The organism is Amycolatopsis sp. NPDC049691 (assembly GCF_040675005.1).
Taxonomy (GTDB): Bacteria; Actinomycetota; Actinomycetes; order Mycobacteriales; family Pseudonocardiaceae; genus Amycolatopsis.
This window is the reverse complement of record NZ_JBFANX010000023.1, coordinates 113,790-154,433: the sequence shown is the minus strand read 5'-3', so window position 1 is coordinate 154,433 and position 40,644 is coordinate 113,790. Positions and strand designations below refer to the sequence as shown.

Below are 40,644 nucleotides of genomic sequence, written 5' to 3'. Positions count from 1 at the left end.
CTCAGGCCGGCTACCCGTCGTCGCCTTGGTAGGCCACTACCCCACCAACAAGCTGATAGGCCGCGGGTTCATCCTGCACCGCCAGAACTTTCAACCAACCCCCATGCGAGGGAAGGTGATATCCGGTATTAGACCTCGTTTCCAAGGCTTATCCCAGAGTGCAGGGCAGATTACCCACGTGTTACTCACCCGTTCGCCACTCATCCACACCCGAAGGTGCTTCAGCGTTCGACTTGCATGTGTTAAGCACGCCGCCAGCGTTCGTCCTGAGCCAGGATCAAACTCTCCAACAATGAACAGTTTAATCGAGGCAATTTAATGCTCTCAAAGGAAACCCCGACGAGGGGGTTTCATATAAGCTCTACTGGCTTAGTTCACTAGCACACTGTTGAGTTCTCAAGCAACACACTCCGGACTCACCGCCTTATCAGCGGCTTTATCCTCGGCAGTTGTTCCAAGCGATATTCAAAGCTTTTGGTCGAGCATGCCTCAGCCTACGGTGTTAGTCGTAGGGATTCGGCGGCCGCTCGTGGGCCGACGCTGAACATTACCCGGTCCGATCCGCGGTGTCAACCCGCTCGGCCCGGCCGGATCTTCGGGGCTTGCGGCCCCGGGGCGACCCGGTGTTCCTGGCGACGAAGAGAAGATTACATGCCCCGAAACCGGTCCCGAACAGGGGGGTCACTTAACGCCATTGCCGCAGGTCACAGCGTGTGCGGAGCCCTACGACGGCAGGGTCGCCAGGTAGCGCGGCGGGACCCGGGCCGGAGCCACCCGCGAGAAGTCCGCCGCGAGCGCGAGCATCCGCGCGTCCGACCACCGGGCGCCCATGAACGAGATGCCCACGGGGAGCGGTCCGGCGAACCCGGCGGGCACGGTCACGTCCGGGTAGCCCGCGACCGCGGCCGGGGTCGACGACGGGATCACGTCGTTGTCGCCCACCGCGCAGTCGGTCTTCCACGCCGGCGGGTTGGTCGGCGACGCGATCGCGTCGAGGTGGTACTTCGCCAGGGTCTCGTCGAGCGACCGGCGGGCGAGGTCCGACAGCTCGGCGCGGCCGGCCAGGTAGCCGGGGTCGGTCGGCGGCGGCGCGGCCAGTGCCTGCTCGAACAGCTCCTGACCGGCGAAGCACGTCCGCTCCAGCGGGTCCGCGCGGTTGTAGGCGATCAGCTCGGCCAGGGTCCGCGGGCCGCTCGGCCGGGTCGCGAGGTAGGCGTCGATGTCGCGGTGGAACTCCGTGAGCAGCGCCGGGAACTCCAGTTCCAGGAGCCGGTCCTGGTACGGCGGGGTCACCTCGACGACCGTCGCACCGGCCCTGACCAGGGAATCCTTCGCGGAGGTCAGGACCGCGTCCGTCGACGGGCCGAGCACCGGCAGCCGCCACAACCCGATCCGCGCGCCGCGCAGCACACCCGGCCGCAGCAGCTTCGCGTAGTCCGTGGGCTGGGTGCTCGGATACGTCGAAGTGGCCGGGTCCGCGGGGTCCCGGCCCTGCAGGACCGACAGGGTCAAAGCCACGTCGACGACGTTGCGGGCGATCGGCCCGGCGGTGTCCTGCTCGGCGGAGATCGGCACCACGCCGGTGCGGCTGACCAGGCCGAGGCTGGGTTTGTGGCCGACCGTCGCCGTCATGCCGGCGGGGCAGACGATCGAGCCGTCGGTCTCCGAACCGATCGCGACCTGCGCGAGCGACGCGGCGACGCCGGCCGCGGACCCGGCGGACGACCCGCACGGGTTGCGGTCCAGCACGTACGGGTTGTTCGTCTGGCCACCCACGCCAGACCAGCCGGACGTCGGCTTCGCGGCGCGGAAGTTCGCCCATTCGGAGAGGTTCGCCTTGCCGAGGAGCACCGCGCCGGCGTCACGCAACCGGGTGATCAGCGTGGCGTCCTTCGCCGGGTAGCTGCGCAGGGCTCGCGATCCTGCGGTCGTCCACTGGTCGCGCGTGTCGACGTTGTCCTTGACCAGCACCGGGATGCCGTCGAGCGGTCCGCGCAGCCGGTGCGCGCGCCGCCGGGCGTCGCTTTCGGCGGCCTGCCGCAACGCCGAGGGGTTGAGCGCCAGGACCGCGTTGACCTTGCCGTCGAGCCGGTGGATCCGCTCGAGGTACGCGCTGGTCAGGCCCACCGCGGTGAGCCGGCCGGCCGCCATCCGCGCCTGCAGCGCCGGGATGTCGGCGGAGTCGAGGTCGAAGCGCCCGGACGCCGACGCGACTGGCGCGGGCGGGACGAGCAGGAGTACGGCGGCCAGCAGGACGAGCAGTGCCGGCCGCCGCCCCATCAGAGCACCGGCAGGAGGGTTCGGAGTTCGTACGGGGTGACCGCGCTGCGGTAGTTGTCCCACTCCACGCGCTTGTTCCGGAGGAAGAAGTCGTAGACGTGCTCGCCGAGCGCTTCCGGCAGGAGCTCGGACTTCTCCATCTCGGCCAGCGCCTCCCCCAGGTTCTGCGGCAGCTGGGCGTACCCGGCGGCGCGCCGCTCGGCGTCGCTCAGCTGCCAGATGTTGTCCTCGGCCGGTGGCGGCAGCTCGTAGCCCTTCTCGATCCCCTTGAGCCCGGCGGCCAGGATGACCGAGTACGCCAGGTACGGGTTGCACGCCGAGTCCAGCGTACGGATCTCCACCCGTCGGGATGACGCCTTTCCGGGTGAATACATCGGGACGCGGACGAGGGCCGAGCGGTTCGCGCGGCCCCACGAGACGGTCGTCGGAGCCTCACTGCCGCTGATCAGGCGTTTGTAGGAGTTCACCCACTGGTTCGTGACCGCGGAGATCTCCTTGGCGTGGTGCAGCACGCCGGCGACGAACGCCTTGCCGGTCTCCGACAGCTCGTGCGGGTCCTCGGCGTCGTAGAAGGCGTTGCGGTCGCCTTCGAACAGGCTGACGTGGGTGTGCATCCCCGAGCCGGGCTGGTCGGTGAACGGCTTGGGCATGAACGTCGCGCGCACGCCCTGGGTCAGCGCGACCTCCTTGACGACGTAGCGGAACGTCATCACGTTGTCGGCCATCGTCAGCGCATCGGCGTAGCGGAGGTCGATCTCCTGCTGGCCCGGTGCCCCTTCGTGGTGGCTGAACTCGACGGAGATGCCCATCGCCTCGAGGGTCTCGATGGCGTGGCGGCGGAAGTGGGTCGCGGTGGCGTGGCTGGCCTGGTCGAAGTAGCCGCCGTTGTCCGCGGGCTCCGGCTCGCTGCCGTCGTCGGGGACGCTCGAGAGCAGGAAGAACTCGATCTCGGGGTGGACGTAGCAGGTGAAGCCCGCTTCGGCCGCCTTCGACAGCTGGCGGCGCAGGACGTGCCGCGGGTCGGCCCACGACGGGGAGCCGTCCGGCATCGCGATGTCGCAGAACATGCGGGCCGAGTACGGGCTGCCGTCGGGGGTCTCCCAGGGCAGGACCTGGAACGTGGCCGGGTCCGGCTTGGCGACCATGTCCGATTCGTAGACGCGCGCGAAGCCCTCGATGGCCGAGCCGTCGAAGCCGATGCCGTCGTTGAAAGCGCCTTCGAGTTCCGCCGGCGCGACCGCGACGGACTTGAGGAACCCCAGCACATCGGTGAACCAGAGACGAACGAAACGGATGTCGCGCTCCTCGAGCGTGCGGAGCACGAATTCCTGCTGGCGATCCATGGCCGCACCCTAACGACAGCGTGTTAACGGGATGTTTCACGACGCGCCGGGGGTGACCAAGTCACGTCGCGAGCACCGCAACGGGCTTCTTCGCCCGCGAGATCGCCAGTGAGGCGACCGACGCCAGTACCGCCAGGACCGCCGCCGAATACCAGGCCACGTCGTAGTTGCCGAGCTGGTCGCGGACCAGGCCGGCGGCCGATGCCGCGAACGCCGCGCCCAGCTGGTGGCTGGCGAACACCCAGCCGAACACGATCGGGCCCGCGTCGCCGAACGCTCGGACGCAGAGCGCGACCGTCGGCGGGACCGTGGCCACCCAGTCGAGGCCGTAGAACAGGATGAACGCCCACATGCTCGGCTGCACCGAGTTCGTGAACAGCTGCGGCAGCAGCGCCAGCGAGAGCCCGCGAAGCGCGTAGTAGACGCCGAGCAGGACGCGCGGGTCGACGCGGTCGGTGAGCCAGCCCGAGAAGATCGTCCCGACCACGTCGAAGACGCCGACCAGGGCCAGCAGGCTCGCCGCCGTCGTCTGGGGCATGCCGTGGTCGTGCGCGGCCGGGACGAAGTGCGTGCCGACCAGGCCGTTCGTCGTCGCGCCACAGATCGCGAAGCCGATCGCCAGCAGCCAGAACGTCCGGGTGCGCGCGGCCTGGCCCAGCACCGACAGCGCGCGGCGGGCCGAGCCGGTCTTCGACGCCGGGCGGGCGACCTCCGCGTCGGCCGGCGCGCCGTACGCCGTGGTGCCGACGTCGGCCGGGTGGTCGCGGATGACCAGCAGGACCACCGGGACGACCGCCAGCGCCGCGATCGCGATCACCAGCGACGCCGTCCGCCAGCCCGAGCCGACCGCGAGGTTCGCGATGATCGGCAGGAAGATCAGCTGGCCGGTCGCGCCCGCCGCGGTCAGCACGCCGGTGACGACGCCGCGGCTGCGGACGAACCACCTGGTCGCGACCGTCGCGGCGAAGCTCATGGCCATCGAGCCCGTGCCCGCGCCGATGAACACGCCCCAGAACAGGAGCAGCTGCCAGCTCGCGGTCATGAAGACCGTGCCGGCCGCGCCGACGGCGATCACGAACAACGCCGTCGCCGAGACGCGGCGGATGCCGAACCGCTCCATCAACGCCGCCGCGAAAGGCGCGAAGAGTCCGTAGAGGACGAGGTTGACCGAGACGGCCGAGCTGATCGTGGCCGTGGACCAGCCGAACTCCTCGTGCAGCGGGTCGATGAGGACGCCGGGCGCGGAGCGGAAGCCGGCGGAGGCGAGCAGCGCGACGAACGCGGCACCGGCGATCAGCCAGGCGCGGTGCAGCTTCGGGGCGGGACGGGTCTCAACAGTCACCCAAGCAGTTTCATCGCGCGCGCGTGGCGCCGAAAGTGGCTGGAAGGACAGCACCCGAAAAGATCGGGCCAACAGTAGGCTCGGGGGATGCGCCGTCTCGCCTTCCTGCTCGTGCTCCTGGTGACCGCGGGGTGCACCGGGTCGCCGGACACGCGCGGCCCGTTCCCGGCGGGTTCCGAGCTGGTCCGCGACGCGGCCACGTCGTTCGCCGCGGTCCGGAGCGTGCACTTCGCGGCGGGCGTCAACGGCGTGCTGCCCGGCTTCCCGCTCCGGCTGATCGAGGGTGACGCGACCCTCGACGGCGGCGGGGCCGCGACCGGCACGGCCGACGTCCAGGACGGCGAAGGCCATACCAAGTACCGCTTCACCGTGCGGGACGGCCGGGTCAGCACCGAGGCCGGGACCGAGCCGCTCCCGGAGATGTACGCGGTCGGCGCGTTCCTCGGCCCGTCCGCCGGCTTGAAACGCCTGCTCGACGGCGTCACCGACGCGAAGACCGAGGGCCGGGAGAACGTCGACGGCGCCGCCGCCCTGCGCGTCGGCGGCCGGGTGCCCGCGGCCGTCGCGCACGGCGTGCTGCCGCAGGTCACCGCCGACGTCACCGTCAAGGTCTGGGTGTCGGCCGACGGGCCGCGCCGGTTCGCGCGCCTGTGGGTGCAGATCCCGCCCCCGGACGAGCACCTCAGCCCCGTGATGATCGAACTGTCGCTGACCAGGCAGAACGAGCCGGCGAACCTCGGCTAACAGCGGGTTTCCGCGGCCGTCCCGTCGATGAGGTACGCGATGCCCGCGCGGTCGACGCAGCCGTTGCCCTGAAGGAACACCGTGTGCTGGACGCCTTCGTAGGTGAGCAGGACGCCGCCGAGGTCCTTGGCCAGGTCGACGCCCTGCCGGTACGGCGTGGCCGGGTCGTGCGTGGTCGAGACGACCAGCGGTGTCGGCAGGCCGGCCGGACGCGGCGCGTGCTCGGTGGACGACGGCGGGACCGGCCAGGTCGAACAGATGTCCAGCTCGCTCGTGTCGGGCGTGCCGCCGGCCAGGAAGGGTGCGCCGGCCAGCATCTTCTCGTGCGCGCGGTCGATTTCGGCCCGGTCGGTGACACGGGTGTGGTCGACGCAGCGGACCGCGAAGTACGCGTCGATCGCGCCGCTGTAGTGGCCGTCGCGGTCGCGCTGGTAGTAGTCGTCGGCGAAGGCCAGCAGCGTCCGGCCGTTCCCGTCGGCGAGCTGGGCGAGGGCCGCGTTCAGCGCGGTCCAGTCGCCGCGGGAGTAGAGGCCGGCGAACGTGCCGGTGACGGCGTCTTCGAAGGAAAGGTGCCGGTTGCCTGCCGGAGCGGGCTTCGCGATCAGCGGGCGCGCGAGGTGCTGGAAGGCTTCGGTCGCGCGGGCCGGGTCGTGGCCGAGGGCGCAGTCGCGGCGGGCCGTGCACCACTCGCCGAACTCGGTCAGCGCGTCCTGGAAGCCCGCGGCCTGCGTGACCAGGGAGTCCACCAGGCCCTGGGCCGGGTCGACCGCGCCGTCGAGCAGCAGCGCGCGGACGTTGCGCGGATATGCGTCGGCGTAGGCCGCGCCGATCTGCGTCCCGTACGAGTAGCCGAGGTACGTCAGCTTCTCGTCGCCGAGCGCGGCGCGAAGGACGTCGAGGTCGCGTACGACGTCTCGCGTGCCGACGTTCGCGAGGAACGCCTTGCCGTACTTCGTCCCTTCGGCGCACTTCGCGCCGTACGCGGTCGTCTCGGCGAGCTGCTTTTTCACCCCTTCGGGCGACATGTCGCTCTCGACGTCGGACGCGCGGTCCGCGTCGACCTCGGCGTCGGTGCGGCAGGTGAGCCGCGGCTCGCTGGTGCCGACCCCGCGCGGGTCGAAGCCGACCAGGTCGAAGCGCTCGAGCAGGGGCGCGGCGGCGGGCGTCCTGGCCAGCGCCGCGGCCGTCGACGTGCCCTGGCCGCCGGGCCCACCGGGGTTCACGACCAGCGAGCCGATCCGCTGCTTCGTGGCCTTGTGCCGCAGCAGGCCGACGGTGACCGCGGGCCCGTCCGGGGCCGCGTAGTCCAGCGGCACGGTCAGGTGCGCGCAGTCCAGCGCCTCGCCGCACGGCGTCCACGCGAGCTTCTGCTGGGTGAATTTCCCCAGGTCAGGCGCCTGCGACGACGACGGAGGCGGGGTGGCCGCCGGCGGCGCGCTCGTGCACGCCGCCAGCAGCAGGACCGGCGCGAGCGCCGCTACCGCGCGGTGCACCGCGTCCCGTCCGGCGGGACCGTGCCGTCGACGAGGTAGTCCGTGCCCGCCTCGTCCACGCACTTCACGCCCTGCAGGAACACCGTGTGCTGCGTGCCCTCGAAGGTCAGCAACGCGCCCTTCAGGCCCTTCGCGAGGTTGACACCGGCCTGGTACGGCGTCGCCGGGTCGTTGGTCGTCGAGATGACCAGCGTCTTCGCCAGGCCTTCGACGTTCGGCACGTGCGGCTCGGAGGTGTTCGGCACCGGCCAGAACGCGCACGCGTCACGAGCCGCCGAAGCCGGGCGGCCGTCGTCGAGGAACGGCGCCACCTTCACGTATTCCTCCTGCGCCTTGAGGATGACGGCCGGGTCGGTGACGCGCGGGTCGTCGACGCAGCGGATTGCGGTGAAGGCGTCCTGGGTGGTGCCGTACTTGCCGTCGGTGTCGCGCTCGTTGTAGATGTCGGCGAGCTTCTCCAGCGTCGCGCCGCGCTGCCGGCGAAGCTCGTTGAGGCCGGAGTTGAGCGTGTCCCAGAGGCTTTCCTGGTAGAGCGCCTGGATGACGCCGGTGGTGGCGTCTTCGTAGGAGAGCTTGCGGCCGTCCCCGACCGGCACCGGGAACTCGATCAGCGGCCGGACGAGGTCCTGGAACGCCTTGACCGCGCCGTTCGCGTCCTGGCCGAGCGCGCAGTCCTGCTGGGCGGTGCACCACTTCGCGAACTGCGTGAACGCCGTTCCGAAGCCCTGGCCCTGGGCGACCAGCGACTCGACCGCGTCCTGCTCGGGGTCGACCGCGCCGTCGAGGATCATCGCGCGGACGTTCTTCGGGAACGCCTCGGCGTAGGCCGACCCGATCCGGGTGCCGTACGAGTAACCCAGATAGGTCAACTTTTCGTCGCCGAGGACCGAGCGCAGGACGTCGAGGTCCTTCACGACGTCCCGGGTACCGACGTTGGCCAGCATCCCGGTGCCGTCCTCGGTGCGCTGGGCGCACTTCGCGGCGAAGTCCTTCTCCTGCGCTTCCTGCTTGAGGACGCCGGCGGGCGAGCCGTCGGTCTCGCTGTCGTCGGCGCGGTCGGCGTCCCGCTCGGCGTCGGTCAGGCAGTGGATGGCCGGCTGGCTCGCCCCGATCCCCCGCGGGTCGAAACCGACCAGGTCGAAGCGCTTGGCCAGGCCCGCGCTCGTGGCCGGCTTGACCAGCCCGGCGGCCGCCACCATGCCCGACGCGCCCGGGCCGCCGGGGTTGACCACCAGCGAACCGATCCGGTCGCCGGTCGCCTTGTGGCGGAGCAGGCCCAGCGTGATCGTGTCCCCCGCCGGCTTCGCGTAGTCCAGCGGCACGGTCAGCCGCGCGCACTGGACGTCTTTCGCCTGGAACGCCGACCTGCTGTCTTCCGACGTCGCGTAAGGTGCGCAGTCGGCCCAGCCCAGGCTCTGGCCGTAGAACCGCTCCAGCCCGGCGGGCACCGGCCCGGACGGGGGGTGCGACTCCGTCGTCGGCGCCGGTGGCGCCGGCTTGCCGGTGGACGTGCAGGCGGCCAGCGAGGCCGCGATCAGCACGGATGTCGCAATTGCGGTGATCCGGCGGCGTCGGATACGTCCGGACCTGGCGCTGGGATGAGGAAACACGGTTGGATCGTCCCATCCGGCCGCGGAACTCGAACGCACCACCGCCACGTTGGGTGGGGCAGGCCGGTCGAGCGAAGAGAGAACGGGAGACCAGGGGTGGCAGCACTGATCAGCCGGGTGGGCAAGAAGCTCCGCCGGATCATCCAGCGGCCGGGCAGCGTCGAGCTGACCCGCTACGAAGCACTGCTGCCCGCGGTCGAGAAGCTCGAACCCGAGCTCGAGAAGCTCTCCGACGAGGAGCTGACCGAGCGGGCGGGCAAGCTCCGCGAGACGCTGAAGGACACCGCGTTCGGCGACGACCAGCTGATCGAGGTGTGCGCGCTGGGCCGCGAGGCCGCCCGCCGGGCGCTGGGCGAGCGCGCGTTCGACGTCCAGGTGCTGGGCACGATGGGCCTGCTCACCAAGCACGTCGTCCAGATGGAGACCGGTGAGGGCAAGACCCTCGCCGGCGCGCTGGCCGCGGCCGGGTACGCCCTGCGCGGAAAGCGCGTTCACGTCGTCACGGTCAACGACTACCTGGCCCGCCGCGACGCCGAGTGGATGGGGCCGGTCTACGCCCTGCTCGGCGTGTCCGTCGGCTGGGTCGAGCCCGCGCACTCCCGCGAAGAGCGCCGCGAGGCCTACGCCAAGGACGTCACGTACGGTGCCGTCGCCGAGATCGGCTTCGACGTGCTGCGCGACCGGCTGGTGACGTCGGTCGACGACCTCGTCCAGCCCGCCCCCGAGGTCGCGATCGTCGACGAGGCGGACTCCGTGCTCGTCGACGAGGCCCGCGTCCCGCTGGTGATGGCCGGTTCGATCGACCACACCGACGCCGACGAAGAGGTCGCGAAGGTCGTCCGGCGGCTGCGGCTCAACCTGCACTACGAGACCGACAGCGAGGGCCGCAACGCGTGGCTGACCGACGCCGGCGCGTCCGTCGTCGCGAAGTCGCTCGGCCTGGAGGTCGACGACCTCTACGGCGAGACGGCGTCGGACCGGCTGCCCGCGGTGAACGTCGCCCTGCACGCGCACGCGCTGCTCACCCGCGACGTCGACTACCTGGTCCGCGACGGCAAGGTGCAGCTCATCAACGCCGCCCGCGGCCGCGTCGCCGAGCTGCAGCGCTGGCCCGACGGCCTCCAGGCCGCCGTCGAGGCGAAGGAGCAGGTCGCCGCGACCGACCGCGGCGAGATCCTCGACTCGATCACCGTCCAGGCCCTGCTGGCGCGCTACCCCGAGGTCGCCGGGATGACCGGTACCGCGGTGGCCGTCGCCGAGCAGCTGCGCGAGTTCTACGAGCTCGAGGTCGCGGTCATCCCGCCGAACACCCCGAACATCCGCGAGGACCTCGAAGACCGGATCTTCGCGTCGCCGTCGCAGAAGCTGCGGGCGATCGAGGAGGAGATCCGCACGGTGCACGAGACCGGGCGGCCGATCCTCGTCGGCACCCAGGACGTCGCCGAGTCCGAAGAGCTGGCCGAGAAGCTGGCGAAGGTCGACCTCGAGTGCGTCGTGCTCAACGCGCGCAACGACGCCGAAGAGGCCGCGATCATCGCCGAGGCCGGCAAGAAGGGCGCGGTCACCGTGTCCACGCAGATGGCGGGCCGCGGTACCGACATCCGGCTGGGCGGCACCGACGGCGCGACCCGTGACGAGGTCGTCGAGCTGGGCGGGCTGCACGTGATCGGCACCGCGCGGTACCCGTCGAGCCGCCTCGACGGCCAGCTGCGCGGCCGGTCCGGACGGCAGGGCGACCCCGGCAGCGCGATCTTCTTCGCGAGCCTGAACGACGAACTGGTGCTGTCGAACGCGCCGGACGTGCCCGACGGGATCGCCGCCGACGAGGAGACCGGCGAGATCACCGACCCGGCGGCGCTGCGGCAGATCAACCACGCCCAGCGCGTCGCCGAAGGCGTCGACCTGGAGATCCACCGCAACACCTGGCGCTACACGCGGCTCATCGAGCGGCAGCGGCGGGACCTGCTGGTGCACCGCGACAAGGTGCTTCGCACCGCGTACGCGGCGGAGCAGCTGGAGAAGGCGCAGCCGGAGAAGTTCGCCGAGCTGAAGGAAAAGCTCGACGACCAGGACAAGCTGGAGCAGATGTGCCGCGAGGTGCTGCTGTTCCACATCGACCAGTTGTGGTCGGACCACCTGGCGTACCTGACCGACGTCCGCGAGAGCATCCACCTGCGGGCGCTGGCCCGGGAGACGCCGCTGGACGAGTTCCACCGCGCGGCGATCCCCGAGTTCCACAAGATCATCGGCGAGGCCGACTCGCGGGCGGCGAAGACCCTCGAAGAGGCCGAGCTGACCGACGAGGGCATCGACCTCGGCGAGGCGGGCGTCCGGCGGGCCAACACGACGTGGACCTACCTGGTCCACGACAACCCGTTCGACTCCGACTTCGAGCAGACCATCAAGAAGGTCCGGAGCATGATCAAGCGGAAGTAGCGAGCTTCGGCGAAAACCCCCGTCCGGTTGGTCCGGGCGGGGGTTTTCTCGTTCGCCGCAGCCGGAAGAATCGGGGGATGCGCAAGATCCCCACGCTGTTCCGGCGGGACCCCGAAGACCTCCGGCGAGTGACCCGCGAGGTGCACCCCGACTGCCAGTGGGTGCTCGACGGCCAAGGCGTGGCCACCCGCAAGTACGACGGCACCTGCGTCCGGCTCGACGAGTCCGGCACCTGGTGGGCGCGACGCGAGGTGCAGCCCGGCAAGGACGCGCCGGACGGGTTCGAGGCCGTGCAGACCGACCCGGAAACCGGGAAGACCGTCGGCTGGGAGCCGGTCGGGCAGTCGGCGTTCGCGGCGTTCTTCGACGAGGCCCTCGACGGGCTCTTCGGTGCGGCGCCCGGCACCTACGAACTGTGCGGGCCGAAGGTCAACGGCGATCCGGAGAAGCTCGGCGTGCACCGGCTGGTCCCGCACGCGAGCGCGCAGGAGTTCGCCGGCGTCCCGCGCGACTACGACGGGCTGATGGCGTGGCTGCTCGCGCACCCGGAGTTCGAGGGCGTCGTCTGGCACCACCGGGACGGGCGGATGGCGAAGCTCAAGCACCGGGACGCGGTCGCGTCGGCCCAGCGTGGCATTTCGCCCACATTCGCTCGGCCTCCCGGGTGACGGTGGGACAGAATGGCGGCATGCCGCAACTGCGCATCGCGCTCGCCCAGGTCAACCCCACCGTCGGCGACCTCGACGGCAACGCCGACCTCCACGTCTCCTGGACCCGCAAGGCCGCCGAAGCCGGCGCCCACGTGGTCGTCTTCCCCGAGATGTCGCTGACCGGCTATCCCGTCGAGGACCTCTCGCTGCGCAAGACCTTCGCCGCCGCCTCGCGCCACGGCGTCGAGTCGCTGGCGCGCCGCCTCGACGAAGCCGGCTGCGGCGAGGTGCTCACCTACGTCGGCTACCTCGACCTCGACGAGGCCGGCCCGCGCGACGCGGCCGCCGCGCTCTACCGCGGCGAGGTCGTCGCGCGGCAGTTCAAGCACCACCTGCCGAACTACGGCGTCTTCGACGAGCACCGCTGGTTCAAGCCCGGCACCACGCTCGACGTCGTCCGGTTCCACGGGCTCGACATCGGCATGGTCATCTGCGAGGACATCTGGCAGGACGGCGGGCCGATCTCGGCGCTGGGCCGCGCCGGCGTCGACCTGGTCGTCGCGCCGAACGCGTCGCCCTACGAACGGTCGAAGGACGAGCAGCGGCTGCCGCTCATCGCGCGCCGCGCCGCCGAGGCCGGGGCGCCGCTGGTCTACACCAACCAGATCGGCGGCCAGGACGACCTCGTCTTCGACGGCGACTCGCTCGTCGTCGCCGCGGACGGCACCGTGCTGGCCCGGGCGCCGCAGTTCGTCGAGCACCTGCTCGTGCTCGACATGGACCTCGCGGCGGGCGGGCACGCCGGCGACGGCGAGCTGGCGGGCCTGCACGTCCGGCGCCGCGTGCTGAGCTCGGAGCCGCTGCCGGCGTACGAGCCGACGGCCGAGCCGGTGATCAGCGAGCCGCTGTCGGACGAGGCCGAGGTGTGGCACGCGCTCGTCGTGGGATTGCGCGACTACGTGCACAAGAACGGCTTCTCGTCGGTGACCTTCGGCTTCTCCGGCGGCATCGACTCGGCGGTCTGCGCGGCGCTGGCCGCGGACGCGCTGGGCGGCGACAACGTCTACGGCGTCTCGATGCCGTCGCAGTACTCCTCGGGCCACTCGAAGGACGACGCGGCCGACCTCGCGCGGCGGATCGGGGCGCACTACCGCGTCGAACCGGTCGAGGACATGGTCCGCGTGTACGTCGAGCAGCTTTCCCTGACGGGCCTGGCCGAGGAGAACATCCAGGCGCGGACGCGCGGCATGCTGCTGATGGCACTGTCCAACCTGGACGGTCACCTCGTGCTGGCCACCGGCAACAAGACCGAGCTGGCGGTCGGGTACTCCACGATCTACGGCGACGCGGTCGGCGCGTTCGCCCCGATCAAGGACGTCTTCAAGACGCACGTCTGGCAGCTCGCGCGCTGGCGCAACGCCGAAGCGGCGAAGAACGGCGAGACGCCGCCGATCCCGGAGAACTCGATCTCGAAGCCGCCGTCGGCGGAGCTGCGGCCGGGCCAGATGGACTCCGACTCGCTGCCCGACTACGCGCTGCTCGACGACATCCTCGACGACTACGTCGAGGGCGACCGCGGCTACGCCGACCTGATCGAGGCCGGCTTCGACCCGGAGACCATCGACCGCGTGGTGCGGATGGTCGACAAGGCCGAGTACAAGCGGCGCCAGTACCCGCCGGGCACGAAGATCACGTTCAAGGCCTTCGGCCGCGACCGGCGGCTGCCGATCACGAACGCGTGGCGCGAGGGCAAGGCCTAGCTCAACGCGACCTGACGGCCTTCCGGGGTGCGCAGCGCCGCCGTCAGGGTCGCCTTGTCCGTGCGGCGGACCAGGAACTCCAGGCCGAGCGCGTCGGTCGCCCGGTGGATCGACGCGGGGTCCGGGTGGGTGGCCGTCACCATCAGCAGCGGGATCGACGGCAGGCCGCGGGTCGTCGGGTGCGGGGTCGTGCCCCAGTCGATGAGGAACGGGCGGAGCGTGCCCGCGGCGCTCGGCGGGGTCAGGCGCCAGCGCAGCGTCTCGCCGTCGGCCGTCGCGCGGGACATCTCCAGCGCGTCGCCCGGGTCGAAGCCGTGCGCGCGGGCCTGCGCGATCGTCGCGTCGAGGTCGGTCGTGCGGACGGCCCAGGCGACCAGCGCGGGTTCGGCCAGGTCGTCGATGCCGAACGGCCGGGGCACCGCCGGGTCCGGTTGCGCGGGGTCCGGGCCGATCACCTCCAGGTACATCCCCGCGCCGAGGTCGGCGAGGTGGTTGGCGGTGCCGAGGCCGACGTGGCTGCCGCCCGGCGCCGGGGTGACCCCGGTCAGGTCGGCGACGCGGGCGACGGCGTCGGCTAGGTCGGGGCCGGCGTAGACGAGGTGATCGAGCACGCGGCCATCATCCCGCGCCGACCGCGCTCGCCGCATCGACCACCCCGTGGCCGTAGTACGTCGTGCCGGCCGGCGTGGTCCGGCACGCGGTGTCCGGGCACGGCAGCGGGGTCGCGGACGCGTAGAGGGCCCGCTTGACGCGCTCGGCGCTCCACCACGGGTGCTCGCTCGCGATCAGGGCGGCGACACCGCTCGCGTGCGGCGCGGCCATCGACGTCCCGCTCGCCGAGCGGTATTCGCCGTTCGGCCAGGTCGACCACACGCGCGCGCCGGGCGCCGCGACGCTGATCCGGGACGCCGAGTAGTTCGAGAAGCTCGCTTTGACCAGCTTTTCGTCCAGGGCGCCGGTGCCGACGACGCCGGGCAGCTCGTGGGGCAGCCGCGTGCAGGTCGGGTCGATGCGGCGGTCCACCGGCGTGCTGTCGGCGGGGCTTTCGCGGTCGACCGAGCGCGTGTCGAGGTCGATGCCGGCGTTGCCCGCCGAGGCGACCACGAGGACGTTCCGGCGCTGGGCGTAGGCGACCGCGCGGCCGACGGCCAGCTTCGCCGCGGCCTGGTCGGGCTGGTCGTCGCAGTTGTAGCGCCACGGGATCGAGCGGTAGCTGTTGTTGGTGACGGCGAAGCCGTGTTCGGCGGCCCAGACGAACCCGCAGACCATGCTCTCGGCCGTCTCGGTGTCGTCGAGTTCGGCGAGCTTCACCGCGGCGACGCGGACCCCGGGCGCGACGCCGACGACGCCGGATCCGTTGCGGGCCGCGGCGATCGTGCCGGCGACGTGCGTGCCGTGGCCGTCGAGCGTCGGCCGCCACGCGCCCGGGCTGCGATCGGCCCAGCCCGACAGGCACGACACCGAATCCGCGCGGTCGAAGGCGCCGGCGAGGTCGGGGTGGGTGTCGTCGACGCCGACGTCGAGCACGCCGACGACGGTGCGCCTGCTGCCGTCGGTGACCTCGTGCGCTTCGGGCAGGTGCAGCGCCGGGACGTCCCACGCGGTGCCCTCGGGCGGGACCTGGCCGGAGTTCGGCGAGTTCGGCCCGGTGTAGCGGACGTCCTTGCGGGGCGCGAAGAACGCCTTCGGGATCTTCGCCGTGCGCGTCGCGCCGACGGCGTCGATGCCCGGCGTTTTCCGGACCTTCACGGCGAAGTCGTCCTTCGCCGTGTACGCGACCACCACGCCGATCTGCGGGTACGCGGCGACGACCGTGCCACCGGCTTTCTGCACGGTCAGCGCGGCCCACCACGTGTTGTGCGCGACGACGACGTGCGGCATGACGAGCGGATCCGCCGCGGCCGGGGTGGCGATCAGGCCGAGCAGAAGCGCCGTCACCAAGATCAGTCGCCGCACTCGTCCTCCTCCGGATTCGCCCGAATCGAACATAGCGATCAATTGCCGCGGCGGTACCCCCCTTCAGTCGTAGGCTGACCGCATGACGGGCTTCACGGTGTTCGACACGGCGATCGGGGTCTGCGGGCTCGCGTGGCGCGACGACGTCGTGGTCGGCACGTCCCTGCCCGAAGGCAGCCAGGCGCGCACCCGCGCCTGGCTGCTCAAGCGCTTCCCGCACGCGGTCGAAGGAAGGCCGCCGGCCGCGGTTCGGGCGGCGGTGGACGGGATCGTGGCCCTGCTGGGCGGCGCGCGGCCGGACCTGGCGTCGATCCCGCTGGACTTCTCGGCGGTGCCGGAGTTCAACCGCCGGGCGTACGAGATCGCGCGGACCATCCCGCCGGGCAAGACGCTGACCTACGGCGACATCGCGCACCGGCTCGGGCAGCCCGGGTCGGCGCAGGCCGTCGGGCAGGCGATGGGGCACAACCCGTTCCCGATCATCGTGCCGTGCCACCGGGTCCTGGCCGCGGGCGGCAAGGACGGCGGCTTCTCGGCCCGCGGCGGCGTCGAAACGAAACGCCGGATGCTGGTCATCGAAGGCGCCCTGGCCGACGAGCCCACCCTGTTCTGAAAGTTCTCAAGCAGGCTGCCACGGCTTGATGAAGGCGGACTCCGGCCAGCCCTCGGCCGCCGCCATCAGGGGCATCGCCGTGGCGCCGTCGATGTGTTCGCGGATGATGTCCGCGTGGCCGGCGTGGCGGGCCGTCTCCTGGATCAGGTGCAGCAGGACCCAGCGGACCGACCAGGCCTCGACGTCCCGCGGGAACCACGGCACGCCCTTCGGCACCGGGACCGGCTGCCCCAGGTCCTCGATCCCGCCGATGACCTCCGCCGTCCGCGCCGCGACCTCGTCGTAGCGGGCCAGCACGCCCGCGAGGGTCTCGTCCGGGAGCAGGCGGTGCGCCGACTCGTACTCGGCCACGCTCTCCGCGAACGGCTTCTGCGGCACCTGGAGCACGGTGTCCAGCCAGCTGTACTCGGTGGCGGCGACGTGCTTGATCAGCCCGCCGACCGAGAGCGAGCTCTTCGTCGACGCGGCTCTGGCCTGCTCGTCCGTCAATCCGTGTGCCGCGAGCTTCAGCACGTACCGCTGCTGCTCCAGGAAGCTCAGCAGCCCGTCCCGCTCGTCGGCCACCGGGCGCACGTTTCCCGCCATGTCGATCCACTCCTTCGCGTTCGTTGGGTGGATCGTGCCACCTGGCACCGACAATTCCGGCGGAACCGGCCGCTCAGCCGCCTCGCGGAGCATGCCGCGGCGCGGGCTTGATGAAGGCGTACGCCCCGCCCAAGCCGTACAGGACGGCCCGCACCACCTGCTCGACCCGGCTGACCACGCCTTCGCCGGTGTCCAGCTGCCCCGCGAGCACCAGGGCGGCCCAGGTGACCAGCACGACCACGAGCCCGGCGACGGCGAGCGCGCGCCAGCCCGGCGGCCACCACAGGATCAGGCTGATCACCCCGACCACGAGCACGACGGTCGCCAGCGACGAGAGCAGGCCGCTTCGCTCGGGGTAGGCGGCCTGCAGCAGCGCGACCACGCCGAACGCGCTCACCGAGATCGAGCTGAACCGCGCCGACCACTGGACCGGGCCGAGCCGGTGCAGCGGGGGCCCGGCGAGCAGGAACGCGACTCCCGAGACGGCCAGCAGCACGCGGAACACCGGCGGGCCGGCCAGCAGCGCCTCGACCGGGTCGTGCACCGGCGAGACGCCCGTCGGCAGGAAGAACTCCAGGAGCCACCCCGAATACGCCAGCACGGCCAGTCCCATGAGGAGGGCCGAGGCGAACCGAGCCGTGCGCACGAGGCACACATTAAGCGACCCCGGCGGTTCCGGCGGAACCAGCGTGACCGGGTCGACCGAGTCGTTATGCCTGCGGACGGACGAAGGGGAAGAGGACCGTCTGGCGGATCGAGGCCCCGGTGAGCATCATCAGCAGCCGGTCGACGCCCAGGCCGAGCCCGCCGGTCGGCGGCATGCCGTGCTCCAGGGCGAGCAGGAAGTCGTCGTCCAGCTCCATCGCTTCGACGTCGCCGCTGGCCGCGCGCAGGGACTGCGCCTCCAGCCGGCGCCGCTGCTCGAGCGGGTCGGTCAGCTCGGTGTAGGCGGTGCCGACCTCGGAGCCGAACGCGATGAGGTCCCAGCGCTCGGCCAGCCGCGGGTCTTCGCGGTGCTGGCGGGTCAGCGGGGAGACGTCGGTCGGGTAGTCCGTGTAGAAGGTCGGCAGCACGGTCGCGCCCTCGACGAGGTGCTCGAACGCCTTGAGCACCAGGTCGCCGTGGCTCGGGTCCTCCCCCACCGGCACGCCCGCGGCGTGGCAGAGCCGGCGCAGCTCGGCCACCGGCGTTCCCGAATCGATCTGCTCGCCGAAGGCCGCCGATACGGCGTCGTGCACCGTGATCACCGGCCAGTCGCCGGAGATGTCGTGCTCGGTGACCTTGCCGTCGGCATCGGGCCGACGCACGACCTGGGCGCCGTACGCCGCTTCGGCCGCGTGCTGGACCAGCTCGCGCGTCAGCGTCCGCATCGTGTCGTAGTCGGCGTAGGCCTGGTACGCCTCGAGCATCGTGAACTCGGGGTTGTGCGTGGCGTCGACGCCTTCGTTGCGGAAGTTGCGGTTCAGCTCGAAGACGCGCTCGACGCCGGCGACGCACAGCCGCTTGAGGTACAGCTCGGGCGCGATCCGCAGGTACATCCGCATGTCGTAGGCGTTGATGTGCGTGACGAACGGACGCGCGTTGGCGCCGCCGTGGACCGTCTGCAGCATCGGCGTCTCGACCTCGAGGTAGTCGGCGTGGTGCAGCCGGTCGCGCACCGCGCGGACCACTGTGGACCGCAGCCGCAGCATGTTCGTCGAGTCGGGGTTCACCGCGAGGTCGAGGTAGCGCTGCCGCACCCGCGTCTCCGGGTCGGTGAGGCCCTTCCGCTTGTCCGGCAACGGGTGCAGGCACTTCGCGGTGACCGTCCACTCGTCGACGAGCACCGAGAGCTCGCCGCGCTTCGACGTCACGACCTGGCCGCTGACGCCGACGTGGTCGCCGAGGTCGACGCCGGTCCGCCAGCCCGTGAGGTCGAGCTCGCCGGCGTCCAGCATCAGCTGGATCTCCCCGCTGAAGTCCTTGATGCGCGCGAAGCACAGCCCGCCGAGGACGCGCAGGTTCAGCACGCGCCCGGCGATCCGGACCCGGTGCCCGGTCGCGGTGTCCGGGGCCAGGCCGCCGAACTTCTTCACGACGTCGCCGATGTGGTCGTCCCGGCGGAACCCGACCGGGTACGGGTCGATGCCGGCTTCGCGCAGCTTGGTGAGCTTCGCGATGCGGACGCGGACCTGTTCCGGCCGCCGCACCGGCTTGGCCGCCGGGACCGCCGCGGACTCCTCGATCTCGCGGACGCGCGCGACGAAGTCGTCGCCGACCGTCTCCAGCCGCAGCGACCGCGACCGCCCGGTCGGGACGAACCCTTCGAGCGCGCCCGCGACGATGCCGACGCGCGGCAGCCGCCGCGCCGAGGAGTAGCAGAGGAACCGCGGTTCCCAGTCCGGCCCGTACTTGGCGTTGGACCGGTACAGCGACTCCAGCTGGAAGAACCGCGAGGCGACGCTCAGCACGCCCTTCCACGCCCGCAGCACCGGGCCGGCGCCGATCCGCTCGCCCTCGGAGAAGACCGCGCGGAACATCGCGAAGTTGAGCGAGATCCGCTGCGCGCCCAGGTGCTGCCCGGCCGCGACGACCTCGGCGATCATGTACTCGTTGAGGCCGTTTTCGGCGTCGCGGTCGCGGCGCATGAGGTCGAGCGAGAGCCCGCGCCTGCCCCACGGCACGAACGACAGCAGGCCGCGCAGGTCGCCGCGGGCGTCGTAGGCCTCGACCATCACGCTGCGGCCGTCGCTCGGGTCGCCGAGGCGGCCCAGCGCCATCGAGAAGCCGCGTTCGGTCTCGGCGCCGCGCCACGCCTGGGCGCGGGCGAGCAGCTCGGCCATCTCCTCGTCGGGGATCTCGCCGTGGCGGCGGACCTTCGAGGTGTAGCCGGCGCGCTCGATGCGTTTGACGGCTTGGCGGACCGAGCGCCGCTCCGGCCCGGCGAGGCTGAACTCGCGGACGTCGAGTACCGCTTCGTCGCCGATCTCGAGGGCGCGCAGGCCCGCGTCGGTGTACGCCTTCGCGCCGCGCTCGCTCGCCCCGAGCACGCCGGGCGTCCAGCCGTAGGTGCGCGTCTCGTCGAGCCAGGCGCGGACCGCGTCCGGCCAGCTCTCGGGGTCGCCGATCGGGTCGGCGCTGGCGACGCTGGTGCCGCCGAGCACGCGGTAGGTCACCGCCGCGCGGCCGTTCGGCGAGAACACGACGCTCTTGTCGCGGCGGGTCGCGAAGTAGCCGAGGGAGTCGTCCTCGCCGTGTTCGGCGAGCAGCTTGCGCACGCGAAGCTCTTCTTCGTCGGTACGCAGGCGACGGCTGCGTACGCCGCGGAAGAGCTGGTAGAGCGCCGCGGTGGCGACGGCGGTGGCGCCGAGGTCGAGGAAGACGTCGAGCCAGGCCGGCCCCTCGCCGACGCCGATCCGGCGCAGCTGCAGGTTCTCGCCGGTGGCGTGGTTGACGACCCAGGCGAACCGCTCCCACGAGTCGCCGAGGTGGCCGGGAAAGGCTTCCGCGAGCGCCCAGCCGACCAGGATGACCGCGGTGAAGCCGCCGAAGAGCATGGTCAGGCCGTCGCGCCAGGCGCTCGGCGCGAGCCGGGCGGGGAACGCCGGGCGCAGCGCGAGCAGGAAGAAGATGAGCGCGACCGACAGCACGTCGGCCACCGTGAGCGCCCACAGCTGGGCGGGGATGTGCCGGATCTGCTTCGGGCCCAGCGTCAGCAGCTCGGGCGACCACAGCAGCGTCGCCTGCAGGGCCAGGGTGAGCACCAGCCCGACGACCTGGAACAGGACCAGCGTGTACAGCGCGGCCTTCTTGCGGCGGCGCAGCGCGCCGCCCAGGACGACCAGCAGCAGCACCATCACCAGGCTCGCGCTCGTCGGCACGCTCAGGCTCGAGAACGCCATGTCGATGCCGTTGAGCAGGCGCCCGTGCGGGCCGTTCGTGAGCAGGAGGAGCACCGAGAACACCGCGGCCAGCTGGACCACGGTCGCGACGATGCCGCCCGCCTTCGCCTTCCAGGCCGGCAGGCGCGGACGCGTGCTCGCGAGGGTTCCCATCGTTGCTTTCGTCGCCTTTCCCGGCCGATCGGTGGTCATGCCTGCTTATTGACGTAAGTGAACACAGGTTGGTTGTCCCCGGGCATCAACCTGAAGGCTGACGGGCCCTCGTCCCCGAGGGTGTGAAGCTGGTCGCACCAGGTTGGGGCCGGTCCGGGGGCGTGTCACGCTTTGAGACGCCTCTGCTCCACGACCCGGGGACCTCACCGAGGCCTCGAGGGAAGGACGGTCGACGACGATGTCCGCCAGCGCCGAAGAACCCGCCCCCTACGGCACCGGATCCGCGCCCAAGCCGGCGCCGGGCCGGAAGGTCCGTGTCCACCACCTGCGTGAGCTCAAGGAACGCGGCGAACCGTGGCCGATGCTCACCGCCTACGACATGTACACCGCCGCGCTGTTCGACGAGGCCGGGATCCCCGTGCTGCTCGTCGGCGACTCCGCGGCCAACAACGTCTTCGGCTACGACACCTCGCTGCCGGTGACGGTCGACGAGCTGCTGCCGCTGGTGCGGGCGGTCACCCGGTCGGTCAAGCGGGCCCTCGTGGTCGCGGACCTGCCGTTCGGCTCCTACCAGCTCTCGCCGCAGCAGGCGCTGGAAACCTCGGTCCGCTTCATGAAAGAGGGCCGCGCGCACGCCGTCAAGCTCGAAGGCGGCCGGCGGTTCGCCGCGCACGTCGAGGCGCTGACCTCGGCGGGCGTGCCGGTGATGGGCCACATCGGGTTCACCCCGCAGAGTGAGCACAACCTCGGCGGCTACCGGGTGCAGGGACGCGGCGAAGCGGCGGACGTGCTGCTCGCCGACGCGCTGGCGCTGCAGGAGGCCGGGGCGTTCGCGGTGGTGATGGAGATGGTGCCCGCCGAGGCCGCCAAGCGCGTCACCGCGGAGCTGAAGATCCCGACGGTCGGCATCGGCGCCGGCCCGGACTGCGACGCGCAGGTGCTCGTCTGGCAGGACATGGCCGGGCTGCGGCGCGGCAAGGCACCGCGGTTCGTCAAGCGGTACGCCGACGTCGCCACGGTGCTGCAGAACGCCGCGGCGGCCTTCGCGGAGGACGTCCGCCGCGGCGAGTTCCCGGCACCGGAACACGCTTTCCACGACTAACCCCGGTTCCGGAACCGCTCGGCGAGCGCCGGGTCGTTCTCCCACCACAACCCGGTCGCGGGAGCTTCGTCCAGCCGGGCGTCGATCTGCTTCGCGCGCCGTTCGTCGTCGCGGGCCCACCGCACGAACAGGGCGACGACGAACGGCAGGCCGGCGACGTCACCGCCGATCCACAGCACCCCCGCGCCGATGATCTGGTCGGTGCGGGGGTCCGGGCCGTGGCCCGGGTGGGCGGCCGCGTAGTGCGCGGGCGCGAGCAGCGGGCCGAGCCACAGGACCAAGCCGAGCGCGCCGTCGAAGATCACCTCGGTGAACGCGATCCACACCGACACCAGGTGCGGGTCCGACCGCGGCGTCGGGTCGAGGCCGAGACGGGTCCAGAAGTAGCCGAACCCCGCCAGCACCAGCGCCAGGCGGACCACGCCGTCGGCGATCGAGGAGCGCAGCACGAGGTCGTAGAGCGGGGTCAGGTAGAGGACCAGCAACGGCACGACCAGCGCCAGGGTCACCACGGGCGGGAACGTCAGCGCGCGGGCGAGCGGGCCGCGGCCGTGCCGCCGCAGCCACGGCGCCGGGACCGTGTCGAGCAGGAGCCTGATCGGCGAGCCCAGCGCGAGCAGCAACGGCGTGATCATCAGCAGGGTGATCGTCTGGACCGCGCGGACCCAGAAGAACGTCCGGTCGTAGACCGCCAGTGGCGAGCAGGTGACGACCACGATCGTCACGAGCCCGGCGAGGAACGCCGTCGTGCGGCCCGGCGGCCACGCGCGGCCGCGGGCGGCGCGGACGTAGAGCGTGCCGAGGACGAGGACGGCGAGCAGCGCCGGGACGTCGAGCACGTCAGACCGCGAAGAAGATCAGGCTGCCGATTCCGGCGACCACGCAGTAAATGGCGAACGGGGTCAGAGTGCGCGTTTCGAAGTATCCGGTGAGGAACCGGACAGAAATGTACGAAGCGACTCCGGCGACGACGCTGCCCACCAAGGCCGGGCCGAGCGAAGCGTGGTTTTCCGGAGGGAACAGCGTCGGCATCTTCAGCACGCCCGCGGCGAGGATGACGGGGGTGGCGAGCAGGAACGCGAAGCGCGCGGCGTCCTCGTGCCCGAGCCCGCGGCGCAGGCCGGCGACCATCGTGATACCGGAGCGGCTGATGCCCGGCAGCAGCGCGAGGATCTGCGCCGCGCCGATTAGCACCGCCTCGCCGACGCGCAGCTTCGCCAGCCGGACGTCGGTCCGCTCCTCGACACTGATCGCCCGCATGACGAGCGTCTCCTCGGTCGAGAAGTCCACAGTGTCCGCTTCCTCGACCGGCTTCGCGCGCGAGAACTTCTCGGCGGCGTAGAGGACTCCGCCGTTGAGGGCGAGGAAGATCGCCGACGGCACGGGCTTGCCGAGGAAGTCGCGCAGCAGCCCTTCGAGCAGCAGGCCGGCCAGCCCGACCGGGATGGTGGCGAGCACCAGGAGCCACGCGAGCCGCTGGTCGGGCGTGCGGACTTCGCGGTGCCGCAGCGACGTCCAGAGGCCGCGGACGATCCGCACCCAGTCCTTCCGGAAGAACAGCACGAGCGCCAGCGCGGTGGCGACGTGCATCGCCACGAGCACCGCGAGGTACGGCGAATCCTTGCCGATGCTCAGGTCCCGCTGCCACGATCCGCCTAGCCAGGCAGGCAGCAGGATGCTGTGGCCGAGACTGGACACCGGAAACAATTCCGACACCCCCTGCAAGGCGCCGACGACAATCGCCTCGAGATAGGTCACCGCGGACATTCCGTGCCTTTCCGTACGGCTTTTCGAAACCCCGACACCGGAACGTACCGGCCCATTCGTTAACCACGGGCAAGGGGCACCACCGCGCTCAGCGTCCCCTCAGCTCGTGTTCACATATATGAACTTCAATCATGTTCTTGACTGACGTTCGGGCTGTGGCCTAGCGTTTAGCCCGTCGCCGCCACGACGAAGATTCGGACCCTCGACGAGGAGGACGGGAATGACTGTCAGCGGCTCCTTTTCGTCGGACCCGGCCGCTTCGGGCGGCTGACCCCTGGACGGGAGCCCGCTCAGCCCGGCGGCGGGGGCGGGCTCCCACCTTTTCTTGGTCGTCGTCCCGGCTCTCGGCGGCGGGGTGTCGGGGCGACGGCCAGGACCCTCCGGCAGAGTGTCGGGCATGGACGAGCTGTACCCGCCGATTCCCCCGCGTGCCGAAGGGTTCCTGGACGTCGGCGACGGCCACCGGATCCGGTGCCAGGAGGCGGGCAACCCGGCCGGCAAGCCGGTGGTGGTGCTCCACGGCGGGCCCGGCAGCGGGCTCGCCCCGATGGCGCGGCGCCACTTCGACCCGGCGGCCTACCGGATCGTCCTGTTCGACCAGCGCGGATCGGGCCAGTCGACGCCGGACGCGGACGACCTGCGCGCGAACACGTTGTGGCACCTGGTCGCCGACATGGAGAAGCTGCGCGAACGCCTCGGCATCGAGCGCTGGCAGCTCTTCGGCGGTTCGTGGGGCGCGACCCTCGCACTCGCCTACGCCGAGACGCACCCTTCGCGCGTCAGCGAGATCATCCTGCGGGGCGTGTTCACGGTCCGGCAGAGCGAGCTGGACTGGATCTACCGCGGCGGTGCCGCGAACCTGTTCCCGCGCGAGTGGGAGGCCTTCCTGGCGCCGATCCCGGTTTCCCTGCGGGACGACCCCCTGGCCGCGTACAGCGGCCTATTGGAGCATCCCGACGAGGAAGTCCGCCACCGGGCCGCGATCGCGTGGAGCACCTGGGAAGGCGCGACGGTATCCGTGCAGCCGCAGGAGGCATTCGTCCGCCAGTACGCGGACCCGGCGTTCGCATGGACGTTCGCCCGGCTCGCGGTCCACTACTTCAGCCACGGCGCCTGGCTGGAGGAGGGACAGCTGATCCGCGACGCGGGCAAGCTCGCGGGCATCCCGGCGGTGCTGGTACAGGGCCGCTACGACACGGTGTGCCCACCAACCACGGCGTACGAGCTGCACCAGGCGTGGCCGGGGTCGGAGCTGAAGCTCCTGGAGGGTGCCGGGCACGCGGTAACGGACCCGGGCATGCTGGCAGCGCTACGGACGGCAACGGATTCGTTCCGCGCGTAGCGCGACCCACGAGAAGAGCTGGGTGGTCATCCCGTCGCCTGAGGCCGTGAAATCACTTTGAGCCGGGCCCGCAACCGGCAGCCCAAGGCGAGAGAGCATGCCAGGCTTGCGGGCCCGGCTCAAAGTGATAGGCCTCGTTCAGGCGACGGGATGACCACCCAGCGGCCCACCTCGACAAGGTGAGAAGACAGCGGCACGAGAGGTCATCCCGGAGCCTGCCCGTCCGGCGAGGACAGCTTTTTTCTTTGAAGCCACGGCAGAAACCCCGGCTCAGCGGGTCCGACCTCCCCCGCCCTCCGTTCGGAGTGTCCGTCGCCGCCCGGGTTTGTCAAGGCGGGAAAGCGTGCCTTGACAAACCCGGTCGTCGACTGGAAAGCGGCTTGGGAGGAGGGCGGGGGAGGTCTGGTGACCTCGTGGTCGGCTTGCGTTGCCGGCTCCCGGTTGCAGCTGGCCCCGCCCGGGGTCGGAGGTCTAGAGCCGGCCGCCCGAAGCCGTGTCGCCGGACAACCTCTGGGCCAAATACACCGGGACCGTCGACACCACGATCAGCACCGCCGCCACCACATTCACGATCGGTGCCTGGTTCGGCCGGAACAGGTTGTTGTAGATCCAGATCGGCAGTGTCTCCATGCCCGTGCCCAAGGTGAACGTCGTCACGATGATCTCGTCGAACGACAGCGCGAACGCCAGCAGGCCGCCCGCCAGCAGCGCCGATCGCAGCATCGGGAATGTCACCAGCCGGAACGTCGTGAAGCCCGTCGCGCCCAGGTCCATCGACGCCTCCTCCAGGCTGCCGCCCATCCGGCGCAGCCGTGCGACGACGTTGTTGAACACCACCACGATGCAGAACGTCGCATGCGCGATGATCGCCGTCAGCAGGCCCAGGTTGATGCCCAGGATGGTGCGGAACGCGTTGTTCAGCGCGATACCCGTCACGATGCCGGGTAGTGCGATCGGCAGGATGATGAGCAGTGACACCGGGTTGCGTCCGAAGAACCGGTAGCGCTGCAACGCGAACGCCGCCATCGTGCCGAGGACCAGCGCGATCGCCGTCGCCGCCAGGCCGGCCTGGACGCTCGTCCACAGCGCGTGCAGTGCCCCTTCGTTCGACGCCGCGCGGCTCCACCACTCCAACGTGAAGCTCGACGGTGGCCAGCCGAACGTCGTGTCCGCGTTGAACGAGTTGAGCAGCACCACCACCAGCGGGAAGTAGATCACCGCCAGGCCGAGTCCCAGCGCCGCCCACAACACCCTGCGCATGAGATCTCCTAGAGGTTGTCCAGCGCGCCGGTGCGGCGCACCGCGGCCAGGTACACGAGCATGATCACGACCGGCACCGTCGCGACCGTTGCCGCGAACGGGAGGTTGTTGGCCGCGCCGATGTTGTCGTAGACGACGTTGCCGAGCATCTGGGACGTGCCGCCGACGATCTTCACCGCGATGTAGTCACCCAGGGACAGCGAGAACGTGAAGATCGAGCCCGCCACGATCGCCGGGAACGTCAGCGGCAGGATCACCGAGCGGAACGTCCGGAACGAGCGCGCGCCGAGGTCGCCGGAAGCGTCCACCAGGGAATCCGGCAGGCGGTCGAGCCCCGCGTAGATCGGCAGGATCATGTACGGCAGCCACAGGTACGACAGCGTGATGATCGTCGCCGTGACGCCGTAGCCGGGTGAGATCGAGCTCAGGGCGCCGTTCCCGGACAGCATCGAGCGCCACGCGTACGCCTTCACCAGGTAGCTGGCCCAGAGCGGGGTCATGATCGCGATCACGAGGATCCGTTGCGCGCGCGGCGAAGCGAGCTTGGCCATCGCGTACGCCATCGGGAACGCGACGACCGCGTCGATCACCGTGACCAGCGCCGCGATCCCGACCGTGCGGAAGGTGATCGTGCGGTACACCGCGTCGGTGAACAGCGTCGTGAAGTTGTCCAGCGACCACTCGATGACGACCTGGCCGGTGAACGCGTCGGTGTGCCAGAACGCCGTGACGAACAGCGCGGCGAGCGCGCCCAGGTAGGCCAGGCCGAGCCAGAGCAGCGGGGCCGACAGCAGGAAACCCAGGCGCAGCTTGGGTTTCCGGTAGAAGAAGGCCGATACGGCGGTCATCACACCTCGCAGGGAGAGGTCCGGGAGCGGCGGGCGGAGTGGGGGGACACAGCCCGCCGCCCCCGGGGTTCGGGGTCAGCCCTTGATTTCGGTCCAGGCCTTCGTCCACTCGCCGTAGTCCTTGCACTTGACGTCCGTGCGGCCGTCGAGGCACTGCTGGATCGGCGTGGTCCAGTACGCGATCTTCGCCGCGTACCCGGCGTCGTTGGCGTGGTAGGCGTCGCAGAGCGTCTTGTCGGTCATCTCCGCGCACGCCTTCGGGTTGGCCGGCGCCTCGCCGAAGTACTCGGCGACCTGGGCGTTGACCTTCGGGCTGATGATGTAGTCGAGCCACTTGTACGCGCACGTCTTGTGCGCCGACTTCGCCGCGACCATCCAGGTGTCCGACCACCCGGTCGCGCCTTCGCTCGGCACGGACGCCTCCAGCGGCGCGCCTTCACCCTTGGTCAGGTTGACCGTGACCTGCCAGGCGGTCCCGACGACGGCGTCGGCGTTCTTCAGCGCCTGGGACTCCTTCAGGTAGTCCGACCAGTACTCGCTCACCAGCGGCCGCTGCTGCTTGAGCAGGGCGACCGCGGCGGCGAACTGCTTGTCGTCGAGCGCGTACGGGTTCTTGATGCCCAGGTCGGGCTGGTGGGCCTGCAGGTAGAGCGCGGCGTCGGCGATGTAGATCGGCGAGTCGTAGGCGATCACCTTGCCCTTGTAGGGCGAGTTCGCGTCGAACATGACCGACCACGACGTCGGCGCCGGCGTCACCTTGTCGGTGCGCCAGGTCAGCAGGTTCGCGCCCCAGCCGTGCGGGATGCCGTAGGAGACGCCGCCGACGCTGTTCCAGGACTTGTCCTTGAGGAACGGCTGGACGTCGGCGTAGTTCGGGACGAGCGCGGTGTTCACCGGCTCGGCGTCACCGGAGGCCACCAGCCGCAGCGACGCGTCGCCCGAGGCGGACACGACGTCGTACTGGCCGGTCTTCATCAGCGTCACGGCTTCGTCGGACGTGCCGAACGGCTTGACGTTCACCTTGCAGCCGGTCTGCTGCTCGAACGGCGTGACCCAGTTGACCTTCGGGTCGTTGGAGCCGTTTTCCGCGTACCCCGGCCAGGCCAGCACGTTCAGCTGACCCTCCGGCTGCCCGAGCGCCTTGAGCGCTTCGAGCTTCGGCGGGGTGAAGCCCTGCGCGCCGGGCGGCGCGGACGAATTCGTGCCCGACGTGCCACATGCAGCCAACAGCAGGCTAGCGCCGAGCAGGCCGGCAAGCCGCGTCTTCCTGTTCTTCATGGCAACCCTTCTGAGTACTACTGGACTCTGAGTACTACTGGACCTGGAAGCTGTGTTCGTTCCGCCAGCTCAGGCGGACGCGCCCGTCGGCGAAAGCCGCGTCGTCGACGTTCTGCCGGACGACCGAAAGCTGCCCGCCGGCGTCGAGGGCGACGGCGTACCGCACGGTCGCCCCGGCGTAGACGACGTCGGTGACCGTGCCGGTCGCGGTGGTGTGCCCGGCCGCGGCGGGCTCGGACAGCTCGCCGTCGATGCGGATCTTCTCCGGCCGGATGCTGAACAGCCCCGGCCGTCCGATCACGGACTCGGCGCCGCGGCCGCCCAGCAGGTTGGACGTGCCGACGAACCCGGCGACGAACGCGCTGGCGGGCCGCTCGTAGACCTCTTCGGGCGTTCCGACCTGCTCGATCCTGCCGTCGTTGAACACCGCGATGCGGTCGCTCATGGTGAGGGCTTCGTCCTGGTCGTGGGTGACGAAGACGAACGTGATGCCGACGTCGCGCTGGATCTGCTTGAGCTCCAGCTGCATGGTCTGGCGCAGCTTGAGGTCGAGCGCGCCGAGCGGCTCGTCGAGCAGCAGCACCTTGGGCCGGTTGACCAGCGCGCGGGCGAGCGCGACGCGCTGGCGCTGCCCGCCGGACAGCTGCGCGGGCTTGCGGGAGCCGTAGTCCTCCAGCCGCACGGTCTTCAACGCCTCGAGCGCGCGCTCCCGGCGTTGCTGCTTCGGGACGCGCTTGACGCGCAGGCCGTACTCGACGTTCTGCTGCACGGTCATGTGCGGGAACAGCGCGTAGTCCTGGAACACCGTGTTGACGTCGCGCTCGAACGGCGCCAGGCGGCTGACGTCCCGGCCGTCCAGCTCGATCGTGCCGTCGGTGGGCAGCTCGAAGCCGGCGATCATGCGCAGCACCGTCGTCTTGCCGGAGCCGGACGGGCCGAGCATGGAGAAGAACTCGCCGGGCGGGATGTCGAGGTCGACGCCGTCGACCGCGTGGACGTCGCCGAAGTGCTTGCGCAGCCCGGAAAGCCGGATGGCGGGCCGCGCCGGTTCGGCGGGTGCGGTCTCCTCGGGCGCCGCCGACGGTGCTTGGTTGGGCATCGCGACCCTCACAGTGCGCTCATCACGTGCTTGACGCGGGTGTAGTCCTCGAGGCCGTACAGCGAGAGGTCCTTGCCGTAGCCGGACTTCTTGAACCCGCCGTGCGGCATCTCGGCCACCAGGGGAATGTGGGTGTTGATCCAGACGCAGCCGAAGTCGAGCTTCGCGGCCAGGCGCATCGCGCGCTGGTGGTCGCGGGTCCAGACCGAGGACGCGAGGCCGTACTGCACGGCGTTCGCCGACTTGAGCGCTTCGGTTTCGTCGGCGAACCGCTGGACGGTGATGACCGGCCCGAAGATCTCGTTCTGGCTCATCTCGTCGTCCTGCTTCAGCCCCGAAACGACGGTGGCTTCGTAGAAGTAGCCTTCGTCGCCGGCGCGGTGTCCGCCACAGTGGACGGTCGCGTGCTCCGGTAGCCGGTCGATGAACCCGGAGACCTTTTCCAGCTGGGCCGCGTTGTTGAGCGGGCCGTAGGCGACGTCTTCGTCGTCGGGCTTGCCGGTCTTGGTGTGCTCGGCCTGCCGGGAGAGCGCCGCGACGAACGTGTCGTGGACTTCGTCGGCGACGAGCACGCGCGTGGCGGCGGTGCAGTCCTGGCCGGCGTTGAAGTAGCCCGCGACGGCGATGGCCTCGGCGGCGGCTTCGAGGTCGGCGTCGGCGAAGACGATGACCGGCGCCTTGCCGCCGAGCTCGAGGTGGACGCGCTTGACGTCGTTGGCCGCGCTGCGCGCGACTTCGATGCCGGCCCGGACCGAGCCGGTGATCGACACCATCGCCGGGATGTCGTGCTCGACCAGCGCGCGGCCGGTGTCGCGGTCGCCGCAGACGACGTTGAACACGCCGGGCGGGAAGAACTCGCCGGCGATCTCGGCGAGCAGCAGCGTCGACGCCGGCGTCGTGTCGGACGGCTTGAGCACGACGGTGTTGCCGGCGGCGAGCGCGGGCGCGATCTTCCAGATGGCCATCAGCAGCGGGTAGTTCCACGGCGTGATCTGCGCGCAGACGCCGACGGGCTCGCGGCGGACGAACGACGTGTGGCCTTCCAGGTATTCGCCGGCGGACCGGCCTTCGAGCACGCGCGCGGCTCCCGCGAAGAACCGGACCTGGTCCAGGATCATCGGGATCTCTTCGGCCATGGTGAGCGCGATCGGCTTGCCGGTGTTCGCGGACTCGACGGCCACGACCTCCTCGGCGCGGGCTTCGAGGGCGTCGGCGAGCTTGAGCAGCGCGAGCTGGCGCTGGGCGGGCGTCGTCGCGCGCCAGGTCTCGAACGCGGTCGCGGCCACCTGCAGCGCGTTGTCGACGTCCTCGGGTCCGGCGATCGGCGCGGTGCAGTAGGGGCGCCCGGTGACCGGGTCGATGATCTCCGCCGTCCGGCCCGACTTGGACTCGACGTACGCGCCGCCGACGTAGTGCTTCAGCTCGCGCGGCGGGGCGGGTGGGCTGGTGGACGACACAGTGCCTCCTGGCTGCGGTCGGGGGCTAAAACATATAAGTCCATATGTAATAGGACAAGAGGATCAGGCAAGATTGGTGCGAACGGGTTGCCGGCGAGGCGAAGGGTCACGATGCGCAAGGGCATGTCGCACAGCGCGCGGTCCGCCATGTTCGCGCCGCTCGGCCAGATGGGCCGGGCGGAGGCGGTGGCGGCGCGGCTGGCCGACGCCATCACGCTCGGTCTGCTTGCCGACCAGGAACAACTGCCGAGCGAAGCCGACTTGAGCGCGCAGTTCGGCGTCTCGACCGTGACCGTCCGGGAAGCGCTGGTGGCCCTGCGGCAGCAGGGGCTGGTGGAGACGCGGCGGGGGCGCAGCGGCGGCAGCTTCGTCCGCGCGCCGGCCAACCCTCCCCCGGACGAGTGGCGCTCGCGGTTGCGCGAGGTGTCCCTGTCCGACCTGCGCGACGTCGGCGACCACTACCTGGCGATCGCCGGGGCCGCCGCGAAGCTCGCGGCCGAACGCAGCTCGCCCGAGGACATCGCGCGGCTGCGGCTGGCGGCCGACGACCTCCGCACGGCGCACGGCATCGACTTCACGCGCGCGGAGCGGCAGTTCCACCTGGAGGTCGCGGCGGCCGCGCAGTCGCCGCGGCTGACGCACGAAGAGCTCCAGCTGCAGACCGAGCGCGGCGGGCTGCTGTGGCTGCCGCTCGACCCGGGGTCGCCCGCCTGCGAGGAGCACGCGGCGATCACGACGGCGATCGCGGCCGCGGACGGCGAACTGGCCCGCAAGCTCACCGAGGAGCACATCCTGGGGGCGCTCGACCGCCTCGCGGACGTGCACCTGAACTTGCTCACCCCGTAAACTCCGCTTCATTCCGCACACCCGAGGTGAGCACCGTGAACGACACCCGCACGCTGGCAGGCGACGAGGTCGTCGAGCAGGTTTCGGTGCTGGTGGAAGGGGTCTTCGAACGGCTGAAGCCCCCGCTGGCGGCAGCCGAGTCGGTGCTGGCCGACGCCCCGTCCGCGGCGGCGTTGCACCGGATCCGCCCCCAGGTCACCGAAGCGCTGGGCGGGCTGATCATCGGCGCGGGCTTCGTCAGCGCCCCGCGCGTGCTGGCCGATTCCGAGTTCGGCTTCGAGTGGTGGACCCGCTCCGGGGGCGAGCCGCCGTCCCAGCTGTTCATCAGCCTCGACCCGGGCAGCGAGAACTTCCTGGACTACACGCGCCAATCGTGGTTCACGGTCCCGCGCGACACCGGGCGGCGGCACATCAACGGCCCGTACGTCGACTACCTGTGCACCGACGAGTACACGCTGACGTTCACGATTCCCGTTTCCCGCGGCGGTTCCTTCGCGGGAGTCGTCGGAGCGGACGTGTACGTGCGCGAGTTCGAGCGCGCGGTGCGCCCGAAGCTGCGGTCGCTGGGGCGCGGAGCGGCGTTGCTGAACGCGCAGGGGCGCGTGATCGTGTCCAACAGCGTGCGGCAGCCGACCGGGTCCCTGGTCCGGGAGGCCGGCGTCCCGGCCTGGTGGTCCGCGGGCGCGGAACCCGGGCCGTCCCTGCGCCGGTGCGGCGACTCGCCGATCGTGCTCGTGACCGGCGACTAAGTCTGCAGCGCCACCCACAGCTCCGCGCGCACGCCGGGTGAGTCCAGGTCCCGGCCCAGGAGTTCCGCGGCCTTGCGGATCCGGTTCCGCAGCGTGTGCCGGTGGACGCCCAGCCGCGCGGCCGCCACGTCCCAGTGGCCGTGGTGCTCCAGCCAGCAGCGCACCGACTCGACCAGATCCCCGCGGCCGGACTCGTCGTGCCTTCGCAACGGCGCCAGCAAGTTCTCGCCGTAGATGCGCGCCACCACCGGGTCGATGAGCGACAGCAGGCCGCGGGCCGCGTGTTCGGCGTAGGTGACCAGGGGTTTGCCGTCCGCCTCCGCCGCGCGGGCGGCCAGGTCCGCCTGCTCCGCCGCCACCGCGAAGTTCTCCAGCGGCACCGGATCCACCAAGCCCGCGTACATCGGCCCCACGGTCGCCGCCGCGGCCAGCGCCCGAGCCGGCACGTCGCCGCCGGACCTGCCGATGACGAGCACCGCCGATCCCGACTCCGCGAAGAACAGCGAGCTGTCGCCTTCCAGCGCGTCGCCGAGCCGGCGGCGCTGGGCGGGGCCGCCGACCAGCGCCACCACCGCCCACGGCGGCTCCGGCGGGTCGCCCCACGCCGTGGTCATCACCCCGAGCGCCAGTTCGTGCCGGCCGGCCGCCAGCAGGTCCACCACGCCGGTCCGGAGCAGCCGCCACGCGTGCGTCAGCTTCACATCCTGTTCCAGCGCAAGGGAAAGCAGCGCGACCGCCGTGTTCACCACGTGGCGTCCGGCGGTGTCGAGGGGCTCGGGCGTACCGACCGCGAGCGCCCGCCGCGCCCGCGTCGGAAGGGTCTGCAGCACGACCTCGTGCCCGTCGAGCGCGAAGACCCGCGTACCCGAGCGAAGCTGCTTCAGCTCGTCGCGCACTTCGTCGGCGTAAGACATCGCGGCGCCCGTCCCCTCGGCACCCGCGGTGTCCAGCAGCAGCACCCAGCCGTCGACGAGCTTCGCCAGCTTGCGCAGCACCCCCGCCGGGCCGCCCTTGCCGACCGCCGTGCGGGTCAGCTCCTGCTGGGCCGTGCCGATCCGGACCGTCGTCGCGTACTCGTCGGCCGCCACCGCCCGGGAGACCGCGCGGGTGATCGCGATGAACGGCGTCTCGCGCGGCACCTCCAGCACCGGGAGTCCCACCTCGGCGGCGGTCGTCACGAGCGCGCGGGGCACGGATTCGTGGCTCAGCCCGACGCCGAAGCCGAGCCCCGCGACCCCCGCGTCCACCAGCCGGCGCACGTAGGCCGGCGACGACTCCTCGTCCAGGGCCAGCCCCGTCGTGAGCAGCAGCTCGCCGCCCTCGAGGAACGCCTGCGGGTCGGTCAGCTCCGTCGGGTGGACCCACCCGATCGGACGGTCCAGGAGGTCGTCGCCGGTCAGCACCCGCAGCCCGAGCGGGCGGTCGGCGGCCAGTCCGGCCAGCGTGAGTGCCATAACGGCCAATCGTACGCGCCTTCTTGTACGGAACGGCCAGCTGACGACGACCGCCGCGGGACTCATCCTGGGGACGTCCACCGACTTTCCCCAGGAGCACGCCGTGACCGCAAGCACCACCGCCGAGCCGCAGGCGCCGGCGCCCCGGCAGCGCAGGCTGCGCACCGAAATCCCCGGCCCCGCCTCGCGCGAGCTGCAGGAACGCCGGTCGAACGCCGTCGCCGCCGGCGTCAGCTCGGTGCTGCCCGTCTACGTCACCTCGGCCAGCGGCGGGCTGCTCACCGACGCCGACGGCAACGTCCTGATCGACTTCGGCTCCGGCATCGCGGTGACCAACGTCGGGCACTCGGCGCCCGCGGTCGTCGACCGCGTCCGCAAGCAGGCGTGCTGGTTCACCCACACCTGTTTCATGGTCACGCCGTACGAGGGGTACGTCGAAGTCTGCGAAGCGCTCGCCGAGCTGACGCCGGGCGACCACGCGAAGAAGTCCGTGCTGTTCAACTCCGGCGCCGAAGCCGTCGAGAACGCCGTGAAGATCGCCCGGACGGCTACCGGGCGCCAGGCCGTCGTCGTGTTCGACCACGCCTACCACGGCCGGACCAACCTGACGATGGGCATGACCGCGAAGTCGGTGCCCTACAAGCACGGCTTCGGCCCGTTCGCGCCCGAGGTCTACCGCGTGCCGGGCTCCTACCCGTACCGCGACGGCCTGTCCGGCCCCGAAGCGGCCGCGCTGGCCATCGACCGGATCGAGAAGCAGATCGGCGGCGACCAGGTGGCGGCCGTCGTGCTGGAGCCGATCCAGGGCGAGGGCGGGTTCATCGAGCCCGCGCGCGGCTTCCTCCCGGCGATTGCGGCGTGGTGCCGCGAAAACGGCGTCGTGTTCGTCGCCGACGAGGTCCAGACGGGCTTCTGCCGCACCGGTTCCTGGTTCGCGTCCACCGACGAGGACGTCGTGCCGGACCTCATCGCGACGGCGAAGGGCATCGCGGGCGGCCTGCCGCTGTCGGCGGTCACCGGCCGGGCGGAACTGCTCGACGCGGTCGGCCCGGGCGGCCTCGGCGGCACGTACGGCGGCAACCCGATCGCGTGCGCGGCGGCGCTGGGCTCGATCGAGACGATGAAGACCGAGAACCTCGCGGACTCGGCCAAGCGCATCGAAAACGTCGTCCTGCCGCGGTTGCGGGCCCTGGCTGCCGAGACCGGTGTCATCGGAGACGTCCGCGGCCGCGGCGCGATGCTCGCGGCGGAGTTCGTTCGTCCGGGGACTTCGGAGCCGGACGCCGACCTCACCAAGCGCGTCGCGGCGGCCTGCCACCGGGCCGGCGTGGTGGTGCTGACCTGCGGCACCTACGGCAACGTCGTCCGGCTGCTGCCGCCGCTGTCCCTGTCCAACGACCTGCTCGACGAAGGCCTCTCGGTCCTCGAGCACGCTGTCCGCACGGAGGCCCGCGCATGACTTTCCCCTTCTGGGTCGCCGGAAAGCCGGTGACCGGCGGTGCGACCGCCACCGTCCGGCACTCCTACGACGGTTCCTCCGCCGGCTCCCATTTCGTGCCTTCTCCTTCGGACGTCGAAGCCGCGGTGCAGGCGGCGCACGACGTCGCCGACGAGTTCGCGACGCTGCCCGCACACGTCCGCGCCGGCGCGTTGGACCACGTGTCCCGCGCCCTGGGTGAGCGGTCCGAAGAGATCGCGGCCTTGATCACCGCCGAGTCCGGCAAGCCGCTGAAGTGGGCCCGCGGCGAGGTCGGGCGCGCGGTGTCGACGTTCCGCTGGGCCGCCGAGGAGGCGCGCCGCTTCTCGGGCGAGCTGCAGCGGCTCGACACCGACCCCGGCGGCACCGGACGGCTCGCGCTGGTCCGGCGCGTGCCCCGCGGCCCGGTGCTGGGTATCACGCCGTTCAACTTCCCGCTGAACCTGGTGGCGCACAAGGTGGCGCCGGCGATCGCGGTGGGCGCGCCGATCGTGCTGAAGCCGGCGCCGTCGACCCCGCTGACGGCGTTGCTGCTGGGCGAGATCCTCGCCGAGACCGACCTCCCCGCCGGCTCTTGGTCGATCCTGCCGGTGAACAACGAGACGTCGTCGCGGCTGGTCGAGGACCCGCGGCTGCCGGTGGTGTCGTTCACCGGCTCGGTCCCGGTCGGCTGGGCGATCCGCGACCGCGTGCCGCGCAAGCACGTGGCGCTGGAACTGGGCGGCAACGGCGCGGTCCTCGTCTGTCCCGATTGGACGGACCTCGACTTCGCGGCGCAGCGGATCGCGACGTTCGCGATGTACCAGGCCGGCCAGTCGTGCATCTCGGTGCAGCGGGTGTACGCGCACTCTTCCGTCTTCGACGCTCTGGCATCGAAGGTCCTCGAGCAGGTCGCCGCGCTGCGCACCGGCGACCCGCGCGCCGAAGGCGTGGACGTGGGCCCGCTGATCAACGAAGACGCGGCGGCCCGGGTTTCCTCCTGGGTTTCCGACGCGGTTTCTTCGGGCGCGCGCCTGCTGACCGGCGGCGGGCGCGCGGGAGCGACGGTGGAGCCGACGGTGCTGGCGGACGTCCCGGAGGACGCCTCGGTGATGGCCGAGGAGGTGTTCGGGCCGGTGGTTTCGCTGGTCCGGGTGGCGTCGGTGGCCGAGGGCGTCGAGCGGATCAACGCGTCGCGCTTCGGGCTGCAGGCGGGTGTGTTCACGCGTGACCTGCCGACGGCGTTCGAGGTGTCGGCGGCGCTTCGCGTGGGCGGCGTCCTGGTGGGCGACGTGCCGAGCTTCCGTGCCGATCAGATGCCCTACGGCGGGGTCAAGGACTCCGGGGTGGGCCGCGAGGGCCCGGCGTCGGCGATGGCGGACTTCACCGAGGAGCGCGTCACGGTGCTGACGGGATTGACGCTGTAAGCGCCTCGTGCGCCTCGACGAGTGACGGCCCGTACCACGTGAGGTGGCGGCCCGAGACCAGGACGTACCGCACGTCCGGGAAGTGGTCCGGGCCGTCTTCCTCCGTGAACAGGTACGGCTCGTCCGGCAGCACCAGCAGATCCGCGTCGGCCGCGAAGTGCGCCCGCAGCTCGTCGATGTCCGGCCGCGGATAACGCTCCGCCGAACCCGCGTACACGTTCGCCACGCCCACGCGGCGCAGGACGTCGCCGCCGAAGGTGTCGCGGCCCAGGACGATCCACGGCTTGCGCCACACCGGGACCACCGCGTGGAACCGCACCGGCCGGGTCTCGCGCCACAGCTCCTCCGCCGTGACCAGCCACTCCGGCTCGTCCAGCTCGTACGCCTGCGTCAGGATCCGCCGCAACGAGCCGAGCGCCGCCGGCACCGAAGCCGCCGCGGCCATCACCCACACCGGGATCCCGTTGGCGCGCAGGCGTTCCACGTCCTCCTGGCGGTTCTCCTCCGAGTTGGCCAGCACGAGGTCGGGGGCCAGGTCCAGCACCCGGTCGAGCTTCGGGTACTTCGACCCGCCCACCCTCGGCACGTCCAAAGTGGACGGATGGGTGCAGTAGTCCGTCGCCCCGATCAGCCTGCCGGGCGCGCTCAGCTCGACCGCTTCGGTCAGCGACGGCACGAGCGAAACCACGCGGGCGGCCGGGCCGCCCAGCGGCACCGGCTCCCCGAGATCGTCGACCAGGGTCATGCGCGTTCGAACGACACCTTCCGCTTCTCGACGTCCACCGCGGTCAGCCGGACGCCGATCCGCTCCCCCGCGGTCAGCTTCTCGCCCGCGCACTTCGCCATCACCGTCGGGTCTTCGACGAGGATCTCCGCCTTGTTCTCGTCCGCGCGCAGCACCACCGCGCTGAACTCGCCGCCGATGTGCTCGGCCAGCACCCACGCCTCGACCTGGTCGATGCACGCGCGCTCGACCTTCGCGGCGAGCGTGTCCGACGCCATCATGCGGTCCGGGACGTCCGCGAGCGCCGCCCGCACCCACTCCGGCACCTCGCGCCCGGCCGAGACGGCGAGGCAGATCTCCGTCGCGAACCGGTCGACCAGCCGCCGGATCGGCGCGGTCACGTGCGCGTACGCGCCGCCGATGCCCGCGTGCGTCGTCAACGCGGGCAGCTCGCCGTCGAACGCCGTGTAGCCCGCGCCGCGCAGCAGCCGCGTCGTGTCGGCGTAGAGCGCCATCGACGCCGGCTGACCCGGGTCCAGCCGGGACAGGAACTCCGAGACGGTGGTTTCCGGCGCCCAGGCGATGCCCAGCGCTTCGGCGGAGCGGCGCAGCCAGTCGACGGCCTCGGGTTCCGGGTCGGGCAGCGTGCGCAGGACGCCGACCCGCGCGTCGATCATGATCCGGGCCGCGGCCATCCCGGTCAGCAGCGAGATCTCGGCGTTCCACGCGTCTACGACGGTGCGCGGCCGACGCGCGAGGACCCAGCCGCCGTCCGGGTCGCCGCTGATCTCCTGCTCCGGCAGCTGCAGCTCGACGGCACCGCGCCGGACGGCCAGCTCGCGCCGCCGCCGGCCCAGCTCGGGCAGCGCGGCCACCGACGGGTGCGGGTTGCCGGCGTCGAGCGCGGCCTGGACCGTCTCGTAGTCGAACTGCTCGGTGGACCGGACCAGCGCGCGGCGCACCCGGGTGGCGGTCGGCTCGCCGGCTTCGTCGGTCTCGATGGTCCAGAGCACCGCGGGCCGGATCTCGCCGGGCAGCAGGCTCGCGGCGCCTTCGGACAGGACCGGCGGGTGCAGCGGGACGTTCCCGTCCGGCAGGTAGAGCGTCTGGCCGCGCAGGCGCGACTCGCGGTCGAGCGCGCCGCCGGGCGGGACGAACGAGGCCAGGTCGGCGATCGCGTAGTGCACGCGGAAGCCGTGCGCGGTCTTCTCGACGACCATCGCCTGGTCGAGGTCCTTGGCCCCGGGCGGGTCGATGGTGACGAAGGGCAGGTCCGTCGCGTCCTCGCGGCGCTCGGCCAGCGGGTCGAGGACCGCCGCCTCCGCCTCGGCCAGCACGTCGGGCCCGAACGACTCCGGCAGCGAGAACTCGGCGCGCAGCGGACCGAAGTCCCCGCCCGCCGAGTGTGTCCTGATCACCAGGGGAGGCACCCCCCAACCCTAACCCCGGAAGGGGCCGATGATCGCCCGATCGGGCGCGGGCCGGTCGGGTGTACGTTGACAGGCAATAATGAAAACCGTCTTCATTCCCAGGAAGGGCTTCCCGTGAAGATCGCGTTCGTCGGCAAGGGCGGCAGCGGCAAGACCACGTTGTCGTCGCTGTTCGTCGCGTACCTCGCCGATGCCGGCCGGCCGGTGCTGGCCATCGACGCCGACATCAACCAGCACCTCGCGGTGGCGCTCGGCGCGACCGAGGAGGAAGCGCTGGCCTGGCCGACGCTCGGCGACAACATGGCGCTGATCAAGGACTACCTGCGCGGCGACAACCCGCGCATCCCGGACGCGGCGTCGATGATCAAGACGACGCCGCCGGGCCGCGGGTCGCGGCTGGTCCGGCCGTTCGAGGACAACCCGGTGTCCGACGCGTGCTTCCGGCAGCTGGGCGGGGTCCGGCTCGGCGTCACGGGACAGTTCGACGAGGACGACCTGGGTGTCAAGTGCTACCACTCGAAGGTGGGCGCGGCCGAGCTGCTGCTCAACCACATGGTGGACGTCGAGGGCGAGTACGTCGTGATGGACATGACGGCGGGGGCGGACGCGTTCGCGTCGGGGCTGTTCACGCGGTTCGACGTGACGTTCCTGGTGTGCGAGCCGACGGTGCGGAGCGTGGGCGTGTACCGCCAGTACGCGGACTACGCGAGGGATTTCGGGGTGCGGCTGGTGGTGGTCGGCAACAAGGTGACCGACGCCGACGACGTCGAGTTCCTGCAGGACCAGGTGGGCCCGGCGCTGCTGGGCTGGATGTCGGCGTCCGGGCACGTGCGGGCGGCGGAGCGCGGCACGGCCCGGCCGATCACCGAGCTCGAGCCGCGCAACCTCTCGACGCTGCGTTCGATGCACGCAGCGGTGGACGCGGAGCAGCGCGACTGGGCGCGCTACCAGCGTCAGGCGGTGGAGTTCCACCTGCGCAACGCCCACGCCTGGGCGGGCGCGGACCTGGCTGCGCAGGTGGACCCGAAGTTCGTGCTGGGACCGCGGTTGGCGGTTTAGCCGTCTTTAGTCGTCGTTCCAGGCGGCGTCGGCGGCGTCGGCCTGCCGGGTCCGTTCCTTGGCGATGTCGAGCGCCCGCCGGGCGGTGGCCTCGTCGGGATAGGGGCCGAGCAGGTCGACGCTACGGCCGCGTTCGAGGTGCTCGACCTGGTGGGTGCGGGTGTTGTAGTACCACCCCTGGTCCGGGTTCGGGTCTTTGGACATGAACTCAGGTTCGCACCACCGGGCCGGGTTGTCAGCGCTTGTACCGATAGGGGATCTCGGTCGGCTGCCCGGTGGGCCCGAAGTCCTGGGGTGCTTCGGGTTCTTTCTGCTGGTCGGTGAACTCGTCGAACCACCCGCGCGGAGTGCCCCGCGGCGGGGTGTCTTGCTGGTCTTTGGACGGTTGCGGGAGCGGGGTGTCCGGGCCGGGGAAGACGGGCCGCGCGGTGGGCGGCGCGGGGGGCATGGTGCCGGGGCCGGGGAAAACCGGGCGTGCCGGGGCGGCGTGCCGGGTGGGG

The 40,644-nt window shown here is 71.4% G+C and carries 34 protein-coding genes and 1 rRNA gene (1 of these 35 cut by a window edge); 12 read left to right on the top strand and 23 right to left on the bottom strand.

What is annotated here, in order from left to right; genetic code table 11:
* The 4 genes from AB0J40_RS38670 to AB0J40_RS38655 form a co-directional block, all read right to left on the bottom strand.
* Positions 1-293: ribosomal RNA gene (locus AB0J40_RS38670) — 16S ribosomal RNA — on the bottom strand; the annotation flags it as partial.
* A 430-nt stretch (positions 294-723) separates the two neighbouring features.
* Positions 724-2,280, bottom strand: coding sequence for an amidase (locus AB0J40_RS38665; protein WP_364463821.1), 1,557 nt, complete (start codon positions 2,278-2,280; stop codon positions 724-726).
* On the bottom strand, positions 2,280-3,623 hold the full coding sequence (gene glnA / locus AB0J40_RS38660) for a type I glutamate--ammonia ligase (RefSeq protein ID WP_364463818.1): 1,344 nt from the start codon (positions 3,621-3,623) through the stop codon (positions 2,280-2,282). The genes AB0J40_RS38665 and glnA overlap by 1 nt, the downstream gene beginning before the upstream one ends.
* Before the next feature lie 61 nt (positions 3,624-3,684).
* Entirely contained in the window at positions 3,685-4,965 is a 1,281-nt protein-coding gene (locus tag AB0J40_RS38655; RefSeq protein WP_364463815.1) for an MFS transporter, read from the bottom strand.
* An 87-nt stretch (positions 4,966-5,052) separates the two neighbouring features.
* On the opposite strand from AB0J40_RS38655, the gene AB0J40_RS38650 reads away from it, so the two are divergent.
* Positions 5,053-5,709, top strand: coding sequence for an LppX_LprAFG lipoprotein (locus tag AB0J40_RS38650; protein ID WP_364463812.1), 657 nt, complete (start codon positions 5,053-5,055; stop codon positions 5,707-5,709).
* Here the strand turns inward: AB0J40_RS38650 and AB0J40_RS38645 are convergent.
* Positions 5,706-7,202, bottom strand: coding sequence for an alpha/beta hydrolase (locus AB0J40_RS38645; protein ID WP_364463809.1), 1,497 nt, complete (start codon positions 7,200-7,202; stop codon positions 5,706-5,708). The two genes, AB0J40_RS38650 and AB0J40_RS38645, sit on opposite strands and share 4 nt — an antisense overlap.
* Complete coding sequence (locus tag AB0J40_RS38640; protein WP_364463806.1) at positions 7,187-8,743, bottom strand: alpha/beta hydrolase; 1,557 nt, start codon at positions 8,741-8,743, stop codon at positions 7,187-7,189. The genes AB0J40_RS38645 and AB0J40_RS38640 overlap by 16 nt, the downstream gene beginning before the upstream one ends.
* A gap of 165 nt (positions 8,744-8,908) precedes the next feature.
* Here AB0J40_RS38640 and secA2 point away from each other — a divergent pair, with 165 nt between their 5' ends.
* From secA2 to AB0J40_RS38625, 3 genes are all read left to right on the top strand, one after another.
* Positions 8,909-11,248, top strand: coding sequence for an accessory Sec system translocase SecA2 (gene secA2 / locus AB0J40_RS38635; protein ID WP_364463803.1), 2,340 nt, complete (start codon positions 8,909-8,911; stop codon positions 11,246-11,248).
* A 77-nt stretch (positions 11,249-11,325) separates the two neighbouring features.
* Positions 11,326-11,916, top strand: coding sequence for a DUF5565 family protein (locus tag AB0J40_RS38630; protein ID WP_364463800.1), 591 nt, complete (start codon positions 11,326-11,328; stop codon positions 11,914-11,916).
* A 20-nt stretch (positions 11,917-11,936) separates the two neighbouring features.
* Complete coding sequence (locus AB0J40_RS38625; RefSeq protein ID WP_364463797.1) at positions 11,937-13,658, top strand: NAD+ synthase; 1,722 nt, start codon at positions 11,937-11,939, stop codon at positions 13,656-13,658.
* Here AB0J40_RS38625 and AB0J40_RS38620 read toward each other — a convergent pair.
* The gene (locus AB0J40_RS38620) at positions 13,655-14,269 is read right to left on the bottom strand and encodes a VOC family protein (RefSeq protein ID WP_364463794.1); all 615 of its coding nucleotides are present in this window, start codon (positions 14,267-14,269) and stop codon (positions 13,655-13,657) included. The two genes, AB0J40_RS38625 and AB0J40_RS38620, sit on opposite strands and share 4 nt — an antisense overlap.
* A gap of 7 nt (positions 14,270-14,276) precedes the next feature.
* A complete protein-coding gene (locus AB0J40_RS38615) occupies positions 14,277-15,614 on the bottom strand; it encodes a S8 family serine peptidase (protein WP_364463791.1) in 1,338 nt (445 codons plus the stop codon).
* A gap of 82 nt (positions 15,615-15,696) precedes the next feature.
* Between AB0J40_RS38615 and AB0J40_RS38610 the strand changes: the two genes are divergently transcribed.
* Positions 15,697-16,227 (top strand): methylated-DNA--[protein]-cysteine S-methyltransferase, encoded by a 531-nt coding sequence (locus tag AB0J40_RS38610; RefSeq protein WP_364463788.1) that lies wholly within the window; start codon positions 15,697-15,699, stop codon positions 16,225-16,227.
* A 6-nt stretch (positions 16,228-16,233) separates the two neighbouring features.
* Here the strand turns inward: AB0J40_RS38610 and AB0J40_RS38605 are convergent, their stop codons facing one another.
* The 3 genes from AB0J40_RS38605 to lysX form a co-directional block, all read right to left on the bottom strand.
* Positions 16,234-16,812: a DinB family protein gene (locus tag AB0J40_RS38605; protein ID WP_364463785.1), complete on the bottom strand. Its 579-nt coding sequence runs from the start codon at positions 16,810-16,812 to the stop codon at positions 16,234-16,236.
* 73 nt (positions 16,813-16,885) lie between these two features.
* The gene (locus tag AB0J40_RS38600; protein WP_364463783.1) at positions 16,886-17,458 is read right to left on the bottom strand and encodes a hypothetical protein; all 573 of its coding nucleotides are present in this window, start codon (positions 17,456-17,458) and stop codon (positions 16,886-16,888) included.
* Between the two features lie 64 nt (positions 17,459-17,522).
* A complete protein-coding gene (lysX, locus tag AB0J40_RS38595; RefSeq protein WP_364463835.1) occupies positions 17,523-20,846 on the bottom strand; it encodes a bifunctional lysylphosphatidylglycerol synthetase/lysine--tRNA ligase LysX in 3,324 nt (1,107 codons plus the stop codon).
* Between the two features lie 238 nt (positions 20,847-21,084).
* On the opposite strand from lysX, the gene panB reads away from it, so the two are divergent.
* A complete protein-coding gene (gene panB / locus AB0J40_RS38590; RefSeq protein ID WP_364463780.1) occupies positions 21,085-21,948 on the top strand; it encodes a 3-methyl-2-oxobutanoate hydroxymethyltransferase in 864 nt (287 codons plus the stop codon).
* On the opposite strand, the gene AB0J40_RS38585 is transcribed toward panB, so the two are convergent.
* Both AB0J40_RS38585 and AB0J40_RS38580 read right to left on the bottom strand, forming a co-directional pair.
* The gene (locus tag AB0J40_RS38585) at positions 21,945-22,787 is read right to left on the bottom strand and encodes a cytochrome c oxidase assembly protein (RefSeq protein WP_364463777.1); all 843 of its coding nucleotides are present in this window, start codon (positions 22,785-22,787) and stop codon (positions 21,945-21,947) included. The two genes, panB and AB0J40_RS38585, sit on opposite strands and share 4 nt — an antisense overlap.
* Before the next feature lies 1 nt (position 22,788).
* Positions 22,789-23,715: an undecaprenyl-diphosphate phosphatase gene (locus AB0J40_RS38580; protein ID WP_364463775.1), complete on the bottom strand. Its 927-nt coding sequence runs from the start codon at positions 23,713-23,715 to the stop codon at positions 22,789-22,791.
* Positions 23,716-24,112: 397 nt separating this feature from the next.
* Here AB0J40_RS38580 and pip point away from each other — a divergent pair, with 397 nt between their 5' ends.
* Complete coding sequence (gene pip / locus AB0J40_RS38575) at positions 24,113-25,057, top strand: prolyl aminopeptidase (protein WP_364463772.1); 945 nt, start codon at positions 24,113-24,115, stop codon at positions 25,055-25,057.
* A gap of 471 nt (positions 25,058-25,528) precedes the next feature.
* On the opposite strand, the gene AB0J40_RS38570 is transcribed toward pip, so the two are convergent.
* The 5 genes from AB0J40_RS38570 to AB0J40_RS38550 form a co-directional block, all read right to left on the bottom strand.
* Entirely contained in the window at positions 25,529-26,317 is a 789-nt protein-coding gene (locus AB0J40_RS38570) for an ABC transporter permease (RefSeq protein WP_364463769.1), read from the bottom strand.
* A gap of 8 nt (positions 26,318-26,325) precedes the next feature.
* On the bottom strand, positions 26,326-27,165 hold the full coding sequence (locus tag AB0J40_RS38565) for an ABC transporter permease (protein WP_364463766.1): 840 nt from the start codon (positions 27,163-27,165) through the stop codon (positions 26,326-26,328).
* A gap of 75 nt (positions 27,166-27,240) precedes the next feature.
* A complete protein-coding gene (locus AB0J40_RS38560) occupies positions 27,241-28,443 on the bottom strand; it encodes an ABC transporter substrate-binding protein (RefSeq protein WP_364463763.1) in 1,203 nt (400 codons plus the stop codon).
* A gap of 34 nt (positions 28,444-28,477) precedes the next feature.
* A complete protein-coding gene (locus tag AB0J40_RS38555; RefSeq protein ID WP_364463760.1) occupies positions 28,478-29,542 on the bottom strand; it encodes an ABC transporter ATP-binding protein in 1,065 nt (354 codons plus the stop codon).
* Positions 29,543-29,550: 8 nt separating this feature from the next.
* The gene (locus tag AB0J40_RS38550; protein WP_364463757.1) at positions 29,551-30,999 is read right to left on the bottom strand and encodes a gamma-aminobutyraldehyde dehydrogenase; all 1,449 of its coding nucleotides are present in this window, start codon (positions 30,997-30,999) and stop codon (positions 29,551-29,553) included.
* A 111-nt stretch (positions 31,000-31,110) separates the two neighbouring features.
* Here AB0J40_RS38550 and AB0J40_RS38545 point away from each other — a divergent pair, with 111 nt between their 5' ends.
* Both AB0J40_RS38545 and AB0J40_RS38540 read left to right on the top strand, forming a co-directional pair.
* Positions 31,111-31,845: an FCD domain-containing protein gene (locus AB0J40_RS38545; protein ID WP_364463754.1), complete on the top strand. Its 735-nt coding sequence runs from the start codon at positions 31,111-31,113 to the stop codon at positions 31,843-31,845.
* Between the two features lie 35 nt (positions 31,846-31,880).
* Positions 31,881-32,594, top strand: a complete 714-nt coding sequence (locus AB0J40_RS38540) for a cache domain-containing protein (RefSeq protein WP_364463751.1) — start codon at positions 31,881-31,883, stop codon at positions 32,592-32,594.
* Here AB0J40_RS38540 and AB0J40_RS38535 read toward each other — a convergent pair.
* Positions 32,591-34,048, bottom strand: a complete 1,458-nt coding sequence (locus AB0J40_RS38535) for a PucR family transcriptional regulator (RefSeq protein ID WP_364463749.1) — start codon at positions 34,046-34,048, stop codon at positions 32,591-32,593. The genes AB0J40_RS38540 and AB0J40_RS38535 overlap by 4 nt on opposite strands.
* Before the next feature lie 103 nt (positions 34,049-34,151).
* Here AB0J40_RS38535 and gabT point away from each other — a divergent pair, with 103 nt between their 5' ends.
* Together gabT and AB0J40_RS38525 are read left to right on the top strand one after the other, a co-directional pair.
* A complete protein-coding gene (gene gabT / locus AB0J40_RS38530) occupies positions 34,152-35,507 on the top strand; it encodes a 4-aminobutyrate--2-oxoglutarate transaminase (protein WP_364463746.1) in 1,356 nt (451 codons plus the stop codon).
* Positions 35,504-36,931, top strand: a complete 1,428-nt coding sequence (locus AB0J40_RS38525) for an aldehyde dehydrogenase family protein (protein ID WP_364463743.1) — start codon at positions 35,504-35,506, stop codon at positions 36,929-36,931. The genes gabT and AB0J40_RS38525 overlap by 4 nt, the downstream gene beginning before the upstream one ends.
* Here the strand turns inward: AB0J40_RS38525 and AB0J40_RS38520 are convergent.
* Complete coding sequence (locus AB0J40_RS38520; RefSeq protein WP_364463740.1) at positions 36,903-37,676, bottom strand: helical backbone metal receptor; 774 nt, start codon at positions 37,674-37,676, stop codon at positions 36,903-36,905. The two genes, AB0J40_RS38525 and AB0J40_RS38520, sit on opposite strands and share 29 nt — an antisense overlap.
* Positions 37,673-39,073, bottom strand: coding sequence for an RNB domain-containing ribonuclease (locus AB0J40_RS38515; protein WP_364463737.1), 1,401 nt, complete (start codon positions 39,071-39,073; stop codon positions 37,673-37,675). The genes AB0J40_RS38520 and AB0J40_RS38515 overlap by 4 nt, the downstream gene beginning before the upstream one ends.
* 126 nt (positions 39,074-39,199) lie before the next feature.
* Here AB0J40_RS38515 and AB0J40_RS38510 point away from each other — a divergent pair, with 126 nt between their 5' ends.
* Positions 39,200-40,144 (top strand): AAA family ATPase, encoded by a 945-nt coding sequence (locus AB0J40_RS38510; RefSeq protein WP_364463734.1) that lies wholly within the window; start codon positions 39,200-39,202, stop codon positions 40,142-40,144.
* Positions 40,145-40,150: 6 nt separating this feature from the next.
* On the opposite strand, the gene AB0J40_RS38505 is transcribed toward AB0J40_RS38510, so the two are convergent.
* Complete coding sequence (locus tag AB0J40_RS38505) at positions 40,151-40,348, bottom strand: hypothetical protein (RefSeq protein ID WP_364463731.1); 198 nt, start codon at positions 40,346-40,348, stop codon at positions 40,151-40,153.
* Positions 40,349-40,379: 31 nt separating this feature from the next.
* A protein-coding gene (locus AB0J40_RS38500; protein ID WP_364463728.1) for a hypothetical protein crosses the window boundary here: on the bottom strand, positions 40,380-40,644 show its 3' end. It continues 2,657 nt past the right edge of the window; only the last 265 of its 2,922 coding nucleotides appear in the window; its start codon lies beyond the right edge, outside the window — the gene reads right to left on this strand; the stop codon is at positions 40,380-40,382.

Coding starts and splice junctions, on each gene's coding strand:
- AB0J40_RS38665 (WP_364463821.1), bottom strand. CDS start 2,280: ATGGGGCGGCGGCCGGCACTGCTCGTCCTGCTGGCCGCCGTACTCCTG.
- glnA (WP_364463818.1), bottom strand. CDS start 3,623: ATGGATCGCCAGCAGGAATTCGTGCTCCGCACGCTCGAGGAGCGCGAC.
- AB0J40_RS38650 (WP_364463812.1), top strand. CDS start 5,053: ATGCGCCGTCTCGCCTTCCTGCTCGTGCTCCTGGTGACCGCGGGGTGC.
- AB0J40_RS38630 (WP_364463800.1), top strand. CDS start 11,326: ATGCGCAAGATCCCCACGCTGTTCCGGCGGGACCCCGAAGACCTCCGG.
- AB0J40_RS38625 (WP_364463797.1), top strand. CDS start 11,937: ATGCCGCAACTGCGCATCGCGCTCGCCCAGGTCAACCCCACCGTCGGC.
- AB0J40_RS38610 (WP_364463788.1), top strand. CDS start 15,697: ATGACGGGCTTCACGGTGTTCGACACGGCGATCGGGGTCTGCGGGCTC.
- AB0J40_RS38605 (WP_364463785.1), bottom strand. CDS start 16,812: ATGGCGGGAAACGTGCGCCCGGTGGCCGACGAGCGGGACGGGCTGCTG.
- lysX (WP_364463835.1), bottom strand. CDS start 20,846: ATGGGAACCCTCGCGAGCACGCGTCCGCGCCTGCCGGCCTGGAAGGCG.
- panB (WP_364463780.1), top strand. CDS start 21,085: ATGTCCGCCAGCGCCGAAGAACCCGCCCCCTACGGCACCGGATCCGCG.
- AB0J40_RS38580 (WP_364463775.1), bottom strand. CDS start 23,715: ATGTCCGCGGTGACCTATCTCGAGGCGATTGTCGTCGGCGCCTTGCAG.
- pip (WP_364463772.1), top strand. CDS start 24,113: ATGGACGAGCTGTACCCGCCGATTCCCCCGCGTGCCGAAGGGTTCCTG.
- AB0J40_RS38570 (WP_364463769.1), bottom strand. CDS start 26,317: ATGCGCAGGGTGTTGTGGGCGGCGCTGGGACTCGGCCTGGCGGTGATC.
- AB0J40_RS38565 (WP_364463766.1), bottom strand. CDS start 27,165: ATGACCGCCGTATCGGCCTTCTTCTACCGGAAACCCAAGCTGCGCCTG.
- AB0J40_RS38560 (WP_364463763.1), bottom strand. CDS start 28,443: ATGAAGAACAGGAAGACGCGGCTTGCCGGCCTGCTCGGCGCTAGCCTG.
- AB0J40_RS38555 (WP_364463760.1), bottom strand. CDS start 29,542: ATGCCCAACCAAGCACCGTCGGCGGCGCCCGAGGAGACCGCACCCGCC.
- AB0J40_RS38545 (WP_364463754.1), top strand. CDS start 31,111: ATGCGCAAGGGCATGTCGCACAGCGCGCGGTCCGCCATGTTCGCGCCG.
- AB0J40_RS38535 (WP_364463749.1), bottom strand. CDS start 34,048: ATGGCACTCACGCTGGCCGGACTGGCCGCCGACCGCCCGCTCGGGCTG.
- AB0J40_RS38525 (WP_364463743.1), top strand. CDS start 35,504: ATGACTTTCCCCTTCTGGGTCGCCGGAAAGCCGGTGACCGGCGGTGCG.
- AB0J40_RS38520 (WP_364463740.1), bottom strand. CDS start 37,676: ATGACCCTGGTCGACGATCTCGGGGAGCCGGTGCCGCTGGGCGGCCCG.
- AB0J40_RS38505 (WP_364463731.1), bottom strand. CDS start 40,348: ATGTCCAAAGACCCGAACCCGGACCAGGGGTGGTACTACAACACCCGC.